Source organism: Streptomyces sp. NPDC111606, assembly GCF_055656945.1.
Map to the genome: position 1 here is coordinate 1 of NZ_JBVKBY010000011.1, position 56,999 is coordinate 56,999.

General features: G+C 67.8%; 50 protein-coding genes and 1 pseudogene (1 of these 51 running past the window's edge). 25 read left to right on the plus strand and 26 right to left on the minus strand.

The genetic code is table 11. The features are described 5' to 3' along the window. Positions 1-339 precede the first annotated feature (339 nt). The 3 genes from ACZ7M7_RS32950 to thyX all read right to left on the minus strand — a co-directional run bounded on the left by ACZ7M7_RS32950 (position 340) and on the right by thyX (position 4,034). A complete protein-coding gene (locus tag ACZ7M7_RS32950) occupies positions 340-2,025 on the minus strand; it encodes a ribonuclease J (RefSeq protein WP_383607270.1) in 1,686 nt (561 codons plus the stop codon). Between the two features lie 155 nt (positions 2,026-2,180). Then, positions 2,181-3,080: a 4-hydroxy-tetrahydrodipicolinate synthase gene (gene dapA / locus ACZ7M7_RS32955; protein ID WP_383607271.1), complete on the minus strand. Its 900-nt coding sequence runs from the start codon at positions 3,078-3,080 to the stop codon at positions 2,181-2,183. A gap of 213 nt (positions 3,081-3,293) precedes the next feature. Then, positions 3,294-4,034, minus strand: a complete 741-nt coding sequence (gene thyX, locus ACZ7M7_RS32960; RefSeq protein WP_383607272.1) for an FAD-dependent thymidylate synthase — start codon at positions 4,032-4,034, stop codon at positions 3,294-3,296. A 175-nt stretch (positions 4,035-4,209) separates the two neighbouring features. Between thyX and ACZ7M7_RS32965 the strand changes: the two genes are divergently transcribed. Then, a complete protein-coding gene (locus ACZ7M7_RS32965) occupies positions 4,210-4,446 on the plus strand; it encodes a hypothetical protein (RefSeq protein ID WP_383607273.1) in 237 nt (78 codons plus the stop codon). Between the two features lie 90 nt (positions 4,447-4,536). Further along, positions 4,537-5,091 (plus strand): PH domain-containing protein, encoded by a 555-nt coding sequence (locus ACZ7M7_RS32970; protein ID WP_383607274.1) that lies wholly within the window; start codon positions 4,537-4,539, stop codon positions 5,089-5,091. A gap of 84 nt (positions 5,092-5,175) precedes the next feature. Here ACZ7M7_RS32970 and ACZ7M7_RS32975 read toward each other — a convergent pair whose 3' ends face one another. From ACZ7M7_RS32975 to eccD, 6 genes are all read right to left on the minus strand, one after another. Further along, positions 5,176-5,628, minus strand: a complete 453-nt coding sequence (locus tag ACZ7M7_RS32975; RefSeq protein WP_328878821.1) for a tetratricopeptide repeat protein — start codon at positions 5,626-5,628, stop codon at positions 5,176-5,178. A gap of 9 nt (positions 5,629-5,637) precedes the next feature. Next, the gene (gene dapB / locus ACZ7M7_RS32980) at positions 5,638-6,390 is read right to left on the minus strand and encodes a 4-hydroxy-tetrahydrodipicolinate reductase (protein WP_383607275.1); all 753 of its coding nucleotides are present in this window, start codon (positions 6,388-6,390) and stop codon (positions 5,638-5,640) included. 56 nt (positions 6,391-6,446) lie between these two features. Next, positions 6,447-7,826, minus strand: a complete 1,380-nt coding sequence (locus ACZ7M7_RS32985; RefSeq protein WP_383607276.1) for a M16 family metallopeptidase — start codon at positions 7,824-7,826, stop codon at positions 6,447-6,449. After that, a complete protein-coding gene (locus ACZ7M7_RS32990; RefSeq protein WP_383607277.1) occupies positions 7,823-10,051 on the minus strand; it encodes a polyribonucleotide nucleotidyltransferase in 2,229 nt (742 codons plus the stop codon). Before ACZ7M7_RS32990 ends, ACZ7M7_RS32985 begins: the two co-directional genes overlap by 4 nt. Before the next feature lie 289 nt (positions 10,052-10,340). Beyond that, positions 10,341-10,628: a 30S ribosomal protein S15 gene (gene rpsO, locus ACZ7M7_RS32995; RefSeq protein ID WP_190076129.1), complete on the minus strand. Its 288-nt coding sequence runs from the start codon at positions 10,626-10,628 to the stop codon at positions 10,341-10,343. 197 nt (positions 10,629-10,825) lie between these two features. Further along, complete coding sequence (gene eccD / locus ACZ7M7_RS33000; RefSeq protein WP_383607278.1) at positions 10,826-12,283, minus strand: type VII secretion integral membrane protein EccD; 1,458 nt, start codon at positions 12,281-12,283, stop codon at positions 10,826-10,828. 276 nt (positions 12,284-12,559) lie between these two features. On the opposite strand from eccD, the gene eccCa reads away from it, so the two are divergent. From eccCa to ACZ7M7_RS33030, 6 genes are all read left to right on the plus strand, one after another. Next, positions 12,560-16,507 carry a type VII secretion protein EccCa gene (gene eccCa, locus ACZ7M7_RS33005; protein ID WP_383607279.1) on the plus strand — a complete coding sequence of 1,316 codons (3,948 nt, stop codon included), beginning with the start codon at positions 12,560-12,562 and terminating at the stop codon, positions 16,505-16,507. A gap of 154 nt (positions 16,508-16,661) precedes the next feature. After that, on the plus strand, positions 16,662-17,048 hold the full coding sequence (locus ACZ7M7_RS33010; RefSeq protein ID WP_472123352.1) for a hypothetical protein: 387 nt from the start codon (positions 16,662-16,664) through the stop codon (positions 17,046-17,048). 84 nt (positions 17,049-17,132) lie between these two features. Then, complete coding sequence (locus ACZ7M7_RS33015) at positions 17,133-17,450, plus strand: DUF397 domain-containing protein (RefSeq protein WP_383628367.1); 318 nt, start codon at positions 17,133-17,135, stop codon at positions 17,448-17,450. A gap of 87 nt (positions 17,451-17,537) precedes the next feature. After that, a complete protein-coding gene (locus ACZ7M7_RS33020; protein ID WP_472123355.1) occupies positions 17,538-17,933 on the plus strand; it encodes a hypothetical protein in 396 nt (131 codons plus the stop codon). A 35-nt stretch (positions 17,934-17,968) separates the two neighbouring features. After that, positions 17,969-19,288, plus strand: coding sequence for an SUKH-4 family immunity protein (locus ACZ7M7_RS33025; RefSeq protein ID WP_472123358.1), 1,320 nt, complete (start codon positions 17,969-17,971; stop codon positions 19,286-19,288). Between the two features lie 32 nt (positions 19,289-19,320). Next, a complete protein-coding gene (locus tag ACZ7M7_RS33030; RefSeq protein WP_472123361.1) occupies positions 19,321-19,626 on the plus strand; it encodes a hypothetical protein in 306 nt (101 codons plus the stop codon). A 58-nt stretch (positions 19,627-19,684) separates the two neighbouring features. Here ACZ7M7_RS33030 and ACZ7M7_RS33035 read toward each other — a convergent pair whose 3' ends face one another. Beyond that, on the minus strand, positions 19,685-20,113 hold the full coding sequence (locus ACZ7M7_RS33035) for a hypothetical protein (protein ID WP_472123364.1): 429 nt from the start codon (positions 20,111-20,113) through the stop codon (positions 19,685-19,687). Between the two features lie 116 nt (positions 20,114-20,229). Between ACZ7M7_RS33035 and ACZ7M7_RS33040 the strand changes: the two genes are divergently transcribed. Both ACZ7M7_RS33040 and ACZ7M7_RS33045 read left to right on the plus strand, forming a co-directional pair. After that, positions 20,230-20,883 carry a hypothetical protein gene (locus ACZ7M7_RS33040; protein ID WP_472123367.1) on the plus strand — a complete coding sequence of 218 codons (654 nt, stop codon included), beginning with the start codon at positions 20,230-20,232 and terminating at the stop codon, positions 20,881-20,883. A 325-nt stretch (positions 20,884-21,208) separates the two neighbouring features. Further along, the gene (locus ACZ7M7_RS33045) at positions 21,209-21,559 is read left to right on the plus strand and encodes an LppU/SCO3897 family protein (protein WP_383607287.1); all 351 of its coding nucleotides are present in this window, start codon (positions 21,209-21,211) and stop codon (positions 21,557-21,559) included. Positions 21,560-21,634: 75 nt separating this feature from the next. Here the strand turns inward: ACZ7M7_RS33045 and ACZ7M7_RS33050 are convergent, their stop codons facing one another. Continuing rightward, positions 21,635-22,030 carry a hypothetical protein gene (locus ACZ7M7_RS33050; RefSeq protein WP_472123370.1) on the minus strand — a complete coding sequence of 132 codons (396 nt, stop codon included), beginning with the start codon at positions 22,028-22,030 and terminating at the stop codon, positions 21,635-21,637. Between the two features lie 39 nt (positions 22,031-22,069). Here ACZ7M7_RS33050 and ACZ7M7_RS33055 point away from each other — a divergent pair, with 39 nt between their 5' ends. The 6 genes from ACZ7M7_RS33055 (at position 22,070) to ACZ7M7_RS33080 (ending at position 32,690) form a co-directional block, all read left to right on the plus strand. Next, entirely contained in the window at positions 22,070-22,723 is a 654-nt protein-coding gene (locus ACZ7M7_RS33055; RefSeq protein WP_472123373.1) for a hypothetical protein, read from the plus strand. 193 nt (positions 22,724-22,916) lie between these two features. Continuing rightward, positions 22,917-27,815, plus strand: a complete 4,899-nt coding sequence (locus ACZ7M7_RS33060; protein WP_472123376.1) for a toxin glutamine deamidase domain-containing protein — start codon at positions 22,917-22,919, stop codon at positions 27,813-27,815. Positions 27,816-27,825: 10 nt separating this feature from the next. Beyond that, complete coding sequence (locus tag ACZ7M7_RS33065; RefSeq protein ID WP_472123379.1) at positions 27,826-28,671, plus strand: hypothetical protein; 846 nt, start codon at positions 27,826-27,828, stop codon at positions 28,669-28,671. Positions 28,672-28,743: 72 nt separating this feature from the next. Continuing rightward, positions 28,744-30,678 carry an ATP-binding protein gene (locus ACZ7M7_RS33070; protein WP_472123382.1) on the plus strand — a complete coding sequence of 645 codons (1,935 nt, stop codon included), beginning with the start codon at positions 28,744-28,746 and terminating at the stop codon, positions 30,676-30,678. A 323-nt stretch (positions 30,679-31,001) separates the two neighbouring features. Then, positions 31,002-32,069: an SUKH-4 family immunity protein gene (locus ACZ7M7_RS33075; protein WP_472123864.1), complete on the plus strand. Its 1,068-nt coding sequence runs from the start codon at positions 31,002-31,004 to the stop codon at positions 32,067-32,069. 486 nt (positions 32,070-32,555) lie between these two features. Then, positions 32,556-32,690, plus strand: coding sequence for a hypothetical protein (locus ACZ7M7_RS33080; RefSeq protein WP_472123385.1), 135 nt, complete (start codon positions 32,556-32,558; stop codon positions 32,688-32,690). Positions 32,691-32,692: 2 nt separating this feature from the next. Here ACZ7M7_RS33080 and ACZ7M7_RS33085 read toward each other — a convergent pair whose 3' ends face one another. After that, positions 32,693-33,109 (minus strand): VOC family protein, encoded by a 417-nt coding sequence (locus ACZ7M7_RS33085; protein ID WP_472123387.1) that lies wholly within the window; start codon positions 33,107-33,109, stop codon positions 32,693-32,695. Beyond that, positions 33,106-34,255 (minus strand): annotated as a pseudogene (locus ACZ7M7_RS33090) (IS256 family transposase). The gene ACZ7M7_RS33085 and the pseudogene ACZ7M7_RS33090 overlap by 4 nt, the downstream one beginning before the upstream one ends. Before the next feature lie 439 nt (positions 34,256-34,694). Here ACZ7M7_RS33090 and ACZ7M7_RS33095 point away from each other — a divergent pair. The 3 genes from ACZ7M7_RS33095 (at position 34,695) to ACZ7M7_RS33105 (ending at position 39,528) form a co-directional block, all read left to right on the plus strand. Then, positions 34,695-35,648, plus strand: coding sequence for a hypothetical protein (locus tag ACZ7M7_RS33095; RefSeq protein WP_472123390.1), 954 nt, complete (start codon positions 34,695-34,697; stop codon positions 35,646-35,648). Positions 35,649-36,171: 523 nt separating this feature from the next. Beyond that, entirely contained in the window at positions 36,172-38,358 is a 2,187-nt protein-coding gene (locus tag ACZ7M7_RS33100) for an SUKH-4 family immunity protein (protein WP_472123393.1), read from the plus strand. A 633-nt stretch (positions 38,359-38,991) separates the two neighbouring features. Continuing rightward, a complete protein-coding gene (locus tag ACZ7M7_RS33105) occupies positions 38,992-39,528 on the plus strand; it encodes a hypothetical protein (protein ID WP_472123396.1) in 537 nt (178 codons plus the stop codon). Positions 39,529-39,637: 109 nt separating this feature from the next. Here ACZ7M7_RS33105 and ACZ7M7_RS33110 read toward each other — a convergent pair whose 3' ends face one another. From ACZ7M7_RS33110 to ACZ7M7_RS33135, 6 genes are all read right to left on the minus strand, one after another. Next, positions 39,638-40,039: a hypothetical protein gene (locus ACZ7M7_RS33110; RefSeq protein WP_383607301.1), complete on the minus strand. Its 402-nt coding sequence runs from the start codon at positions 40,037-40,039 to the stop codon at positions 39,638-39,640. A 75-nt stretch (positions 40,040-40,114) separates the two neighbouring features. After that, positions 40,115-40,399 (minus strand): hypothetical protein, encoded by a 285-nt coding sequence (locus tag ACZ7M7_RS33115; RefSeq protein WP_383607302.1) that lies wholly within the window; start codon positions 40,397-40,399, stop codon positions 40,115-40,117. Between the two features lie 122 nt (positions 40,400-40,521). Beyond that, a complete protein-coding gene (locus tag ACZ7M7_RS33120) occupies positions 40,522-41,652 on the minus strand; it encodes a hypothetical protein (protein WP_383607303.1) in 1,131 nt (376 codons plus the stop codon). Positions 41,653-41,747: 95 nt separating this feature from the next. After that, positions 41,748-42,161 carry a hypothetical protein gene (locus ACZ7M7_RS33125; RefSeq protein ID WP_427839650.1) on the minus strand — a complete coding sequence of 138 codons (414 nt, stop codon included), beginning with the start codon at positions 42,159-42,161 and terminating at the stop codon, positions 41,748-41,750. Positions 42,162-42,779: 618 nt separating this feature from the next. Next, entirely contained in the window at positions 42,780-43,862 is a 1,083-nt protein-coding gene (locus ACZ7M7_RS33130) for a WXG100-like domain-containing protein (protein ID WP_472123400.1), read from the minus strand. Between the two features lie 20 nt (positions 43,863-43,882). Further along, positions 43,883-44,209, minus strand: a complete 327-nt coding sequence (locus ACZ7M7_RS33135) for a WXG100 family type VII secretion target (protein ID WP_383628403.1) — start codon at positions 44,207-44,209, stop codon at positions 43,883-43,885. Between the two features lie 187 nt (positions 44,210-44,396). On the opposite strand from ACZ7M7_RS33135, the gene ACZ7M7_RS33140 reads away from it, so the two are divergent. Further along, a complete protein-coding gene (locus ACZ7M7_RS33140; RefSeq protein WP_472123403.1) occupies positions 44,397-44,915 on the plus strand; it encodes a hypothetical protein in 519 nt (172 codons plus the stop codon). A 51-nt stretch (positions 44,916-44,966) separates the two neighbouring features. Beyond that, complete coding sequence (locus tag ACZ7M7_RS33145; RefSeq protein WP_472123406.1) at positions 44,967-45,584, plus strand: hypothetical protein; 618 nt, start codon at positions 44,967-44,969, stop codon at positions 45,582-45,584. Between the two features lie 128 nt (positions 45,585-45,712). Here the strand turns inward: ACZ7M7_RS33145 and ACZ7M7_RS33150 are convergent, their stop codons facing one another. Next, positions 45,713-46,903: a S8 family peptidase gene (locus ACZ7M7_RS33150; RefSeq protein WP_472123408.1), complete on the minus strand. Its 1,191-nt coding sequence runs from the start codon at positions 46,901-46,903 to the stop codon at positions 45,713-45,715. Then, on the minus strand, positions 46,900-47,619 hold the full coding sequence (locus tag ACZ7M7_RS33155) for a hypothetical protein (RefSeq protein ID WP_472123411.1): 720 nt from the start codon (positions 47,617-47,619) through the stop codon (positions 46,900-46,902). The genes ACZ7M7_RS33150 and ACZ7M7_RS33155 overlap by 4 nt, the downstream gene beginning before the upstream one ends. A 454-nt stretch (positions 47,620-48,073) precedes the next feature. Between ACZ7M7_RS33155 and ACZ7M7_RS33160 the strand changes: the two genes are divergently transcribed. The 4 genes from ACZ7M7_RS33160 to ACZ7M7_RS33175 are packed head-to-tail and all read left to right on the plus strand — an operon-like array spanning position 48,074 to position 50,986. Then, positions 48,074-48,376 (plus strand): WXG100 family type VII secretion target, encoded by a 303-nt coding sequence (locus tag ACZ7M7_RS33160; protein ID WP_472123414.1) that lies wholly within the window; start codon positions 48,074-48,076, stop codon positions 48,374-48,376. Next, positions 48,373-49,782: a putative T7SS-secreted protein gene (locus ACZ7M7_RS33165; RefSeq protein ID WP_451171279.1), complete on the plus strand. Its 1,410-nt coding sequence runs from the start codon at positions 48,373-48,375 to the stop codon at positions 49,780-49,782. The genes ACZ7M7_RS33160 and ACZ7M7_RS33165 overlap by 4 nt, the downstream gene beginning before the upstream one ends. 2 nt (positions 49,783-49,784) lie before the next feature. After that, a complete protein-coding gene (locus tag ACZ7M7_RS33170; protein ID WP_383628414.1) occupies positions 49,785-50,312 on the plus strand; it encodes a hypothetical protein in 528 nt (175 codons plus the stop codon). Beyond that, entirely contained in the window at positions 50,312-50,986 is a 675-nt protein-coding gene (locus ACZ7M7_RS33175) for a hypothetical protein (RefSeq protein WP_472123417.1), read from the plus strand. Before ACZ7M7_RS33170 ends, ACZ7M7_RS33175 begins: the two co-directional genes overlap by 1 nt. Positions 50,987-51,107: 121 nt before the next feature. On the opposite strand, the gene ACZ7M7_RS33180 is transcribed toward ACZ7M7_RS33175, so the two are convergent. The 5 genes from ACZ7M7_RS33180 to ACZ7M7_RS33200 all read right to left on the minus strand — a co-directional run. Further along, on the minus strand, positions 51,108-51,638 hold the full coding sequence (locus ACZ7M7_RS33180; protein WP_472123420.1) for a hypothetical protein: 531 nt from the start codon (positions 51,636-51,638) through the stop codon (positions 51,108-51,110). A 107-nt stretch (positions 51,639-51,745) separates the two neighbouring features. Further along, positions 51,746-52,723 (minus strand): WXG100 family type VII secretion target, encoded by a 978-nt coding sequence (locus ACZ7M7_RS33185; protein WP_383607316.1) that lies wholly within the window; start codon positions 52,721-52,723, stop codon positions 51,746-51,748. Beyond that, entirely contained in the window at positions 52,723-53,034 is a 312-nt protein-coding gene (locus tag ACZ7M7_RS33190) for a type VII secretion target (protein ID WP_383607317.1), read from the minus strand. Before ACZ7M7_RS33190 ends, ACZ7M7_RS33185 begins: the two co-directional genes overlap by 1 nt. A 1,130-nt stretch (positions 53,035-54,164) precedes the next feature. Beyond that, positions 54,165-55,508 (minus strand): type VII secretion-associated serine protease mycosin, encoded by a 1,344-nt coding sequence (mycP, locus tag ACZ7M7_RS33195; RefSeq protein ID WP_472123424.1) that lies wholly within the window; start codon positions 55,506-55,508, stop codon positions 54,165-54,167. Positions 55,509-55,594: 86 nt separating this feature from the next. After that, a protein-coding gene (locus tag ACZ7M7_RS33200; protein ID WP_472123427.1) for a hypothetical protein crosses the window boundary here: on the minus strand, positions 55,595-56,999 show its 3' portion. It continues 47 nt past the right edge of the window; only the last 1,405 of its 1,452 coding nucleotides appear in the window; the start codon falls outside the window, past its right edge; the stop codon is at positions 55,595-55,597.

The following is a 56,999-nucleotide window of genomic DNA, read 5'->3' on the forward strand; positions in this document are numbered from 1 at the left end:
TGAGTTCTCAAGGAACGGACGCTTCCTTTGTACTCACCCTCTCGGGCTTTCCTCCGGGCGCTTCCCTTCGGTCTTGCGTTTCCGACTCTATCAGACCTTTTCTCGATCCGATTTCCTCGGTGCTTTCCAGGTTCCCGCTCTCGCGTTTCCCTTTCCGGCGACTCCGACTTTATCAGAGATTCTGAGTCGGAATTCCCGCCCCCTCCGGGGACTGGTTCCGGCACACGAGGTGGCCGGGTTCCCGTTCGGGCGGAGCCGTAAACGTACTGGAGCGGGGCGCCTCGATGCAAATCGAGGCGCCCCGCTCCGGGTTCGCACGGTTCAGCGTCCGACGGACCGTCAGACCTCCACGACGACAGGGAGGATCATCGGCCTGCGGCGGTAGGTGTCCGAGACCCACTTGCCCAGGGTCCGGCGCACGAGCTGCTGCAGTTGGTGGGGTTCGACCACGCCGTCCTGGGCCGACCGCTCCAGCGTCTCCGTGATCTTAGGGATGACGTCACCGAAGGCGGAGTCCTCGATGCCGGAGCCGCGGGCCTGGATGTGCGGGCCGCCCGTGATCTTGCCGGTCGAGGAGTCCATCACCACGAACACGGAGATGATGCCCTCGTCGCCCAGGATCTTGCGGTCCTTGAGCGCCGGCTCGCCCACGTCGCCGACAGAGAGGCCGTCGACGTACACGTACCCGGCCTGGACCTTGCCGGAGATCTTCGCCTTGCCCTCGATGAGGTCGACGGCGACGCCGTCCTCGGCGATGACGATGCGGTCGTGCGGGACGCCGGTCAGGGCTCCCAGTTCGGCGTTGGCGCGCAGGTGGCGCCATTCGCCGTGCACCGGCATCAAGTTCTTCGGGCGGCAGATGTTGTAGAAGTACAGGAGCTCGCCGGCGGACGCGTGGCCCGAGACGTGCACCTTGGCGTTGCCCTTGTGGACGACGTTCGCGCCCCAGCGGGTCAGGCCGTTGATGACGCGGTAGACCGCGTTCTCGTTGCCGGGGATCAGGGAGGACGCCAGGATCACCGTGTCGCCCTGGACGATCCGGATCTGGTGGTCCCTGTTGGCCATGCGGGACAGGGCCGCCATCGGTTCGCCCTGGGAGCCCGTGCAGACCAGCACGACCTCGTGGTCCGGGAGGTCGTCCAGCGTCTTGATGTCCACCACCAGGCCCGGGGGGACCTTCAGGTAGCCCAGGTCCCTGGCGATGCCCATGTTGCGGACCATCGAGCGGCCGACGAAGGCGACCCGGCGGCCGTACTCGTGGGCCGCGTCCAGGATCTGCTGGATGCGGTGGATGTGGCTGGCGAAGCTCGCCACGATGATCCGCTTGCGGGCGTTCGCGAAGACCTGGCGCAGGACGTTGGAGATGTCCCGCTCGGGCGGGACGAAGCCCGGCACCTCCGCGTTCGTGGAGTCGGAGAGGAGGAGGTCGATGCCTTCCTCGCTCAGCCGTGCGAATGCGTGCAGGTCGGTCAGACGGTTGTCCAGCGGGAGCTGGTCCATCTTGAAGTCGCCGGTGTGGACCACCATGCCGGCAGGCGTGCGGATGGCCACCGCGAGCGCGTCCGGAATGGAGTGGTTGACCGCGACGAACTCGCAGTCGAAGGGGCCGATGCGCTCGCGGTTCCCCTCCTTCACCTCAAGGGTGTACGGGCGGATCCGGTGCTCCTGAAGCTTCGCCTCGATGAGAGCGAGGGTCAGCTTGGAGCCGATCAGCGGGATGTCCGGCTTCTCGCGGAGCAGGAACGGGACGGCACCGATGTGGTCCTCGTGGCCGTGTGTGAGGACGATGCCCTCGATGTCGTCGAGGCGGTCCCGGATGGACGAGAAGTCCGGGAGGATCAGGTCGATTCCGGGCTGCTCCTCCTCGGGGAAGAGCACTCCGCAGTCGACGATCAGTAGGCGGCCGCCGTATTCGAAGACCGTCATGTTTCGGCCGATCTCACCGAGACCGCCGAGCGGGGTGACGCGCAGGCCGCCCTCGGGGAGCGGCGGCGGCGTGCCGAGTTCAGGATGCGGATGACTCAAAAGACTCTCCTCACCACGCACGCCACGTACCGGTTGGGCACGTGGCGCGCGTGACGTTCGTGCAGAAGCAGTTGTCGTTGTGGGGTGCAGGCACCGGTGGCCCGCGTATTCAGTTGTGGAGTCTGTTGTGCGCGCCCGGAGCGCGAAGTCTGGTGTTAGAGCTGTACCCCGCCTGCGGCAAGATCGATCTTGAGCTGCTCGATCTCCTCGGGTGAGCACTCGGCCATCGGTGCGCGCAGCGGCCCCGCGGGCAGGCCCTGGAGGGTGAGCGCGGCCTTGGTGGTCATGACGCCCTGGGTGCGGAACATGCCGGTGTAGACCGGGAGCAGCTTCTGGTGGATCTCGGTGGCCTTCTGGACGTCGCCCGAGGTGTACGCCTCCACGAGCGCGCGCAGGTCGGGGGTGACCACGTGGCCGACGACCGACACGAAGCCGACCGCGCCCACGGAGAGCAGCGGCAGGTTCAGCATGTCGTCGCCGGAGTACCAGGCGAGGCCGGAGCGCGCGATGGCCCAGCTCGCGCGGCCGAGGTCGCCCTTGGCGTCCTTGTTGGCGACGATCCGCGGGTGCTCGGCGAGGCGGACGATCGTCTCGGTGCTGATCGGGACGCCGCTGCGGCCGGGGATGTCGTAGAGCATGACCGGCAGCTCGGTGACGTCGGCGATGGCCTTGAAGTGCCGGTACAGGCCCTCCTGCGGGGGCTTGTTGTAGTAGGGCGTGACGACCAGGAGGCCGTGTGCGCCCACCTTCTCCGCCGCCCGGGCCAGCTCGAGGCTGTGGCGGGTGTCGTTGGTGCCGACGCCGGCCACGACGTGGGCCCGGTCGCCGACGGCCTCCAGGACGGCTCGTACCAGGTCCGATTTCTCCGCATTGCTGGTGGTGGGCGACTCGCCGGTGGTGCCGTTGATGATCAGGCCGTCGTTGCCTGCGTCCACCAGGTGCGTGGCGAGCCGCTGCGCGCCGTCGAGATCAAGTGCGCCGTCCGCCGTGAAGGGCGTGATCATGGCGGTGAGGACCCGCCCGAAGGGGGTCTGCGGAGTGGAGGTCGGAGCCATGGGTTACACGCTACTCGTTGCGCACGGCCTGGTCTGCCCTAGGGGGGTGCGGGAAAGTCAGGACAAATAAGGAGCCCGGCACTGCCTGCTCGGGGGTTCAAGCAGTGCCGGGTCCGTTTGATCAGGCTAGATGAACTTCTCTAAATGCCGCAATACGGACACTTCATGCAGCTGGCCCATGCGGCCGTGCCCGGTCCGGGGAACGCCGGTGCCTTACGGCGCCACGCGGCCGTTGGCATTGAAGGCCGCGTGGGTGAGCGGCATGAGCTCGGCCCACGCCTCCTCCATCTTCTCGCCGACCATCTCGATCTCCCGCTGCGGGAAGGACGGGACCTTGGCCAGCTCGTGCTGGGTGCGCAGGCCGAGGAAGTGCATCAGGGAGCGGGCGTTGCAGGTGGCGTACATCGAGGAGAACAGACCGACCGGGAGGACCGCTCGGGCGACCTCGCGGGCGACGCCCTGCGCGAGCATCTCCTGGTAGGTCCGGTACGCCTCGCGGTACGACTCCTCCATGGCGTGCTGCACGAAGTCGTGCTGCTCCGGGGTGCCCTCGACGAAGACGTACTTGCCCGGGCGGCCCTGCTGCACGAGCTTGCGCGAGGTGTCCGGCACGTAGAACACCGGCTGCAGCTCCCGGTACCGGCCGGATTCCTCGTTGTACGACCACCCGACGCGGTGCCGCATGAACTCGCGGAAGACGAAGATCGGGGCGCTGACGAAGAACGTCATGGAGTTGTGCTCGAACGGGCTGCCGTGCCGGTCCCGCATGAGGTAGTTGATCAGGCCCTTCGAACGCTCCGGATCCTTGTTCAACTCGTCCAGGGACTGCTCCCCGACGGTCGACACCCGGGCCGCGAACAGCACGTCGGAGTCGGCCGCGCTGTGTTTGACCAGTTCGACGGTGACGTCGCTGCGCAGATCGATCTTGAAATCGTCGTCGGGGGTGGGGGTCACGGTTCGGAGGGTCCTTCCCATCTCGTCTCTTGGCGACGCCACTCTACGTCCCACCAAACGGGACGTTCGCCGTCGTGACCGAAGGAAGTCGGTGAAACCGGGCACCTTTTGGGGCACTCGCTCGTCTGTGTTGATGAAAGTGATTCGTTCGATCCCGAAGGGGGACGCACCCTCCATGTTCCGTCGGCGTGAGCCCGTTCCGTTCGCCTTTCTCGCCGAGGCCGACAGGTTCCGCAGCAATGTCACTCCCCCACCCCGTGAGCGGGCGTCCGTCGGCCAGATGGCCGGGCGATGGCTGCTGGGGCTCACCATCGTCGCCGGGCTCGCCGGCTCGCTGGTGGTGGGCACGCCCGCGTTGTCCACCGACACCGGGGCGCAGACTCAGCAGTCCCAGGCCTCCCAGGGGCGCTGACTCCATCGGACCCCCAAGGGTGGTGAGTGGGGACACAGGTCGATAGCCTCACCGGGCACAGCCCATGCATGGAACGAGTGAGGACCAGCCGTGCCCCTGCCCTTCCTGACGGCCGACCGCGCATTCGAGACAGCCGACGATGTCGCCCTGCCCTTCGACGACCTCGACCGCTGGCGGCGCCCCTACCGGCCCGGGCCGTGGCGCGTGGGCGTGGCCGCACTGTGGCTGCTGCTCGCCTCGTACGTCCTGTTCGCCGCGGTCATCATCGCCCTGACGGGCACGGTGACCGAGGCCGCGGTCGTCTTCGGCATCGCGCTGGCGGTCATCGCGGGAGCCCTGAGGCTGCTGCGCATGGGCGTGTGGGTGAGCGCGAGCGGGTTGCGCCAGGTGAGGTTCTTCGCCACGCGTACGGTGCCGTGGCAGCAGGTCGTCGCCGTACGGACGGTGCAGCAGCCGGTGCGCTGGCTGGGGCTGCCGCGCACGGTGCAGGGACAGGCGCTGACGCTCGTACGTCGCGACCGTGCGGCGGATGACATGCCGACGCTGATGACCACGCACAACGCGGACTTCTTGGCCCGGGTCGAGGCGTTCGACCGGGCCACCGACGCGGTCGAGGCCTGGGCCGCGGAGAACACGCACGGCTGATCGAGCCGAGCAAGCCGAAGGGGCCGGTCCGCAGCAAGTGCGGGCCGGCCCCTTCGGCTTACGGCTGAGCGGTCGTCGTAGGGCTCAGGCCTCGACGGTCCTGCCGTCGTGGAGGGCGATGGCGCGTTGCATCGCCTTGCGGGCGCGCGGAGTGTCACGGGCGTCGTGGTAGGCGACGGCCAGGCGGAACCAGCTGCGCCAGTCGTTGGGGGCGGCTTCCGTCTCGGCCCTGCGCCTGGCGAAGACCTCGTCGGCCGAGTCGCGGTCGATACGGCCGCTGGGGGTGCGCTTCAGTTCGTCGACGGGCAGGGCGCCCTCGGCGTCGAGTTCGGCGGCCAGCGCGTTGGCCCGGCGGACGAACTGGGTGTTCTTCCACAGGAACCACAGGCCGATCACCGGCAGGATCAGCACCGCCACACCGAAGGTGACGGTGAGGACCGTGCCGGACTGGATGAGCAGCACGCCACGGCTGCCGACCAGGACGAAGTAGACGACCAGGACTGCGGCCGTTATGAGGTAGGAGATCTTCGCGCGCATCTGGGAGCCTCAGCCCAGGTCCAGGAAGTGCTCCAGGCCGAACGTCAGGCCCGGAGTGGTCACCACGCGGCGGGAGCCGAGCAGGATGCCCGGCATGAAGCTGCTGTGGTGGAGGGAGTCGTGGCGGACGGTCAGGGTCTCGCCCTCGCCGCCGAGCAGGACCTCCTGGTGGGCCAGCAGGCCGCGCAGGCGGACCGCGTGCACCGGGATCCCGTCGACGCTGGCACCTCGCGCGCCGTCGAGGGCCGTCTCCGTGGCGTCCGGCGCGGGGGCGGTACCGGCGGCGCGGCGGGCCTCGGCGATGAGCTGGGCCGTGCGCGTGGCCGTACCGCTCGGGGCGTCGACCTTCTTCGGGTGGTGCAGCTCGACGACCTCGACCGACTCGAAGTAGGGCGCGGCGATCTGCGCGAACTTCATCGTCAGGACGGCCCCGATGGAGAAGTTCGGCGCGATGAGCACGCCGGTCTCCGGGGACTCGGCCAGCCAGGCCTTCAGCTGCGCGAGGCGCTCGTCGGTCCAGCCCGTCGTACCGACGACGGCGTGGATTCCGTGCCGTACGCAGTAGTCGAGGTTGTCCATCACCGAGTCCGGCGTGGTCAGTTCGACGGCGACCTGGGCGCCGGTCTCCGCCAGGGCCTCCAGCTTGTCGCCCCGGCTCAGGGCGGCCACCAGCTCCATGTCCTCGGCGGCCTCGACCGCCCGTACCGCCTCGGAGCCGATGCGGCCCTTGGCACCGAGGACCGCCACGCGCAGCTTGCTCATCTTCCTTGCTTCCTTACGTCGGATGTTCCGCGTCGGATGTTCCGGGAGTGGACGGGTCAGGCGACGGCGTCGTTCAGACGGGCCGCCTGCTTGTCCTTCAGCGGGCCGATGACCGACAGCGAGGGCCGCTGTCCGAGGACCTCGCGGGCGACCGCGCGGACGTCGTCCGGGGTCACGGCCGCGATCCGGGACAGCATGTCGTCGACGGACATCTGCTCGCCCCAGCACAGCTCGCTCTTGCCGATGCGGTTCATCAGCGCACCGGTGTCCTCCAGGCCGAGGACGGTGGAGCCGCGGAGCTGACCGATGGCGCGGTCGATCTCGTCGTCGGACAGGCCGTGTTCGGCAACCTGGTCGAGTTCGTCGCGGCAGATCTTCAGCACGTCGTGGACCTGCGAGGGCCTGCAGCCCGCGTACACGCCGAACAGCCCGCAGTCGGCGAAGCCCGAGGTGTACGAGTACACGCTGTAGGCCAGGCCGCGCTTCTCGCGGACCTCCTGGAACAGGCGGGACGACATGCCGCCGCCGAGGGCCGTGTTCAGGACGCCCAGCGCCCAGCGGCGGTCGTCCGTGCGGGACAGGCCGGGCATGCCGAGGACGACATGGGCCTGCTCGGTCTTGCGGCCGATCAGTTCGACCCGGCCCGCGGCGCGGATGGTGCGCCGTCCGTCGCGCGGGCCGATGGGCGCGGCGTCACCGTTCTTGAAGGCGCCGGCCTTCTCGAAGGCCGCGCGGACCTGTCGTACGACCTTGTTGTGGTCGATGTTGCCCGCGGCCGCCACGACCAGGTGGGTGGGGTCGTAGTGCTTCTTGTAGAAGCGGCGGATGCGGTCGGCGGTGAGGGCGTTGACGGTGTCGACCGTGCCGAGGACCGGGCGGCCGAGGGGGTTGTCGCCGAACATCGTGTGCGCGAACAGGTCGTGCACACAGTCGCCCGGGTCGTCCTCGGTCATGGCGATCTCTTCGAGGATCGCGCCCCGCTCGACGTTGACGTCCTCTTCGAGGATGAGGGAGCCCGTCAGCATGTCGCAGACGACGTCTATGGCGAGCGGCAGGTCGGTGTCGAGCACGCGCGCGTAGTAGCACGTGTACTCCTTCGCCGTGAACGCGTTCATCTCGCCGCCGACGGCGTCGAGCGCGGATGAGATGTCCAGGGCGGACCTGCGGGTGGTGCCCTTGAAGAGCAGGTGCTCCAGATAGTGCGTGGCGCCGTTCAGGGCCGGCGTCTCGTCGCGGGAGCCGACGTGCGCCCAGATGCCGAAGGTGGCGGAGCGGACCGAGGGCAGGGTCTCGGTGACGATGCGCAGGCCGCCCGGGAGGGTGGTCTTGCGGACGGTGCCGATGCCGTTCTCGCCCTTGATCATGGTTTGGGTACGGGCGACGGCCCGCGCCTCCGAGGAGGTGCGGGCCGTCGCCGTGGAGCTACTCGACGTCACTTGTCGGAGTCGTCCTTCTTGTCCTCGGAGGCCTCGGCCCCTTCCTCGCCCTCGATCACGGGGATGAGGGAGAGCTTGCCGCGGGAGTCGATCTCGGCGATCTCGACCTGGACCTTGGCGCCCACGCCGAGCACGTCTTCGACGTTCTCCACGCGCTTGCCGCCGGCCAGCTTGCGGATCTGCGAGATGTGCAGCAGACCGTCCTTGCCCGGGAGCAGCGACACGAACGCGCCGAAGGTGGTCGTCTTCACGACCGTGCCCAGGTAGCGCTCGCCGACCTCGGGCATCGTCGGGTTGGCGATGCCGTTGATCGTGGTGCGGGCGGCCTCGGCGGAGGGGCCGTCGACCGCGCCGATGTAGATCGTGCCGTCGTCCTCGATCGTGATGTCGGCGCCGGTGTCCTCCTGGATCTGGTTGATCATCTTGCCCTTGGGGCCGATGACCTCGCCGATCTTGTCGACCGGGATCTTCACCGTGATGATCCGCGGCGCGTTCGGGGACATCTCGTCCGGCGTGTCGATCGCTTCCATCATCACGTCGAGGATGTGGAGGCGGGCGTCACGGGCCTGCTTCAGGGCGGCGGCCAGGACGGAGGCCGGGATGCCGTCCAGCTTGGTGTCGAGCTGGAGGGCGGTCACGAACTCCTTGGTGCCGGCGACCTTGAAGTCCATGTCGCCGAAGGCGTCCTCCGCACCGAGGATGTCGGTGAGGGTGACGTAGTGCGTCTCGCCCTCGATCTCCTGGGAGATCAGGCCCATGGCGATACCGGCGACGGGGGCCTTCAGAGGCACACCGGCGTTCAGCAGGGACATGGTGGAGGCGCAGACCGAGCCCATGGACGTCGAGCCGTTGGAGCTCAGCGCCTCGGAGACCTGGCGGATCGCGTAGGGGAACTCCTCGCGCGTCGGCAGGACCGGCACGAGGGCGCGCTCGGCGAGCGCACCGTGGCCGATCTCGCGGCGCTTCGGGGAGCCGACGCGGCCGGTCTCACCGGTGGAGTACGGCGGGAAGTTGTAGTTGTGCATGTAGCGCTTGCGCGTCACCGGCGACAGCGTGTCCAGCTGCTGCTCCATACGGAGCATGTTCAGCGTGGTGACGCCCAGGATCTGGGTCTCGCCACGCTCGAACACGGCGGAGCCGTGCACGCGCGGGATGGCCTCGACCTCGGCGGCCAGGGTGCGGATGTCGGTGACACCGCGGCCGTCGATGCGCTTCTTCTCCTTGATCACGCGCTCGCGGACCAGCTGCTTGGTGAGCGAGCGGTACGCGGCGGAGATCTCCTTCTCGCGGCCCTCGAACTCCGGCAGGAGCTTCTCGGCGGCGAGCGCCTTGACGCGGTCCAGCTCGGACTCGCGCTCCTGCTTGCCGGCGATGGTCAGCGCGGAGGCGAGCTCCGGGCGGACGGCGGCGGAGAGCGCCTCCAGGACGTCGTCCTGGTAGTCGAGGAAGATCGGGAACTCGCCGGTCGGCTTGGCGGCCTTCGCGGCGAGGTCGGCCTGGGCCTTGCAGAGCACCTTGATGAAGGGCTTCGCGGCGTCCAGACCGGCGGCGACGACCTCCTCGGTCGGGGCCTCGGCGCCACCCTGGACCAGCTTGATGGTCCCCTCGGTGGCCTCGGCCTCGACCATCATGATCGCGACGTCGCCGTCCTCCAGGGTGCGGCCCGCGACGACCATGTCGAAGACGGCGTCCTCGAGCTCGCTGTGCGTCGGGAACGCCACCCACTGGCCGCGGATCAGCGCGACGCGGACGCCGCCGATCGGGCCGGAGAAGGGCAGACCGGCCAGCTGCGTGGACGCGGACGCGGCGTTGATCGCCACGACGTCGTACAGGTGGTCGGGGTTGAGCGCCATGATCGTGGCGACGACCTGGATCTCGTTGCGAAGGCCCTTCTTGAAGGACGGGCGCAGCGGGCGGTCGATGAGGCGGCAGGTGAGGATGGCGTCCTCGGAGGGGCGGCCCTCACGGCGGAAGAAGCTGCCGGGGATCTTGCCGGCGGCGTACATCCGCTCCTCGACGTCCACCGTCAGGGGGAAGAAGTCGAGCTGGTCCTTGGGGTTCTTGGAGGCGGTGGTGGCCGACAGCACCATGGTGTCGTCGTCCAGGTACGCCACGGCGGAACCGGCGGCCTGCTTGGCCAGGCGGCCCGTCTCGAAGCGGATGGTGCGGGTGCCGAAGGAGCCGTTGTCGATGACGGCCTCGGCGTAGTGGGTCTCGTTCTCCACTAGCGTTTTCTCCGTTACTTTTCGTCTGCGTTACGTCTTTTGTCCCGATCCGCCCGTGTGGCGGGGGGACGTGCGCGGAGAAGCGCTCCATCTGGTGCGGGCCGGTCTTCGATCGAAGCACCCGGGTTCGCATTGCCCGGGGGCCACTACCGAGGACCGGCGGCGGGGAGGCGCACTTCTCCTCGTGGTGTTGCGTTGTGCTACCACACTACAAAGGGGCGGTGACACTCCGCACGTACAGCAAAGGGAGCGGCCCCCTAAGAGTGGGAACCGCTCCCTTCACGGCGTCTTACTTGGCGCCCGCCGCACCGCGGCGGATGCCGAGGCGGTCGACCAGCGTACGGAAGCGCTGGATGTCCTTCTTCGCCAGGTACTGGAGAAGGCGGCGGCGCTGACCGACGAGGATCAGCAGGCCACGGCGCGAGTGGTGGTCGTGCTTGTGGGTCTTGAGGTGCTCGGTCAGGTCCGAGATGCGACGCGAGAGCATGGCGACCTGGACCTCGGGGGAGCCGGTGTCGCCCTCCTTGGTACCGAACTCGGCGATGATCTGCTTCTTCGTGGCGGTGTCGAGCGACACGTGTACTCCTCGTAGTCTCTGATTGCCACCGAGTGCCCCTGGTCCACTTCTCAGGGGAGCTTCCGTGACTCGGGAGGCGGGGATCCGCTGGGCGCGTCCTCCAGGTGGCCCCGGAGGCGCGTACACAAACGGCCGTCACACAGCGTACCAGCACCCGGGCACGCTCTTGACAGGCGGTATCCGGGGCCCCGCCGCGGTCAGACGCCGCCGCGGACCCTGCCGTAGACGTCGAGGACGGCCAGGCAGATCGGGATCAGGGAGAGCAGCACGAGCGAGTCGGCGAGGTCCAGCATGCGGCCCCAGAAGGGGGAGAGCCCCTTCTGCGGCACGATCAGGGCGATCGCGATCAGCAGCAGCACACCGGCGCCGACGGAGGCGCCGAGCCACAGGGTGCGGACGTCGACCGGGCCGGAGTTGCCCTGGAGCAGCTCCATGACGACGTCGGCAGGCGGCGAGATCGCGAGGCCGAGGACCAGCAGGCCGAGCGTGACGACACCGGCCACGAAGAGGCAGGTGACCTGGGCGGTGTAGCGGAAGAGACGGGCCCGCAGCATCGCGGCGAGACCGGCGCACAGGGCCAGCAGCTGGGCCCAGCCGCTGTCGCTGAAGCCGAGCACCGCGCCGCCCGCGCCGATGATGACCGCGGCGCAGCCGCCGACCAGGCCGAGCAGCAGTTCGTGGCCACGGCTGGTCTGGGCGACGATGCGCTGGACGTCGACCGCCTCGAGGTCGCCCTCGTGGCCCTCACGACGGGCCCGGGCCAGGTCCTCGGGGTTGCGGAAGCCGATCGGCAGCTTGGCGAAGCGGGCGGACCAGCCGGGCAGGAAGCCGACGACCGCCAGGGCGACGACCGAGGTGCCGGCGGCGATCTCCCGCGGCTGGGCCTCGGTGAGGACACCGCAGAACACGGCGAGCGTGCCGATCGCGGAGGCGAGCGCGGCGGCCACGAACGGGGCGTCGCCCTGCGGCAGCAGCATGATCAGTACGACGGAGAGCAGCAGGACGGCGACACAGCCGACAAGGAACTGGAGCCTTCCGGGGCCCTCGCCCGCGTCCTGGGGAATGACGCCGGAGCCCGCGATGAGCGCGTGCGGCAGCGCCGAGATGCCGAGCGCGACGGCGGAGCCGCGGTCCTCGTAGACCCGGGCCCGCACGCCGGCGAGCGCCGTCAGGGCGAGCGCGGTCACGCCGGCGAGGATGCCCTGCAGGCCGTGCATGTCGTGCCGGATCGGGTCCGCGAACCAGAAGACGAAGCCGAGCATGACCAGCAGCAGCGATCCGGCGACGAGGCCGGCGAGCCGCATCAGGTTGTCGTTCCAGCTGCGCAGGTCCTGCTTGACCGCGGCGGCGATCGCGTCCACCACGTCGTCGTGCACGGCCGGCGGCAGCGAGTCGGCGAAGGTCCGCAGCAGCAGCACCTCACCGTCCCTGACCCGGTGCTCGAGCAACGAACGGCTCGCGTCGAGCACTTGACCCTCTCGGGTCACAAGGTGGTAACCGGAAGGACTGGTGTCCGACTGAACCAGGCCCGAGAGCCTGATGATCTCAGGAAAGAGGTCCTGGATCGGCAGGTCCTCCGGCAGCGCGACATCTACACGGCTGTCCGGCGCTGCGATGGTGATTCGGCAGAAACCTGTCGAAGTCCCCGTGCTCACCTGGTGTTCCCCCTGCTAGACAAGGCTTCCTCGCGCCGCTCGTACGACACGGAGCGCCACCATATCCGTTGCGGTACCCGGGAAAGGACCTACCTCCCCCATTCCTCCCAGGACCTGCGCCGCATCTCCATCCGCCTCCCTCCCTCGGGCACGTGGCGCATCAGTAGGATCGCTGTCTACGCGAACGACGCCTACGCGAACGAGAACACGTCGCGGTACACGGGGGCGTCGGTGCCAGGACGTATCACGATCAATCGCGAAGGATGAGTGCATTCGGTGAGCGTCGTCATCATCAAACGACCACCGCGGATAGTGCCCCCGGCCGTCCCGGAGGGCGAGGTCAAACTCGAGACGCCTCCTGAGATCCCTCGCGAGGGCGACGAGAGCATGCTGATGAACCTGCTGCCCATGATGGGCATGGTGGGTTCGGTCGGCTTCTTCTTCATGCCGGGTCTCCCCTCGTACATGAGGGTCGTCGGCGGGCTGATGCTCGCCTCGACGCTGGCCATGGCCATCGCCCAGTTCGCCAAGTCCCGTCAGCAGGGCGGCGGCGCGGGGATGGCTCAGGACCGGCGTGACTACTTCCGCTACCTGGAGCAGGTCCGCAAGGACGTACACAAGACCGCTGATCTGCAGCGGCAGAGCCAGCTCTTCCAGCACCCCGACCCGGAGCAGCTGTGGGCGGTCGCGGCGGACAGCAAGCGGCTGTGGGAGCGGCGCCCGACGGACGCGGACTTCGCCTCCGTACGGATCGGTCGCGGCATCCAGCAGCTGAACACCCCGCTCGTGGCGCCGGAGACGGCGCCCAAGGAGGAGCTGGAGCCGCTGACCGCGGCGGCCATGAAGGCCTTCCTCGACGCGCACGGCAGTCTCTCCGACCTGCCGGTCGCCATCTCACTGCGCGCCTTCTACCACGTGACGGTCTGCGGTGAGACGGACACGGTCTACGGCAACGCCCGTGCGTCCCTGTCCCAGCTGGCGACGCTGCACTCGCCCGAGGACCTGATGATCGCCGTGGTGGCGCATCCCTCCTCGACGGCGGACTGGGACTGGATCAAGTGGCTGCCGCACAGCCAGCACCCGAAGAGCAAGGACGGGGCGGGCTCGTCCCGGCTCCTCTTCGACGACCTCGGTGAGCTGGAGGAGGCGCTCGCGGATCAGCTGGACGACAGGCCCCGCTGGAACCGTGAGGCGACCCCGGTCTACGACCAGCCGCACCTGATCGTGGTGCTCGACGGCGGCACCGTGCCGCCGGACTCCGAACTCGCCAGCAGTGAGGGCCTCCAGGGCGTCACCTTCCTGGAGATCGCGCCCGGCGAGCTGGAGGAGGACCTGCGCGCCGGTCTGACGATCTATGTGAAGCCGGACCGGATGCGGCTGTTCGTCGGCCACGAGTCCGCGTACACCGGCAAGCCCGACCTGCTCAACCCGGCGCAGGCCGAGTCCCTGTCGCGGCAGCTGGCCCCCTTCCGGGTCGGTTCCGCGGAGGAGGGCGAACCGCTGCTGTCCAACCTGGACTTCACGGACCTCATGGGCATCGGCGACGCGGGCACCGTGGACGTCTCCCGCACCTGGCGGCCCCGCACGCTGCACGAGCGGCTGCGCGTGCCGATCGGTGTCGGCGAGAACGGCGAGCCGGTCATGCTGGACCTCAAGGAGGCCTCGCAGGAGGGCATGGGCCCGCACGGCCTGTGCGTCGGCGCGACCGGCTCCGGCAAGTCCGAGGTGCTGCGTACGCTGGTGCTCGGTCTCGCGGTCACGCACTCCTCGGAGACGCTGAACTTCATCCTCGCGGACTTCAAGGGTGGCGCCACCTTCGCCGGTATGGCTGACATGCCGCACACCGCGGCCGTGATCACCAACCTCGCGGACGACCTCACCCTCGTCGACCGTATGCGCGACTCGATCATGGGTGAGACACAGCGCCGTCAGGAGCTGCTGCGCTCGGCCGGCAACTACGCCAACCTGCACGACTACGAGAAGGCCCGGGCGGCGGGTGCCGCGCTGGAGCCGATGGCCTCGCTGGTCATCGTGCTCGACGAGTTCTCCGAACTCCTCACGGCCAAGCCGGACTTCATCGACATGTTCATCCAGATCGGCCGTATCGGCCGTTCGCTGGGTGTGCACCTGCTGCTGGCCTCGCAGCGCCTGGAAGAGGGCAAGCTGCGCGGCCTGGACACCTACCTGTCGTACCGAATCGGTCTGCGGACCTTCTCCGCCGCCGAGTCCCGTACGGCGATCGGTGTCCCGGACGCCTACCACCTGCCGTCGATCCCCGGCTCCGGCTATCTGCGGTACGACACCGACACCATGGTCCGCTTCAAGGCGGCGTACGTGTCGGGGGCGTACCACGGCGAGGGCCCGTCCCGGGTGCACCGCTCCACGCAGCTGCGGCCCGCGCTGTTCTCGGCGGAGCACGTGGCGCTGCCCCCGCAGCCGGTGATCGAGGAGCCGGAGCCCGACAACCGGGTGGACGACGCGCTCGCCGACACCGTGCTGGACGTGCTCGTCAGCCGGATGATCAACCAGGGACCGCCCGCCCACCAGGTGTGGCTGCCCCCGCTCGACGAGGCGCCCTCGCTGGAGCAGCTGCTCCCGCAGCTCGCCGTGACCCAGGACCGCGGCCTCACCGCGCCCGACTACACGGCGCTGGGCCGGCTCAACGTGCCGGTCGGTCTGGTCGACAAGCCGTTCGAGCAGCGCCGTGACGTGCTGTACCGGGACTTCGCGGGCGGTGCGGGCCACGGTCTGTTCGTCGGTGGCCCGCAGTCCGGCAAGTCGACGCTGCTGCGCTCGCTCATCTCGTCGTTCGCCCTCACCCACACGCCGTCCGAAGTGCAGTTCTACTGCCTGGACTTCGGTGGTGGCGGTCTGATCTCGATGGAGGAGCTGGCGCACGTCGGCGGCGTCGCCAACCGTCTCGACGCCGAGAAGGTGCGCCGTACGGTCAGCGAGGTCGAGGGCATCCTCAACGCGCGTGAGGAGTACTTCCGCACCAACAACGTCGACTCGATCCAGACCTACCGGCAGCGCCGCAACTCGGGCCAGCTGCCGGACCAGCTCTGGGGCGACGTCTTCCTCGTCATCGACGGCTGGGCGACCTTCAAGACCGACTACGAGATGCTCGAGGCGACCGTCACGGAGATCGCCACGCGCGGCCTCGGCTTCGGTGTGCACGTGATCCTGACGGCGAGCCGCTACACCGAGGTGCGGCCCGCGCTCAAGGACATGCTGCAGAACCGCATCGAACTGCGGCTCGGTGACCCGACGGAGTCCGAGATCGACCGCAAGGTCGCGCAGAACGTCCCGGCCACCGTGCCGGGCCGCGGTCTGACCTCGGACAAGCTGCACTTCATGGCGGGCCTGCCCCGTGTCGACGGCTCGTCGGAGACGGAGGACCTGTCGGAGGCGACGTCGATCCTCGTGCGCGGCATCAACGACAACTGGCAGGGCCAGCAAGCCCCGGCCGTACGTCTGCTGCCCACGATGATGCCGGCGGACGGGCTGCCCAAGGGCTTCGAGCACCCGGACCGCGGTGTCGCCATCGGCATCGACGAGTCGTCGCTGTCGCCGGTCTTCGTCGACTTCGAGACGGACCCGCTCTTCATCGTGTTCGGTGAGAGCGAGTCCGGTAAGTCCGCGATGCTCCGGCTGCTCGTCAAGCAGATCACCGAGCGCTACTCGCCGGACAAGGCGAAGATCGTCATGGGCGACTACCGGCGTGCCCACCTGGAAGGCGTGCCCGACTCGCACCTGTCGCGGTACTGCGCCTCGGCGCCGGCCCTGACGGAGACGCTGGAGGGCCTGGCCGGCTCGATGCACCGCCGTATGCCCGGCCCGGACGTCACGCCCGAGCAGCTGCGCAACCGCAGTTGGTACAACAGCCCGGACGCGTTCGTCATCGTCGACGACTACGACCTGGTGGCGACCGGCGTGAACCCGCTGGCCCCGCTGCTGGAGTACCTGCCGTTCGCTCGTGACATCGGCCTGCGCGTCATCATCGCGCGCGCCTCGGGCGGTGCGAGCCGGTCGCTGTACGAGCCGGTGATGCAGCGGATGCGCGAGCTCGGCGCCCAGGGTGTCGTGCTCTCCGGCGACCGGGCGGAGGGTGCGCTGCTCGGCAACATCACCGCGACGCAACTGCCGCCCGGGCGTGGGCACTTCCACACGCGGCGCCGGGGTGGGCAGCTGATTCAGACGGGTTGGGTGCCGAACCGGTTCTGAGGGACGGTCGGTCGAGCGGGAGGGGCGGTACCCATGTGGGTGCCGCCCCTCCCCGTTGCCGACGTGAGGGCTGGGTCTCGTACGGGTGTCCCCGTTAGAGTGGCGTGGCGACAGAAAAGGCGAGCCACGGGGGGCAGTTGTGCCATCGGACTACATGGATTCCGACCCTCAGGTCCTCAAGACCGAGGGCTTTCACATGTTCGGCGTCGGCGTGGACTTCGCCAAGGCCGTCACGACCCTGCAGACCGGGCTGACCGCGCTCGAGAAGGGCGACACCCCGCCGTGGGGTGACGACGACATCGGCGAGAAGTTCGGCGTCGTCTACGAGGGACTGCGCGACGGCATGTACGAGTCGATGGCCAGCCTGGCGGAGCGCATCGCCGGCATGGGCGTCGCCTTCACCAAGATGGGCGTGGCGCACGAGAAGAACGAGGCCGAGCAGGACGCCCTCTGGCAGCGGACGACGTCCGAGTACGACGGTCAGGTGAAGGTGCCGACCGGCGTCGTGCACAGCAACTTGCGGCCGCGCCAGGACCTCTGATCCGCGACAGGCACGTGCGGCGCCGCCGACGCAAGTAGGCTGAGCCACGTACGTCGTTCGCACGTCAGGAAGAGGCCCAGCGGCATGACCGAGGCACGCAACCACGAGGTCGGGACTCAGTCCGAGGACGTCAAGGCGCGCAAGGAGCGGGAGCGGGACGAGCTGTACGCCCTCGACATCTCGGGGGTCGAGTGGCAGTGCGCGCCCGGCACCGAGGCGCACGAGGAGCGGGTCGAGATCGCGTACCTGCCGGCGGGCGCGGTGGCCATGCGGTCGTCCCTGGATCCCGGCACCGTACTGCGGTACACCGAGGCGGAGTGGCGGGCGTTCGTACTGGGGGCGCGGGACGGGGAGTTCGATCTGGAGGCTGCGCCGCGCAGTGGCGGGGTGGCGGCGGAGTAGGTCGGCCTCGGGGGCACGCCTCCGGTGTTCGCGGTGTGGGACGGGCCCGACCGCGGGACCGGCCCGGCGCCAAGGTCCTACGAGAGCTTGCCTCGCCCCGACGGATCTGCCACCCCGGTCGCCGTACTGGTCGTACCCGCGGGGACACCCGGTGCGCGGCCGGTCGGTGCCCCCGGCGATGAGGCCGGTTCCGCGGTGCTCGTCCATGGCCTCGTACAGCCTGATTCCCTGGGCGACGCCGATCCCGAGCAGATTCTTCGCCCGTCGGAGGAGGATCGTGCCGCCGCCCCGCTGGGCCTGAGCCGCGGCGCCGACTACCTGCGGGTCTGGGACCGGGCGGATCAGGCAGTCGTGGCCGCGCTGATCTCCGACACGCCCCTCACCGCGGCCGACCTGTCCCCCGACGGCATCCTTCTCCTCGCCACCGAGCGTGGGGCGAAGGCCCTCCGTATGCGCGCGACCGGCGCGGGGATAGCCTCGTAGGCACCCACAACCCATGACTTCGAAGGAGCCTCCCCGTGACCAGCCAGGAGCAGGCGCTCGCCATCGCCGACCGTTGGCTCAACCCGGAAGGCTCCACGGAGCCGCGCCGCGAGGTCCGGATGCAGGAGTTCGACCTGGGCTGGGTCGTGTGGGCGGCGCCTGCGGAGCCCGAGCGTGACCCGGAGACCGGGGAGCGGCGGCCGCCTGCCGACATCGGCAACGCGTGCGGGGTCGTGGACCGCCGTACCGGCGAACTGACGGTCTGGCCGTCGGTGCCGGTCGACGAAGTTGTGCAGATGTACCGGCAGAAGCACGGCGGCGCGGGTGCGTCCCAAGGCGGTGCCCGTCCCGTCACGGGTCCCGGCAACACCGCTGTCTTCACGTACACGGACCCGTCGAACGGCGAGGAGACCACCCTCTTCCGCACCTCAGCCCCGGGCCTGCCTCCCGCCGAGTACCAGGCGTGGGGGGAGCTGCGGCGGATGAACGTACCCACCGAGAACGTCCTGGCCATCCACACCGACCTGCGTCCCAGCCTGCTCCCCGGCGGCTACACGGCCGAACTCCTCAACACCTTCCGCAACGCCCAGCTCTCCTGCTCACAGACCTACGGGGCTCGTCCCGAGGCACGTGCGGAGGGCATCGAGGCTTTGGTCGAGCAGGTCGAGACGATGCATCGGATCGCCGGTCGGCAGCCGTCGCCCCGGCCGCACCGCCTGCCGGTTCCCGCGCAGGTGACGCCGGCCGAGCCGATGCGTGACGTGGCCCTCGGGCGTCATCTCGTCGAGGTCTTCGGCGAGGACGGCGTTCGTCGCTTCGACGCCGACGACATCACCGGCAGCGCGCTGCCCGAGGCTGCCGGGGCGACTCTCACGTGGGCGGGGCTGCCGGCCGACCTCCCGCTGTTCTTCACCGCCGACCGGTCCGACGCCCCTCCGGCCGGTGGCCTGTTCACCGACGTCGCCACGAATCTGCGTGAGCGCCGCAGCCCGGCCGGCGAGGAGAAGGTCGGTGCCCTGGCGCACCTGGTCCGGATCGGCTTCGACGGGGTCGCGGTCATCGCCGTGCAGGTCCTGCCGGGCTCGGGACAGCCGGACGGCCGCGGCGCCCTCTGGGCCGTGGATCCGGTCACTGCCGAGGCTCGCTACGTCAATGTCTCGGTCGCTGCGTTCGCTCGCTCCCTGGCACTGCTCGCCACCGTACGACAGCGGCTGCAGGGCCTTGACCCGGTCGCGGCCGGTGCGGAAGTGGCTTCGCTGCAGGAGCAGTTGGTCGCCGTGGACGCGTCCGCGTTGGGCAACGCGGACACCTGGTGGTCGCTGGTCGTCGAGCAGATGTGGCACGGGTTGTTCTGACCGGGACAGCCGAGGCAGCAAGGAGAGCGCCCGTGTCCTCGGACCACCCGGCACCGCCCACCTCCTCCGAGCAGGCCCTCGCCATCGTGCGCAGCCGCTACGCGCAGCCCGAGCTGCCGGACGGCACTCCGGCCGAGCTGCGCGTGACTGAGTTCGACATCGGATACCTGGTGTACGCGGTGTTCCCACCGGTCGCGGACGCCGCCGGGCGGCCTCAGCCGGCGCCGCCCGGCGGTAGCAAGATCGTGGTCGCCAAGGACACCGGTGAGACCGTCCCCGTGCCCAACTATCCGGCCGAGGCGGCCATCGCGCTGTACCGGAAGCAGCGCCAGGCATGACACGTACGGCTCAGGCATGAACGTACATCCCGGGCGTGAACATACGTCTCGGGCGTGCTCAGTACAGCGAGAACCCTCCGCTGTGCCGCCCCTGGTTCTTCTTCCCGGACTGGGAATCCTCGCCCTGCGCCCGCTGCGGCTCCGACGGCCCGGCGGCGGGGTCACCGCCGGTGAGCGGCTCGCCGTGCCTGATCTGGTCGCGCTCGTCCTCCGAGAGCGACTCCCACTGACCGCGCAGGGAGGCCATGCCTCCGCCCAGGGCTCGTGACACCGCGGGGTCGTCCATGGCGTCGCGCAGGGCGAGGCGGCCGGAGAGCAGCTTCTTGGCCGCCTCCTGCAGGTCCTTGCCGCCGGCGTCGGTCTCGGACAGCTTGCGCAGGGCGGAGTTCAGGGAACGGATCTGTTCGGGTTCGAGTGCCTCGTCGAGCACGCCGCGCTCCTGCGAAGCGCCCTGCGGGTTGGATGAGTTCTCGGGTTGCCTCGTCATGTCGCTGCCTCTCGTCGCCTCTCGACACCTGAAGTATCTCCCGTCACACAGGGGTGCCATGCTGGGCCCCCACCGGCCGTAGAGAAGAAGGACCGCATCGGAAGGACCGCATCATCATGGCTCGGACGCAAGGCACAGGAAACGGCACCGGCGTCGACCGTTCCCTCGCCGGCCTCCTCGGCAGAGCCTTCGGGCGCCTGGGACGCGCGGGCGGCCTGGTCTTTCTGATCGCGGGCCTCGGGCTGAGCGGGTTCGGCGCGTACGAGGGGGCGTACGCGGCGGGTTGGGCGGGCACCCACGGCACGCTGACGGTGCAGCAGTGCGAGGTGAGCTACCCGAACAACGCGTCCCGCAGCAGCCGTAAGAACCGCCGTCCCGTCCGCTGCGAGGGCACGTTCGTCGCGGAGGGCGGCAAGAGCACGGACGCCCACGCGGCGGTGCAGGTCAGGCAACGGTACGCGCAGGGAACCGAGTTGTCCGTGCAGCAGACGGAGCCCCCGGTATCGGATGGCGGGACGGGCGCCGACTACGTCCAGGCCGGGATGGACCGGGCCTGGCGCTGGTTCGCCGCGTTCTTCGGCGGCTGGGTGCTCACCGGGCTCGGCGTGTTCTGCCTCGCCACCGGGTTCGCTCCGTTCGGGACGAGCCGTATCTCGTTCGACGCCGCTTGGGAGGCGGCGGGGCGGGGAGTGACGCGGTCGGCCGCGATCGGGATGATCGGGGTCGGGCTCGTCGGCGCCGGGGTGACTTTCTTGATCAGTTACTTCTGACCCGGTGGCGGCCCGGCTACTGTCGGGGGATAGCCTGCGCCGGGTCAACTTCGCGTTGACCTTTGCCATTTCATTCAACGTTCAGCCAATTACGGGGTTCCCGGGCATGTCGACGCCGCCACCGCAGTATCCGAATCAGCCGTACGGGCAGCAGCCGCAACCGCCTTACGGGCAGCCACAGCAGGCGTATGGACAGCCGCAGCAACCTTACGGACAACCGCAGCAGCCGTACGGACAGCCGCAGCAAGGGTACGGATACCCGCAGCAACCGCAGCCGCAGCCGCCGCGCGGGCCTCAGCGCCCGCAGCCGGGCGGTGTGCTGCGGATGGTGAAGGCCGCCGTCGTCGTCATAGCGATCTTCGGTGGGCTGGGCTACTACGTCTGGGACTACAACACCAGCCCCACCGGCGGCAAGGCGAAGGCCGAGGCTTCGGCGTCCGCGGCGGCCGAGGAGGACAAGACGCACGACCCCGAGATCGGCGACTGCGTGAAGGTCGCGGATCCTCAGGGCGATCCGCTGCCGACGGTCGTCGACTGTGGCTCGCCCGAGGCCGAGTACAAGACGGGGGCCCTGCTCCCCGGCCAGGACCAGGAGTGCTCGGCGGAGTACGACTACGGCATCCAGTACCGCAACAGCCGAGGCTTCGACTACACGCTGTGTTTCACCAAGGTCTGATCCGAAAGATCCGTAGGTTCAGAATGGACCCCATGGCCTGAGCCGGCCCTGGCTCGCTGACCGGAATCGAGCGAGTCAGGGCATCGCGCCCGCCAGCGACGCGCCCGCCGCCGCGAGAATGATCGCCATCATGGCCAGGCGGGTGCGGGAGCGCCGCGCCAACTCCACGCTGAGACCGGCGGAAGCGAGGCTCACGGCGTACAGCACGGTCCCCACACCCGCCTGGGTACCGCTGTTGAGGCGTCCCACGATCACGAAGAGGCAGACCAGCGCAACCAGCGCCCCGGCAGCCATGAGTCCACCGCGCGCGCTCCGCGCCTGCTGCGACCGCTGCCTCGCGAACCCCGGATCCGCCTGCCTCTGGAAGCTCGACCGGAACTCGTCCACTCCGGGCGGTACCGGATCGCCCTCGTCGGCACGCAGCTGCGTCTCTACCTGTTCCCCGCCGAGTTCCCGGCCGTACGTCGTCATGAGGAGGCAGCGTAGGTCAATTCGCTAAGCTCACGCACCATGTTGCCTTCGCACACGCCCTCCCCCGCACCCGACGCCATGGTCATACGGACCGGCCGTCGCGGCGCCATGACCGGCCTCCCTTGCTCCGTCCTGCTCATCGCGATGGGCGCGGTCGGCGTCGTCGGCGCGGTCGTGGTTGCTACCGGGAACCAGCAGGGGGAATCCAACCCGGCGGGTTACGTGGGCCTCGTGTTCATGCTGCTGCTCGGTGCGCTCGGCGTATTCCTGTTCATCGCCAACTGGGCGAACCGTCGCAGCCGGATCCTCGTCGACGCCACGGGCCTGTGGGTCGAGAACGGAAAGCTTCGCAACGTCATCCCCTGGCAGGGCCTCGCCGGAGTCGGCCTGTACTGGAGCAAGTTCGGCCGGAGCCAGAAGGTCTACTCCCTCGAACTGTTCCCAACCGGCCCGATCGACCGGGACGACCCCGCCCTGTGGACCCTCGTCCGCGACGAGGAGCCGTTGCACCCCGGCCTGCCCCGCCTGCGCCACCGCCTCCCCTTCCCCGCGCCCTGCCGACAGGAACTGGTCTCGGCGGTCCAGCAGTACGTCCCGCACCTCTGGCTCGGCGAGTCCGAACGCGCCCAGGGCCACGTCGGCCGACCCGACGTCAAGGGACACCGACAGCGCAGCCAGGGCCGTACAGAGTGACCGGACGGCCCTCCTGCCGCTCGCTTCAGGCAACAGCGGCGACCTGCAACGGACTTGTGACAGCAAACACCTGAAGTCATCAACAGGTGAGTCCGTAAACTTTGCTGACGGCTGTACTCCTGTGTGATTTCCCTCGGCTGGTGAGGGACGTGTACGGCCGTGCTGTCTGACGGGGGTGCTTTCTGCTGTGTCGATGATGCTGCCGGACGAACTCGAGTGGGTTCTCCAGATGCTGGGCTACAAATGGCCTACGGCAGACGAGGACAAGCTCAGAGACTCAGCGGCCCTGTGGCGCAAGTTCGGTGAGGACGTCACCGACCTGCACACCAAGGCCAACACCAGCGCCCGCACGGTGACCGCCAACAACGCCGGCGAGTCGATCGACAAGTTCACGAAGACGTACGAGAAGTTCGACGGCGGGGGCGGCGGAGACGGCTACCTCCGGAACGCCGCCGAGGCCGCCTTCCTCATCGCGAATGTGATGGAGACCTGCGCCTACCTCGTCGAGTTCGCCAAGTGGGCGGTGATCGCCCAGCTGATCGCCCTGGCCATCCAGATCGCCGCCGCGGCTGCCGCCGCGCCTTTCACCTTCGGTCTGTCCTCGGTAGCGGGAATGGGCGCCACCCAGGCGGCCCGCCTCCTCGTGCGCCGTATCCTCGACGAGCTCAAAAAGGCGCTGCTCGAGGCACTCATCGAGACCATGAAAGAGCCGGCGATCTCGGCGATCGAGGCGATCATCACCGACCTCATCCGCCAGACGGTGAACGTCGGCTTCGGCGCCCAGGAGGGCTATGACGTCGGCGCCACCATGAAGGCCGGTGGCACGGCGGGCCTTGAGGCCCTGAAGCAGAGCCCGCAGACGTTCGCCGAGGGCGTGCGCGACAGCATGGGCAAGAAGGCGGGCGATCGCTTCCACCACGCGATCGACAGCCGTATCGACGGGTACAACGGGCCGTCCGGGTCGCCGGGCGGCAACAGCGGTGTCGGGGCCGACGGGAGCGGGGACGGCAGCAGCAATAGCGGGAGCGGGGACGGCAGCAGCGGAAGCGGGGACTCCGGCTCGGGCAGCTCCAACTCCAACTCCAACTCTTCCTCGGACTCCGGTTCGTCGGGGTCATCGGACTCGTCGGACTCGTCGGACTCGTCGACGTCGTCGCGTTCGAGCAACGGCAGCGGGCCGGGTGCGAACATCGGCAGCGGGATATCGGCCGACACCGGCGGCAACGACATCGGCGGACCGAATGTGGGAGCGGGTCCCGACTCCGGCTCTGGGTCCGATTCCAACTCCGGCTCCGGCCCCGGTCAGAATCCGTCGTCCTCGGACACGCCGTACTCGAGGCCGGCGGTGGCCCCGTCCGGTTCGTCCCTGTCGGACTTCGACGACCCCTCGTCCGGGGGGCCGTCAACCAACTCCCCCGGTTCCAACGGTTCGTCGGGCACCCCGAGCTCGTCCGGTCCGTCCCACTCCGGCGGTGGTTCCGGCGTATCCGGCCTGTCGTCCCCGAGCCCGCAGTCGACGCCCTCGTCCGGGGCCACGTCGTCCGGCGGTACGTCCTCCTCGCCGGGGAGCGGCTCGATCGGCACCCAGATCGACGGCCTGGCCGCCACCGCTCCCACCCAGTCCAACGCCGCGCCCGCTCCGGCAGCCGACTCGTCTTCCTCCGGTTCCGGCGGCCGGTCGGACGGCGGCTCAGCCATGCCGACGTCGCCCACGGCGCCTTCCACCGGCGGTGCGACTCCGGGTGGGCAGCACAGCCCGGGCGCCTCCGGCGGCACCAGCACGCCGTCCGCCACAAGCCCGAACGCCAACTCCGCCCCGGCGAGGAATCCTTCCGCCGGTACACCTGGCACGCCCTCCGCCACGGGGACGGGGCCTGCCTCCACTCCGAGCGCCACGCCTTCTGCGGCGCCTCGGAGTACGCCGGCTGCGACGCCGGGCGGTACGCCTGCTGCAACGCCGGGGAGTGCGTCTGCCTCAACGCCGGGCGGTACGTCTACCGCAACGCCGGGGAGTAGGCCTGCCTCAACGCCGGACGGACGTGCTCCAGGGGCGGGGGACGGGCGTACGCCGGGTACGCAGGGCACGCCGGATGGTCGAATATCGGCCCAGCGGCCCGGGAGTACGACCCCGGGCGACGGCAGCACGCCGCGGAACACCCCTGCCGGTACGACGCCCGGCGACCGCACTCCGCCGCGCAGCAACCCCGGGACGGTTACCCCCGGTGACGGCACGGCACCTCGCAACACCCCTGGGAACACGACACCGAACGACGGCACCGCCTCCCGCAACAACCCCGGCACGACACCTGGCGACCGCACTCCGCCACGCAACAACCCGGGGACCGCCACGCCGGGGGATGGCACCACGCCTCGCAACAACCCCGGGAACACGACCCCCGGTGACGGCACCACACCTCGCAACAGCACCGACTCGACCGGCGGCAGCCGTACCAACACCCCGAACCAGAACCCGGCGCAGTCGACTCCCCCCAGGGCCGCATCGCCCTCCGCCAGCACGCCCGCGTCGACGCCCTCGACCTCGCCCGGCACCGGACCCGAGCGCGCCTCGACGCCGAGCAACAGTCCGCACTCGCCGACCCAGCCCGGTCCCACCAGCAACCCCGCGGCTCAGGGCACGCCCGGCACAGCGAACCAGCCGAACCCCGGCACCACCCCCAACAGGCCACCCCATCAGCCTGCGGGGAGCACGCCGAACACCCCGAACCAGCCGGGCGGGCAGCCCAACACCCAACAACCCTCGGCGAACACCCCGAACCACCAACAACAGCAGCCTCAGGTCACCCCGGTCCCGATCCACCACGTGACCCAGGTGCCGAGCAACCAGCCCAATCAGTCCAACCCACAGGGTCCTGACTCCACCCCCGGCAACCCCAACCAGCAGGACTCCTCGGACAACTCGAAGCCGAAGGAGACTCCGACCCCGGCGTCGGAGACCCGCAACGCCAACCCGCCGGGGGGCGTCACCGACCCCACCCGCGCCGAGCAGGACGCCCTGGAGAACTCGGTCCCCCGAGACGAGAACGGCGACCCGACCCGACCCCCGGACCCGGCGGACGGCCGCTGGGTGGAGCGCATCAACGGCGAAGGACGAGACGCCCCCGGGCGCAACAACAACTGCGTCGACACGGCCCTGTCCACAGTCGACACCTACGCCGGCAACCCGACAGCCGCCGGCGCACGCACCCCCGACCATGACGCCGACGGCAACCCCTCGGACCGCGGCGAAAAGGGCGGCCGCGACCGCATCGAGAACACCCTCGGCGCCCGCTTCAGCGACATGGGCAACGGACGCGACGCCTTCAACCGCCTGGAGAACACCCTCCGCAACAGCGGCCACGGCTCACAGGCCGTGATCATCACCCAGGACGCCAACGGGCGGGCGCACGCGTGGAACGCCGTCAACCACAACGGCAAGATCACCTACATCGACGCCCAGACGGGGCAGCAGAGCTCTAGGCCGCTGCACGACGGGAACAACGGGGTCTTCGCGATTCCGCTGGACTCGAACCGCCGCCCGGTGCCCACACATTCCTCGGAGTCCGGCCCGCGATCTCAGCCTGACTCCACCCGCCCCTCGTCCGCCACACCGGAGGCGGCAGGGCGGCGACCGAGTGAGGAGCCCGCAGGGCAGCCGGATGATCCGGCCGATCAGGACGACCCGCACAACTCGAAGAACCCTGCGGACGGCACGGATTCCACGGACAAGGACGGGAAGAAAGACCCCGACGACCATCCGTACACCGACCCTCACGACCGAGGCACAAGTGACACAGCGGATGAGAGCCAAAGGGTCACCGAGGGCGGACCGGAGACCGACACTTCCCGTACCCACGAGGACCCGGAGAAGCCCACCTCGCGGGAGTACGGCATCGAGCCCGACGCTCTCCAGCAAGGGTTGCGCGAGAACCGTGAGGTGCACCGAGTCGACCTGGACAGGGTCCACGACAGCCTCGACCGATGGACGGAGTCCGGCGAACTCGCACGTGTGCTCCGGGAGACAGAGCGCGGCAACGGCAACCAACCGCACGCCTTCACCAGGGACCAGCTCAGCCATGGCCTGAAGGGCTTCGGCAACCTGTCCCGGGGCGAGCAGCAGGCCGTCGTGGCGTCACTGGCCAGGCTCAGCTTCTCGTTCCACCAGCAGCACAGCGTCGGCCAGAACCCCGAACGGGTTCAGCACCCGTACCGTGAGCCGGGCGAGCCCGCACCCGAGCCCGGGACGAAGGACCGAGGGGGAAAGAAGTCAGGGGAGTCCCTGGGCGTGAAGCTGCATCGGAAGTTCGTGAACACGATGTTCAACGCCGGGGAATTCAAGAACCTTCCCAAGGAGCAATCGGATGCGCTCAAGCGGCACGGGCCCGACTTCTCCGGTAAGAACTTCGCCGTCCTGGAGGTACAGGGACCGCCGCCGGACGGCGAGGTCACCTATGTCGTGGATTCGTCCGTGCCCGCATCGCTGCCAGGAGTCACACCCCGCCACTCGGAACAGCATCTGCTCGACTGGTTGCAGCGCGTGGATCCCGACGGCACCCAGTACAAGCCCGTGGGCCTCTATACCGAGCGCGAACCATGTGGTCAGGGCCAGGGGCACATGAAGTGCTCCAACGTCCTGCAGCACGAGCGTTTCGCCGGTACCCCGATTCACTACAGCGCCACCTATCGGGACGATCCGGCCGGCGTGCAGCAACGCGATGCCATGCTTCCCGATAAACAAGCGGCCGTCGACGCCGTGGGCGACCTGTCGGACCAGGAGGTGAAGGAGGAGTTGCGGCGTCGCGTGGCCGAGAGGCTGGTTCCGAATTCGAAGGTTCTTGAACCGAACCTCCAGACGGTCGACGGCATGTCCCCAGAGGCCGCGCGGGCCCGGTTGGAGACCGAGGTGAAGCGCGAACATGACCGCATGCGCGAAGCCGTGGAGACCCATAAAGAGCAGGCGATCGACGCCGAGATGACCCGCCACATGGACGTCCTCGAACGGACCTGGGACAAACTGCGCCCCCAGCTTGTCCCGCCTGCCCCGGGTTCTCCACCGGGACAGACACCCGAATCCGGCAACACGGACCACGATTAGGCTGATTCTCATGCCAGACGACATCGACGCCCTCGTACAGATGGGCGAAGCAGCCGTCCCCCGTCTCCAGCAGATCCGTCGGCAAGGGCCGGGACGGCTTCGGGCCGCCGCTCTCCGGGCCCTTGCCGAGGTGAGCGGTTCCCGCGACTTCGACGCGAAGGACCTCGCCGCGGTCGAGCGCCTCATCCGTACGAAGCTCCTGGACGAGCGCCCGGTCACCATTCCAACGGCCGGACGCTGGATCGCCTTCCCCGCGGATCAGCTGGATACCGTCGTGTCGGTGTGGGGATTGCATGATCTCCGGGCAGCCACCACGGCCATGGGAGTCTCCGCGGCCACAGTGGCGCCGGATACCACTGACTTCACCGCCGCGGACGGAAGGCCCGCCACCGCGTTCCGGGTCTTCATCACTCCGGAATTCAAAAGCTGGCGCCTCTTGTACGGCAACTCGTTCCTGGACCAGCTCGGTGGCCACGAATTGGCCGAAAAGGCCAGCGAACAGTGCGGCGAGGCCCATTTCTACACCATCGACCCATACCACAATGCCGACGTGTGGTGGATTGCCCGCAGTGGGCAAGTGGTCCGTGGGTACGCCACTTACGGCGATCCGGAATGGGTGGGTGACCCGTTGCCGTTCGAGGTCGAGTTCATCGAAATGGACGAGGACGACCTGTGGTTCGACCCCTACTTCGCCGAGAAGTACAGCGAAGGGGTGACCGACGCACACAAGGCCGCCGAAGAACTCTCGGTCGAGCCCGGCCCGATACGTGAACGCGACACACATGGTCACGGCTGGCTGGCGACCACGCACCCGGACGTCCCCACCTCGCATTTCAAGGGCGCCCTGCCCGTCTGACCGAACCTGCCACAGGTCCCACAGCAGCCAGATGCCTTCGCATTCGTCCGCAGCAGCGGAGGACGGAAAGCCATGACAGATCCAGCCGACGACTATCTCCCTCACCCCCACATAGGCGGCCGCACCAACGCCCTACGGGCACTTGCCACCTGGCGTACGGAACGGCCGGGGGCACCTCGTGTCGTGATCGTGACGGGAGACTCCGGCAGTGGGCGCTCACGGCTGCTCACCGGATTTCTGATGCTCTGTGACCCGGACTTCCGCAAGCAGCTGCTCCTCGACCGACTGGATCCGTCAACCGTCCCACCCGAACTGCCGGCACCCGCCGCGGCGAACGCACGCGGGCTGACAGCGGCTCAGTTCCTGTGGGCCCTCGCGGACCATTACGAGCTGGAGACCGAGCGCTCCGAGGACGTCTACTCGGCGCTCGCCGCGCTGGACGAACCCGTCCCTCTCGTCGTCCTCGATGCGGATGAGGCCGGGCCAGTACGATCGGCGGACGAGCCGGCAAAGCTCGTCCGCGAGGTGCTCATGCCCCTGGCCGCGCTCGATTCCGTACGCCTCGTGGTCGAGCTGCCGCGCCCACTCGCCGGCGAAATGGCTGACGGCCTACCGGCAGGCACCGTGCAAATCATGGATCTGGACGATCCCCAGTGGGCCGACCCCGAAGTCCTTCTGCGACATGCCGACGCAGCCCTGAGTACGCAATTCGGTGCGCCCGAGCTGCCGTTCACTGTCGATCCCCAGATCCGGAGCGCCCTGGCAGCGGCCATCGCGCATCAGGCGGGCACGAGTGCACTGGTCGTTCAGCTCACCGTTCAGTGCGTCCTCACCGCACCTGAAGGGTTCGACCCCACCGACGGACAGCGACTGCCGACGTCCGTCGCCTCGGTCGTCGACTGGCACGCGCAGCGCCTCGGGGCCGACCCGGGAACCCTGCGGACGCTTCTCACCCCGCTGGCCTTGGCCGAGAGCGATGGCATTCCCATCGATCTGTGGACTCGACTCGTGAGCGCGGTCGCCGGACAGGACATGTCCGGCGCCGTCGCGTCCGGCATGCTGCTCGTCGGACCGTTCGTTCAACTGGCGCGGGCCTCTGACGACCCCACCGACGAGCGCACTCTGCTGCGCCTCGCCCACCCGGCGATCGGTGATGCACTCCGTGCCGCCCTGCCCCAGCCGCACGCCGTCCAGAGCCGCATCGCCATCGCGCTCCTCGAAGCCGTGCCGGACCAGGACTGGGGCAAGGCCGCGCCCTACGTACGTGACCGCATAGCCGGTCATGCATGCGGGGCCGGCCTGCTCCCCCAACTCCTCACTGATCCAGGCCTGTTCGTCCACGCCGATCCGGTGCGCCTGCGGGCCGCCGTCGAAGCCGTACCGCTTGAGGCGCTCGGTGCAGCGGCCCGCACATATCTGCGTACGGCCCCGCTGCTGACCCGCAACGAGATTTCATCGTTGGGGCGTGCCGCGCTGCTGGAGACTGCCTTCGTCGAGGACGGCCTGGCGGAGTACGCCGAAGCCACGCACCGCCTTGGTCTTGAGCTCCCGTGGCAGACCCTGTGGAGTCTGCCGGTGGCGGGGATCGACGAGGTGACGGTGGCCGAGTTGCCCGCCGACGATGGCACCAGCCGGTACGTAGCCGTCCTCGTCGTCCCTGCGGGAACACCGGGGGCATGGGGGACGGGCCAGGCGGACGCGGCGGGCTCACGTGGCGCTCTGCTGGTGCACGATCTTGTTCGGCCCGAACTCGTACCTGAGGCCGACCCTGCGCTCTTGATGCGTCCCTCGGAAGACGACAGGGCAGGTGCCGCCTTCGGGCTCAGCCAAGGCGCGGACTACATCCGTGTCTGGGACCGGGCCGCCGGCGACATGGTGACGGCCCTCCTGTCAGAAGTGCCCTTCAGCGGAGCCGACCTGTCCCCCACTGGAGTCCTGCTCGTGGCGACGGAGTACGGAGCGAAAGCCCTGCGCATTCGCTCCGCTGACTCCGCGCTGGCCTCATAAGCCTGTCCCTGCGTGGTCGCAAGCCTCTTCGACCTCGATCTTGACCTCGAAGGAGTCCTCTCGTGATCAGCCAGGAGCAGGCGCGTGCCACTGCAGATCGTTGGCTCAACCCTACCGACTCAGCAAGCATGCGCCGCGGGGTCAGGATGCAGGAGTTCAACCTCGGCTGGGTCGTGTGGGCCGCTCCAGCCCCGCTTGAGCGCGACACGGAGACCGGGGAACGGCGGCCACCCGCCGACATCGGAGACGCGCGCGGTGTGGTCGACCGGCGCACGGGCGAGCTGACGGTCTGGCCCTCAGTGCCGGCGGACGAAATCGTTGGGATGTACCGGCATAAGCATGGCGATACCGTCTCAAGCAATGAGGCTGCAGGAGACGCCCGTCCCGTCACCGGTCCCGGCAGCACGACGGTCTTCACTTACACAGATCCGACGACCCATGAGGAGACGGAGCTCGTCCGCAACTCCGCCCCAGGAATGCCGCCCAGCGAGTACCAGGTTTCGGCCGAGCTGCGGCGCATGGGCGTCCCCAACGAGAACGTCATCGCGATCCACACCGACCTGCGCCCCAGCCTGCTGCCCGGTGGCTACACCGCCGAGCTCCTCAACACGTACCGCAACGCCGAGCTCTCCTCTTCCCAGTCGTATGGTGCCCGTCCCGAGGTCCGCGCCGAAGGCATCGCCGGGCTGATCCAGCACGTCGAGACGATGCACCAGCTTGCCGGCCAACAACCCCCGCCCCGCCCCCACCGCACCCCGGTCCCGACGGCCGTCACCCTCACCGAGCCACTGTCAGACGCAGCCCTCGGCCACCACCTCGCCAACGTCTTCGGCTCAGACGGCGTACAGCGCTACGACCCGGGCGACGCAGCCGCAAGCCAACTCCCCGAAGCCACACAGTCGGTACTCACCTCGGCCGGCCTCCCCGCCGACCTGCCCCTCTTCTTCACCGCAGACCGCCCCGACACACCCCCCGCCGGTGGCCTCTTCGTCGACGTCTCGACCAACCTGCGCCGACGGCGCAGTCCAGCCGACGAGGACAAGATCGCCGTCCTCGCCCACCTGACCCGCATTGGCTGGGACGGCGTCGCGGTCCTCGCGGTGCAATGCCTGCCCGGCTCGACCGAACCCAACGGCCTCGGCGCCGTCTGGGCCATCGACCCGGTCACCGCATCCGCCCGCTTCGTGAACACCTCGCTCGGAGCCTACGCACGCTCACTCGCAGAACTGGCGGCGGCCAGAGACCGGATGCAGGGACTCGACCCGTTCGCGGCAGGTGCCGCGGTCGCGGAACTCCAGGAACAGCTGGTCGCCATCGACGGCTCGGCGCTCACCGATCCGGGGGCCTGGTGGTCACTCATCGTCGAGCAGATGTGGCACGGGCTGCTCTGAGCCCAATGGCGTTGCCGCGGAAGCCTGTTCCGTGATCGGGTCCGACGCGTTCCACCCAATTCCGCGATGCGTCATTTGCGCGCGCCGGCCGAGCACGTCCGTCCCTGCTCGAAGAGGCATGCTGAATGCGGAGGCGGTCAGGTCTCCTCCGTTCAACCAGGTCCGCGGAAGAGGCGGCCCGAGACGTGGCGTCGGCCCTCGGCATCGCGGCCACGGACTCCTTCAAGGCAACTTCGCCGCCTAGCCCGTCGAATCAGCGACGACCCAGGGGTCGGACTCGCGAACACGGACTGGGCGGGCCGGTTGCGCCTCGCGTGAACCGCAGTATGTGCTCGATGAAGTGGCACAGGCACTGATCGAGCACCATCGGCGCGAACCCCGCCGGACAGGACCGGCAGCAGTACAGCGACAGGAACGACGAAGAAGAATCGGCTCTCGGCGCTGACGTACCCTGATCGGTCAGGCCGGACAGAGGTGATGACAGTGTTGAGCGAGGATGCAGAGCTGGAAATCCTGGACTGGCTGCTCGACCCTCCGAAGGCCGCGCCGATGCTGTCGCTGCGTGGATCGCCGGGGGTGGGGAAGTCGGCGAGCAATGCTCAAGACCTGTGGACCGATTGAGGTCAGGTTCGTTCGGGTGGGTTGATCGCGACGAGTGGTGCCTCGAAGCCGTCATCGTTCTCCAGGTAGGTGGCGTAGTGCTGTCCGCCGCCGGCGTACGGATGCCGCTCGGAGAACATCAGCTGCCAGCCGTGCTCGGCGTCGGTGGCCAGTTTCTCGACCGTGGTGGTGTCCTTCACGTGGAAGGCGAGGTGGTTCAGTCCTGGCCGGCAGCGATCGTGGCGTTCGGCCGTGAGGCCCGGGGACTGCTCGATGACGAGGTAGGCCGATCCGAGCTGCCAGCCGCGTCCTTTCTCCCAGCTCTGGTGGACGGCGTAACCGAGCGCCCGTAGCAGCCAGCCGAACGAGGTGATTGCGCGGTGAAGGTCGGGCACCCACAGCTCGATGTGATGCAGTGTGCCGTGTGAGGGTCGGCTCATGCGGCGTCCTCGGCACGCTCAACGAGGTGACCGTTCTTGAAGCGGGCGCCGTTGCGGACGAGGGCGACGAGGTGGGGTGTGGTGACCGCGCGCCAGTGGCCCTGGGCGGACTCGACAAGCTTGAACACCATCGCGAGGGCTGCTGTCGGGCTGTCGGCCCCGCGAGTGACCTTGGTCCTCAACTTCACGGTGCTGAAGGTGCTCTCGATGGGATTGGTTGTGCGCACGTGCACCCAGTGTGCGGCGGGAAAGTCGTAGAACGTGAGGAGCTCGTCGACTTCGTCGGTGATCTTCTCGGCCGCTTTGGGTCACTTCGCTCCGTAGGCGCGTTCGAAGTCTTTGATCGCCTTCTCGGCGTGGTCGCGGTCCTCGGCGTTGCAGATCTCCTGCAGGGCCGACTTCGCGCCGGGCTGAGTAGCCTTCGGTGGCGCGTTCATGACATTGCGGACTTTGTGGACCCAGCACCTCTGGTGCCTGGCCGGCGGAAATACCTCTGCGAGGGCCCTCCACAGGCCCATCGCGCCGTCGCCGGCGACGAGTTCGGGATCACGCATGCCGCGTCGGCGGCAGTCACGCAGCAGATCCGCCCACGACTCGGTCGATTCACGCAGCCCCTCGGCCAGCGCGATGAGATCCTTGCGGCCGTCGGGGCGCACACCCACCCGGACGAGGACCAGGATGCAGGAGTGGGCCTGGCAGAGGCGGACCTTGGGGTGGACGCCGTCGGCCCGCACGTAGACGTAGTCGGAATCCGACAGGTCGCGGGCCTTGAAGGCGGTGTGGTCGTCGGTCCACTGTTTCGTCAACCGGGTGACCGTCGCCGGTGAGAGGCCGGCCGTCGAGCCCAGAAACTGCTCCATCGCGGGAACGAAATCCCCGGAGGACAGTCCGTGGAGGTAGAGCAGGGGCAGGACCTCGCTAATCTTCGGGGACCTGCGGCACCAAGGCGCGAGGATTCCGACGAGAGCCGCTTGCGACCACCAGACGACGGCCGACCTCGTCCCGCTCACCAGCCAACTCGGCTATGTACTGGTTGACTTCGGCCTCAAAGGCCGCAGCGAGCATCCTTCGGGCACCCTCGCGGACGATGTCGTCCATCAGGGATCCGGTCTCGGTGGTTCCGTCGTTGTTGACTACGTTGAGCACGGACGTGCCTTCCCAACCCGCGGTGCAACGCGGGTCTGCTCGGTGACTCGGCTGGTGAGACGACCCACCGTGCGGGGTCGGCGGCGGAACGACGGAAGCGGTCGTTGATGAATCAAAGTGTCTGACGCCTCATCACCAACAACCGTGCACCCCGATCACGGACTCGACCTCATCGTGACCGAATCATGAGAATGCTCGCGCCTTGGGTCTCGCATGACGTCGTCTCTGGCGGGCGAGCCGAACAAGCTCAGGTGAGACGGAGGCGAGGTGCCATGAGACGGAACACCTGCTTACCAGCCCACCCAACCTTCGGTCCATCGCCCGCCGAGCCAGTGCGACGAAGGTGGCACACATCCGCTGGTGGCACGACCCCGGTGCAGATACCTTTTTGCACCAGTGCACACTGCTCCTGGCCTGGACAGACGACGGAGGGGTGCGCATGACACAGACCATGCCTGCGGGGTGGGGACAGGCGGTACTACCGCCCCAGCCGGTACGTCCCCCGGGGAGCGGTGCCTGGGCGGCCTGGCTGGCCGGGGCGGTGATGCTCGGCGCCGAGGCGGTGACTGTGGTGACCGCGGCGTATCTGCTGAGCTTCCAGAACGAGTGGTTCCTGGCGGGCGGCTTCCCTGCGCTGTTCGGGTATCTGGTGACGGCCGTCGTGATGGCGATCTTCTTGACCCTCTTCGCCATCTTCGGATCGACGGTCGCGGTGCTTCCGCTGCATCTGCTCTCGAGGTGGGTTGCCCGGCGGAAGGGCCGGCGGGACCGCTGGTGGTGGTGCCTGGGAGTGATCGCCGCGGTGGCCGCCGCAATCGCGATCGTCGTGGGTTCGCTGGTGCTGAGGTCGGGGGATGCAGGGTTCCTGGTCTATCCGTTGCTCTGGCTCGGACTCGTCGCCGCACTGGCCCCGGCCACCCTCGTCGCCCGGGCCGCGGCGGGGCGGCGCAGCACCGGCGCCCGCTGGGCCGTCGTGGCAGCGGCTGCAGGCGGGGGCGTGGCTCTGTGGCTGGCGGTGCTCGTCGCGGGGATCGCCGCTTATCCGGCAGGCATCCTCAAGGCGTATGAACCACCGCGGCTCACCGCCGGTGAGCTGGCCGGGACCTGGTCCGACGGCCACGGCGGCACGCTGCGTCTCGAAGCCTCCGGCAAGGCTGTGGCAAACGGCGCGGACAGCTATCCCTTCGCCGCGGACTATGAGGACGAGCCCGAGGAATGCAACGGTACCGGCCACTGGAGAGAGGGCTTGCAGGAGGACGGCATCGGCCTCGACATTGAGGGCTGCGAGCTGCCGTTCATGACCTTCGGCGGTACGCAGGACAAGCCGACGCTCTATTACTGGATCGGCGACCCGGACTCGGGCAACCGGTACATCCTCACCCGGCAGGACTGAAGCCGCCGAGCAGCGGCTGCGGTGCCGGCAGCTGGAGGCCCGGGTGGCCGTGGTGACTGCGTTTCCGTGCGGCGTCGTGCAGGACTTCGGCAGCAGAGATCAGGTAGGGGCCTCAGATCCACAGGTATTGACAATTACGACAACGGCTGAAGCTGCGTCGTGCTGGCGAGGGGTGTACCGGGTAAGGCGGACGTCCCTGCCATCCCTCCCGGTCACGTTGTCGCGACCGCCACAGGATCACACCTCATTGAATGAACGCGCCTCAGTGGAGTGCTGGAACCCGTGAGCGGCCCCGCCACCAGCCACGCATCCCACGCACCTGGACCGTCGCAGTACGCAGGGCACGCCGGATGGTCGGATACCGGCCCAGCGCTCCGGGCGTACGAGCCCGGCGACGGCGGCACGTCCAGCAACAGCACGGACTCGACCGGCAGCAGCCGTACCCACACCTCGGGCCGCCAAGCCGAACACATTGGAAGTCAGCAGGTCAGCCTTGAGCCGTCAGACACCCACCCAGTCGCCCATGTCACCCGACCAAGCCCTGGCCGAGCTCCTGGAGTGGTCGGACAGCGGCACCCAGCGAGTGGCCGAGCTGACCGGCCCTCCCGGGTCTGGACGTACAGAGACGCTGCTGCAGCTGAGTGAGGCCCGAGGCGAGGCGGTTCTCGTGGATGCCACCGGGCTGACCTGCGAGGACGTCATCGATCGGGTCATGACGGCTGCGGAGTTCACCGCTCTGCCGGAGAAGCGGGCGGTCTGGGGATTCGAGCTGGAGGACTCCCCGCTCGGTGGCGGGCTGGTCATCATCGTCAATGCCCACCGTGCGGGCCGTACCCGGCGCTCCACCGAGCCCGAGCGCATGGTGCACCGCTTCACCGGTGTACTGGCCGTGGGCGGCGGTCTCAAGGTCGTGATCGAACGGGACCTGCCGGACGTCCGGTTGGCACACGATCACTTGGTCGTGGCACTGCAACCGAGCAGTTCCGAAGAGGCTGTGGGACACCTGCACGACGGCCCCGACAACGAAGCGTTGCGTGCCCTCGCCCTGGCCGAGGTCCGTCGTACTCCCTTGCCTGTGTGGACCGCCCTCGCCCAAGCGCTGGGGTCCCATGTGGGCCGGTCTCCGGATGTCGCCACAACGCTGGAGGCTGCTGGCGAGCTTCTTGAGGTGGAGGGCGACGGCTGGGTCCGCTTCCGTGACGAGCGGCACGCCGAAACGCTGCGTCTGACCACCGATGCCGAGATCGTACGAGCCGTGAATGGGGAGCTAGTCGCATGGCTGCGCGATCAGCCCGCGGCAGGGACGACCGGCCGGTACCTGGCACAAGGACTGGCGATGCACGCCGTGCAGGCCGGCGAGTTCGACTCCGTTCAGCGCTCCGGCCGGCTCGTGGCCCGTATCGATCAAGTCGCCCTGATCGACGCGGCGCACGCCGACGACTCGTACGTCCTGAACGGTGCGTCCCCGGCCGGCGACGCAGTCAACTTGTGGATGTGCGGCGTCGATTCCCTGTCCCAGGGTGAATGGGCATCGTGGCTGCACCTGATGAGTACGGTGCGTGGCGATACGGAGACCGCCGCCCAGATCGCCTCGTCCGGCCGGCCGCTGCCGTGGCAGGTGCGCTGGGCCCATTGGCGGCCGCCGGGCGCCCTGAACGCCGCGTACGTCCGGCCTGGCCCACTGGGAGACCCGGTCGTCGCCCCTGAGGACTATCTCCCCGGTCGGCACGTCGTTTCCGCTCCGGGGGAATGGGACGAGCGATACCGGGTCTGGGACGCCGAGACCGGCGAGGAGCTGGCCGGTCCCTGGCCGGAGGAGATGCCGGCACCGGGGCGGCGCGAGCCGCTCTGGCTCACCGACACCGAACGCAACGTCACACCCGACTGGGACGATCTGACCGTGTTCGACACCCTGGAACCACCCTTCGTGTCGGATCAGGTGAGGGTCGGCGACCTCCTGGTCGTGACGGGGCTCGGCGGCATCTTCGCGGTCGAGTTCCACGACCCCGCCGTAAGTCCGCACATCAGCAAGGTGCACGGGGAACCGCTCTTCGACGACCCCGGTTTCCTCCCCGCACTGCACCGCGGGACAGCATCCCGCCGAGGCTCGTACGACCCCGACCTCTTCGAACCGGGCGTCGTACGTCGCCTGCCCGCCGGCCTGCTGCCCGAGGGGGTGACCGACGCGGAGGCGCGCCGCGTACTCACGGACGTAGGACTGCCCGCCTTCGAGGGGGCCGCAATCCGGCTCGAGGCTCTGGACGAAGTTGGTCTGTCCCCGCTCGCCCCTGGCGACCTGTCGGCAGACGCCGTCCCAGGTGCGTACTACAAGATCGGTACGTGGGGTGCCGGTGACCTGGTCCTGCACGGCGGAACGGGGCAGGTCGTCCTGTTCGGTGCGGACGACTGGAGCAGCGCAGAAGACGACTACGACGCCTACTTCGACGACGAGCCCGAGGAGCCGCACGAGCCGGACGAGCCGGACGACGGCGGAGAGCAGGAAACCAGCGCCGTGCTGATCGCCGGCAGCCTGCCCGCGTTCATCGACCTGCTCCAGCACTACCTTGTGACCCGGTGCATGCTGGCCGCGGCAGGAAGCCGTATCGAGCGCGTCGCGATCAGAGACGATCTGAAGGACACGCTGCCCGACCTCGACCACGCAGGCACGGACACCAGTTTCTGGACTGCTGCACTGCGAACCACCGACTGACGACTACGCATCGCGTCCCTACACAGGAAGCCACCGCACTTGCTGTGCTGCGTTCGTTCGCCGCTTGGCGCAGGCCGTGCCGAGGGACCAGGACCGCCCTCCGCACAGGCGCTCCGGCTGATCGCCGATCACTTCGACCGCCTATGGGTAACCCGAATCCTCGATCTGCCCTACGGCGTCGGCCGACTGCGAGGTCCGCGCGCAGCTTCGCGCTGTGAACCCCGAGCCACTCAAGGCGGACTGTCCGCACGGCGATCTGGCGCTCGTCCGAGTGCCGACTGCTGCTCGCCGCTCTCCCCGCCGCTCCCCTGAACGCCCTTCACGCCGCCCGCCCCAGCCCCGACGGCCCCCTCCTGATCTCACTGATAACTTGCTGTTCTTACCTATTCACTCAGTGGGATTTCAATGAGCCAGCCACCGTTCCAGCCGCCACCGCAGCCTCCGCAACCCCCTCAGGACCCCAACAACCCTTACGCCCAGCCCGCCCCGCCTCCGCAGCAGCAGCCCCAGGGGTTCGGGCCCCCGCTCGCCCCCGGGCAGCCCCCGATGCAGGCCGGCCCGCCGCCCGCCCCCGGCCAGCCTCCGATGTACCCCGGAGCGCCCCCGGCGCCGGGACAGCCGTCCATGCAACCGATGCAATCCACGTATCCGATGCACCAGGCACCGCAGTTCCAGGCAGCACCCCCCTTCGGGCAGCGGCCGAACGCAAGCGGTCACCCGGTGGGCGCGGTCTTCCTCGGCTTCTTCGCGTCGGTCATCGTGTCGATGCTCTACAGCGGTCTCATCCTGGCCACGTACAAGGACCAGTCGGTCACGACCGCCAACACCCTCTACCTGGGTCACGCGCTGATCAACGGAGCCATAGTCGGCTGCCTGATCGGCATGGTGGGTCACCGCAACAACGGCGCCTGGATCAGTGGTGCCATCATCGCCGCGCTCGGCGCGTTCTTCGGCTACACCAACGCCATCCCGCTCGTCTTCGCCGACGCGGAGTCGCCCAGTGCCGTCTGGGACCTGTTGAGGTACGAGCCTTTCTGGCCGGCCAAAGCCTGGTGGACCGACGAAACCACCGACGGAGTCGACTGGTTCTCCCTGCTCGGCCTCGTGCTCGCGGCGGCCGCCGCCTGGGGCATCGCCTACCTGGTCGGTAACAAGCGCCGTCCGGCGTGAGGTCTCTTCGGATGCCGATCCGGGCGGCCACCGCCTGGTCCCCGGTCGGTAGCTGAGCCGAACCCCCGGCTGTCAGCCAGCGGCTACCAGCCGGCCCGCCCCACCCGCCTCAACGGAATGCGGGGCTGTCGCCGACAGCCGCCAACGCTCCGCCGATACACGCCACCATCATCGCCCACCGCGTGTGACCGGTCCGGGCGAGCACAAATCCCCAACCCCCGAGGGCCACACCCACGCCGTAGGTGGCAACCCAGACGCCGAGCGCATCGCCCTGCCCGAGGCGTACGACCATCAGACCCAGGCAGACCACGGCGACCAACCCGGCGATCGCCGCGTACATCCCTCGTGCCTGCCGCGCCTCGCGCCGCCGCTCCTCCACGAGCCCAGATCGGCCCTGGCCATGGAACTGCGCCCGCAGCTCGTCCGCGCTCGCCCCGGCAGAACCGCTGAACTGCGGCTGCCCGCCCGTCCCTTCAGGCCTGTTGGCCGCTCCACCGCTACCCGTAGTCATGGCAGTGCAGCTTAGCGGTCACGACCGGCGGCTCCGATGGTGGATCAAACCGCCACAAGCCACGCGGAGTTGGCGCTACGCCCCCTCAAGGGACGCCAATACGAACGACAACGGCAGCGTGGCAACGGCGAGAGCAAGCCCCGACGCGGCCAGCCCGGCACGGATCTCCCGCTTGCCGCGGACGCCCAGGTAGGCGGCGATGAACGGCAGGACACAACACAGGAGCAGGCTGAAATGCCAGCCCTCCTCCGTGATGAAGAAGACCATGGCGGCCAGGCAGACAGGCACCGAGCTGACGCTCAGGACCTGGCACCGAGAAAGGAAGAGCTCGAGGTCGCTGACCCCACCGAAGAAACTCATGACCCGGACCGCTCTCTCCTTCTACTACTGCTATTCCTACTACTACTGCTATTCCTACGGCTCCTGGCGCGCATCGCGCCCATACCGCTCATACCGTCAAGCCCGCTCATACCCTGGTGCCCTCATACCGCGGCATGGTCGTAACCACCAGTCCCCACCTGCGGAAACCCGTCCGCCGCCGAGAACCCGTTGACGGCCGCCGACATGACCACACCGAGCGCGGCCAGCGCCGACGCGAAGGTGTCGAAGGCCTTGGCCGCCTCGGCCCACATCTGCATGAGCCGGATGGCCTGCGCCGCGGCCAGCGCGAACATGGCGATCGACGCGGCCTGCCCGCCGACGGGAATCGCGTTGACGGCCTGCGCCGCGAGCAGGTTCACGAGCCAGATGACGAGCAGGTCGCAGAACATCACCAGGAACGACTTCAGGAACTCCGCGAACTGGAACGCCATCTGCGCGGCCTGCGCATAACACTCCTGCAGAGACTTGAAGGTCTCCTTGATCTCGTCGAGCTTCTTGGTGAACTCGTCGAAATACACGCTGGCAGCGTTCGCGGCATTGCCGTCCCAGCTCACACCCACGTTCTGAGTGCCCTTGCGCACATTCGCAGACACCGAGTCGCAGAACGAGGCGAGGTTGCCCCATACGTCGGAGCAGTCGTTGTACTTGTTCCAGTCCCCGAAAACCCAGTTCGTGCAGACGCCGAAGGGGTCGAAGTCGAAGAGCAGCTTGGACGCCTCCACGGCCATCGCCGAGGGGCTGCCCAGGTCGAGGACGCTGCCGAGCGTCTTCTGCACGGGATTCATCTTGTACTCGTCCGCATGGCCCGACGCGTACTTGACGATGGGGTTGCTGGGATCACCGGGCGGCTTCAGCGTGTCCGCGGCGTCACTGGCGTCGGAGAAGTCGTGCGGGTCACCGCCGGAACCGCCGTCCGAGACCTTGGAACCCGGATAGGTGGCGTCGAGTTTGGCCGCCTCGCCGCTGTCCGTTTCCCGGTAGTACTTGGCGGTGCCGGTCAGCTCCTTCTCGGAGGCCTCCAGAAGGCTCTTGACCTTCTCCAGAGCCTTCTTGGCCTCGCTCACATACTGATCGTGGTCACCCGCGACCAGATCCCAGGCCTCACCGCCGACCGACTTCTCGATCTGCGCATGGGTGCCGGTGTACGAGACAGCCTGCGCACTGCCGTCGGCGGCGCGTCCCACCAGCTTCGAGAAGCCGTCGATCGCACCGGGTTCTACTCGAAAGCTCACATCTCCCCCATCGCCTGCATCAGCTCATCGATCAGCGGTCCGGCCGCCGGGCACGGCCGGTCGCCACAGGTACGACCGCTCAGCACGAGGGCCGATCAGTACACGGACCAGCCGCGCCCGTCGTGACGCGATTTCGTACCCGAACGGTTCTCCGACTCCGTACGCCGCTCGTCGTCGAGTTGCCGCCGCTCCTCCTCGAGCCGACGCTCTCCGTCAGCGGCGAGTGCCTCCCGCTCGCTGTCGGACATGGAGGCCCACTTCTCGGCCAGCGGCGCAGACTGCTGCACCGCCTCCTCGGCGTACGCCGAGACATCGGCCGCCTCGCGCAGCCCCATCCGTCCGGAGAGGACCTCCTGAGCCATCTCCTTGAGCGCAGCGCCTCCCAGCCCCGACGCGAGATGCTCCAGGGACTGCCGCAGGATCTTGGCCTGGGCGGCGTCCTGCTGGGTCATCTCCAGAAACTCGGAGTCATCTACGCGCTTGTCGGAATTGTTCGCGGCGCTGTCCAAGGGGTACCTCATCGGGAGGGTCGGCGTGTCTCGACCGGCGTGAACCTACCAACGCATCTGCGAACGCTTCAACACACGGTCGGCGCAGCAACCTGGCAGTCGGTTTCAACTCGACGCGTGCGGGAGCTTATTGATCTTTGAGAGGCTACCGGGATCACGAACTTGATCATTCACCACGGGCCGATTACCTATGCCCTGAATTCCCCAATTCGCCGAATTCATCCTACGTCTACGCAATGCCGGCTTCGTAAATTCGCAGATGCGGCACCGGTTCGCGATCACTTCCTTGATCACCTTCGGCGCGGAACCGATTCGAGGTGGCTCAACCGGACCGGGAACGCCGAGGCCATACGGCTCCAGCCCTGGCCGCCGAAATGGACCGAGGTGGGGATACGCGTCACTTGGCGAAGATCCATGACCCACCCACCTCGGCCCGACTGGGTGTGCCGGTGAAAGAGCGCGCGGGACGCTTACACGAGTTGCAGACTGCAGTCCGTGACCTGCAACATCACGGCCTGCTGTTCTAGATCTGGGGCTACCCTGCTCATCGCCCGCGTATGTAAGGCACCGGGGCAGCGCTTGAGAGCGGCTTGCTACGAGCGTGATGTCCGCGACGCGTCACCCGAACTCGTTACGAGCCCAGTCATCCGTATGCCCCGACGGGGTGGGGGACCCCGAAGTGCCGGTGGCAGCAGAAGGACCGGTGGAGCCGGGCGCCGCGGGGGTACCGGTCGCGGCGGTACCGGTCGCCGCCCCATCGGACATCGACGTGGTGTCGGCGTCCCCGACACCGGATCCATGCCGGGCCAACGCATCGACCCCGTGCTGCGCCCGATCCCCGACCGCCCCGCTGACGGTCTCCTTCGCGTGGTCCACATACGTGGCCGGAGCCACGTAGCCGGCGAGTGCCGACCCCTCACCTCCGGTGACCTCGTTCTTGAGGCCGTCCACATAGTCGCCGACTGCCGTCTTGGCGACGTCCGTCGTCTCTCCAAGATCGATACCGGACCGTGCGTCGAAGTAGGCCTCGATGCCCTGCTGACCGAGGTTCTGCGCCATTCCGACGGCGGCCTCGCGGGCCTTGTCCTTGGCCGCGTCGACCACCCGCTCCTGGACGAACTGCTTGACCTGCTCCTTGACGACCTTCTTGGCCACCTTCTTGAGGGCGTCCATGGTGGCGTGCTCCATGGCCTTGGTGATCGCCTCCATGACCTCCTTCTTGAGGCGGTCCAGCAGTTCCCGGACGATCAGCCGTGTGGCTTGCGTGGCACCCAGCGCGCCGACCTCGGACAGCCCGAAGGTGAAGGGGGCCGCCGCCTGCGCGGCGATGATCTCCATCGCGAGGGCGATGAATTGCGCAATCACGGCCAACTTCGCCGTGAGGACCGCCACCGCGGCCACGTCGAAGGCCAGGGCGATCACGTCGCACGCGGTTCTCGCGTCAGGGATGTAGCGGTCCTCGCCGTTCGCGCCCGTGTACGCGCCCCAGTCCTTGCTGAACCCCTCGATCGCGGTACCGAAACTGCTGGAGACGACGGTCCGGGCGAAGCCCTCGCCCTGCGCCTGGATCTCCTCCAGCTCCTTGCCGAAAGCCCGCCAGGCCTCGGCCACCTGATGCAGCGCTTCCTCATCGGCCTCGGGCCAGCTGTAGCCGAGGAGGTCGAGTACCCAGACGAGCTCGCCGGGCAGTGTGAGCGACATGTCAATAGTCCCGAATGCGCCTAGAGTTGACCGGAGATCCTGTCCAGCAGGCCACTGTTCGACGCGTCCGATGCGTCGTAGTCACGTGCGTTGTCCTGCAGGTTCTGCCCGATCTGATGAAGCCGCTCCGCGAGGCTGTCCATCGACGTGAAGATGCCGTCACGAATCGGCGTGTAGACCTGCCCGAAGATTTCTCCGAAAGTCGCATCCGCCCAGGGCTCCCCGATGCCTTCAAGGGCACCCTCAAGCCGCTTGGACGCGGTCGCGAAATCACCCCCGAGAGTGGCGAATCGCTGCCCTTGTTGCCGGAGGACATCCGTGTCCACGTTAAAAGTTCCGAACGTCATGACGCTCCCCCGAACTCCCGTTGCTGTACGTCATATTGCACGACAGGCGGATAGCTTAGACTCCTCGCGCACGACTCGGAAGTCGACTGGTCAAGAAATCGTCAAGGAATTCAAAGGGACGCCCAAAGTGGTGACAGCTCAGCCGCGTTACAGCAGCACAGCCCGGTGGGCGGGAAGACTCCTCGGATTGGGACTGCTCCTCGCGGCCGTGGCCGTCGCCACGGTGACCATTCCGGAACTGCGCAGTGAACTGGCCGGTGACGGCACCGAGGGGACCCTCACGATTTCTTCATGTGAGACACACACGAAGACCCACTACGGCACGCATCGACGTTCGACAGAACTCCGTTTCAGTTGCACCGGAAACTGGATGGCTCAACAAGGCGGGACCGCTTACCGAAATGTAGAAGTGGACACTTCGTCGCGTTTCGAATCCGGTGCGAAAATCCCGGTCGTACAAGTGGACGGCACTTTCGAGCAGCCGCAGGACCGTGACCCCGGAGACGACGCCGCGATCCTCGCGCTCTGCCTCTCCTTGCTGTCATTCGGCATCCACTGCCTCCTCACCGGCTTCGGCTCCCGCAACGGCCTCGGCTTCGCGGCCTCCTGGAGTTCCTTGCCGGCCCGGACCATCACCGGTCCCCTCCTGGGCGGTCTGTTCGCCCTGGGCGTCCTGACAGCACTCGTGTGCGCATTCGCCCTGTGATGCCCGTATCCGCACTCTCGCACTCTTCCGCACTCTGAGGAGTCACCCCCAATGGCACAGCTGCACGGGAACGCACCGACGAACACCACCCCGGAAGGGCACGCGGGCCTCGGCCGCCTCATCGGCGCGGGCCTCATCCTCGTAAGCGTCGTTCTCCTGGCCCTCGGCGCCTACCTCGGCCCGTACTCGTACGCCACCTCCACACCGGGCAAGCTCACCGTCGAGACCTGCACCGTCGACTACAAGTACCGCTCGAGTTCGTCGAGCACCTCCAGCAGTTCGCGAAAGCAGACCAAGACCAAGTGGTGCTACGGCACTTTCACCACCGCCGACGGCACCACCAAGGACCTCAACGCCGAACTCAGAAGCGACGCCCTGTACCAGCGCGGCGACGTCCTCGACGCCGTCAAGACCGGTGACACGTCCTACCAGCAGGATCACGGCTGGGTCGGCGCCATCGCCGTCGGCTGCGCATGGTGGTTCGGCGCCATCGTCCCCCTCGGCATCGGAATCCTCGGCATCACCACCGGCTTCGCCTTCGGCGGCACCGCCGACTTCCGCCGCGCGAAGGAGGCCGCAAGCCAGCGCCTGCTCGGCACCGTGTTCGTGATGATCGCGGTGGGGGTGGTGGGGTTTGTCGTCAGCCTGTTGGTGACGTTCTTCGTGTGACGCGAGTTTGGACCGTACGTCGTACAGCGTTGGCTCCGTGAGGCGATTGTTCCGATGCGAATCGACAACAACCGCTTCAGGGGAGCCTCGCCGGCACCGAGGGACTGCCGCGCGCCCCACCATGAGAGTCAGACCTGGAACGGTCCCGAAGGAGGGACGGTGGCCGGTGCACCGCCGCCATTCCTACGCCGCCCCAGCAACACCAGAAGCAGCCCACCGATCAACATCAGGAGCCCCACACCGGCGGCGCCCAAACCGGTGAGCCACACTTCCTGCTCCATCGCCGGATGGGTCGTCCTGGGCGTACCCACAGGGGAGGCGAAGTGTTCCTTGCCCTCGTATTTCACCGGCACCGTCTTGTCGTCCGGCGGCGAGGCCGCAGCCTTCACAGCGGCGCCGGCATCGATCTGCCCGTGTCCGAGGAACGCATTCCACCCGCCCTGCGGGTGACGGGCGGTGCTGGTGAGGATCGCACGCGTCTGGGCGGGGGTGAGTTTCGGGTTGTGGGAGAGCATCAGAGCCACGACGCCGGAGGCAAGCGCAGTCGCTGGGGACGTGCCGTCAACCGCTTCGTAGCCGCCCGTGTTCTTCGCACTGGTGATGCCCGTGCCCGGCGCAGCCACTTCGTTGTACGTGTGCACGGTTGAGAACGTGGCGCGGGCCCCGCCTTGATTCGTCGCAGCCACTGCAATGGCCCCGGCGTAACCCGGTGGGAACGCCGTCTCATTGAGTTCGTCCCCGCTGTTGCCGGCCGCCGCGAGTACGGGCACCCCATGGCTCAGTGCATAGCCGATAGCCGCAACGTCGGCGCTATCCGCGTAATTGCCGACCTCGCCGCTTCCAAGGGACATCGAGATCACATCGGCGCCGTGGTCGACCGCGTAATAGATGCCCTCCACGATCGGACTTGGGCCGCGCTGCCGTTCGGCCTTTCCGTCGTCTGCCTCGTCCTGGTCGGCAATCACCCTGACGGACAGCACCTTGGCCTTGGGCGCGACCTTGAGCACGTCCGACGCCATTGCGGTGCCGTGCTTCCCCCAGTTGGGGCTCTCCGGGCCCAGACCGTCCTCGCGGTAGTCGGGGCCGGTGGTCACGCGCCCCTTGACCGCAGGGTGGTCAGCCACCACACCGCTGTCCAGGACAGCCACGGTGACACCTTCGCCCTGACTTAGCTGTTGCGCTGCTGAAAGGCAGCCCAGGGCATCGCCTTCCCACCCCAAAGGCGTGGTGGCGGCATGCGCGGCAGCCATGGGCAATGCACAGATGAGACCGGTCAGTGCAGCGCCGACGACGGCCGTCCTCGTACGTCGCTTGGTCACGATTCCGCACCCCCGAGCTGGAGATCATCCACGTGAAGTTCGAACATCCTGACCAGGATTTCCGCCTCGGCGTACCAGGACTCCCGGTCGGTCATCACTTCAGCTTCGTCTTCCGCCCAGTCGCCCGGCAGATTGCCGGCGAGCCGCCCGTTGACAGCACCCACGGTGGCAGCGACGGCGTAGGGCAGGTGTTCGCCGGCAGTTGCTTCCAGCGCCGACCCGTTTCGCCCGAACTTCTTCCACTCGGCGGCCGGAGTGCCTGGCACTGCCAACGGTGCCACCGCCCCCTCGTTCTCCATGCCTTCGAAAGCCTGCGCCAGCTCCACCTTCTTCGAGATGTCTCCGGGCAACACCACGAGTGCGATCGTCGCCACCACGTCCCCGGTCGGGTCGATATAGGTCGCGCGCAGCACGGCCTTGCATCCCAACCGCTCGGCGCTCGCACGCGTCTTCGCCGTCAGTCCCTTGCCACAGGACGTTTCAGGGGAGATGCCGAGCCGACGCCAGTACGCGTACTTGGGATTGGTGAGATCCCCAAGTCGCCCGTCACGGCCGCCAATGGTGTCCGGAAAGATGCTGTCGGCGGGTTCGTCCGACCAGATCGCCTCTCCGTACTCGGGATTGGCCAGCGTCTTGGGGCGGTATCGGAACCTGCCCCTGCCACTGCGGTTGCTGTGGCTGTTGCTGCCACCCCACTTGGTGGGGCGGCTGCCCATACGGGTTGGCGCTGCCCGGGTTTCCGGGCAGCGTCGGATAGGACATGGGTTTCCTCACACGTCTGCCGGTGAGGGGCATGATGCGCGGCTCGATCACGTGCGACAGAGGTCCACCCCCCTCGGCTGCCCTGCAACCGGGTTACACCTCTGGGCTCAGCACAGGAGCAACTCCCGCCCCCTCAAGCGCACCTTCCCCGTTCAGTCACGAGACACCTTATGGCGTTCGCTAACGCAGAGACACACCGCCCCGCGGGGCTTGCGGTGGCGCGGTCCCACGTTGCAATGCTGCAAGGGTGGTTGTCCGCTCCGGCCGCGACTCCCGTACCCGCTCACCTGGGGTCGTGAAGGTTCTGCGAACGGGCAAACCCTCGATCTGCTCTCACAGACCCGTTGGGTAGCGTGTGGCGACAGCAAGTTGACCTGCGCCTTTGCAAGACAGGGGGATGCCGGCGCCATGGGAGCGGGCTTCAAAGTAGACATATCCGAGCTGGACACGTTGGTCAGGGAACTCCACCGCAGTCAGGACGAGATGCGTTCGGCACTCAATGCTCTGCGTGACACCGGACCGAAGACCACCGGAAGCAAGGAACTCGACAACGCCTGCGACGAGTTCCACGACAGCTGGGACGACGCGATCACGAAGATCGCCGAGGGGACGCAGTCCATCGAAGACGGGCTGAAGAAGACACGCGACACCTACCGGGACGTCGAGACGGCCCTGCGTGACGGCTTCGCCGGGAAGGGCGGCACGCAGTGAGCGGCGACTCGTACCCCGCACTCGGCTTCGACCCGGCACCGGGAAGCCCCGGCAACGTGGATTCACTGGCTGCCCGCACCAAGAGAGCGGCAGCCGCGCTCGACAACGCACAGAACAGCATCAAGCGCCTGACGGGGAACGTCACTTGGGCTGGAGACGCCGCCTCCGCGTTCTCGAAGAAGGTCGGGGAGCTGCCCCGCTATCTGAAGGACAGCCAAGAGGCGATGAGCACGGCGTCGTCGGAGCTGACGAAGTGGCGCGCGGCGCTGGCCGATTACCAGAACACGGCCAGTACGTACGAGACACAGGCCAAGGAAGCCAAGGGCCAGGTCGCCTCCGCGGAGAAGGCCAAGGACACCGCGACGAGCCGCTACAACCAGGCAGCCTCCGATCCCGCGTTCCGCCTCGGCGGTCAGTACTTCACCGGCCCCGCTCTGCAGGACGCCCAGGCAAAGATCGACGCGGCGAGCGCGCGGCTGCAGCAGGCCGATGGCGACCTGTCGACGGCCTCCGTACGACTGGACCAGGCCGAGCGCGAGCTCGAGGAGATCATCAAAAGGGCTGAGCGGCTGCTCGAGGAGCACCAGTCTCAGGCCCGGGGCGTCGCGGGTCAGCTACGCAAGGCAACCGAGAACGCGCCCGATCCGGGGTTCTGGGAGCGACTTGGCGACCAGTTCCAGAAGCTCGGGCACGCCATCCAGGAGTGGTGTGCCCGGCACAAGGACCTGCTGAAGTCGATCGGCGACTGGCTGAGCAACATCTCCGCAGTCCTCGGCATCCTGGCGCTGCTGACCCTGTGGTGCCCCCCGCTTTCCGGGGCTCTCGCGCTGGCGAGTGCGGGCTTCTCTGCCGGCGCGCTGCTGGCCCATGGCGCCGCCAAGATCGGTGGAGCCGATATCGGGCTGATGGACCTGGCGGGTGACGCCCTCGGCATCGTTCCGGGCGCGGGATTCGCCAAGACAGCCATCACCGGCACGGCGAAGGTGGTGGTGCGCGCGGAGAAGGCGGGAGAGCTGGTGACCTCCGTCGACGGCGCGGCGAGGGCCGCTCGGCTGGGAAAACTCGTGGATGACGGAGTCGCAACAGCGGACGACTTCGGCCGAGCGGGGAACCGCATCCTCGGCCGCGCCGAGGGCCAGATCTTCGAGGCACAAGGCGCCGCGAACAAGGTGAAGCTCGCCTGGGAGAATTCGGTGGCCAAGAACATGGGTGCCTCGATGGGCGAGACCGGGCTGAACACCATCGTCGCCAACACTCCAGGGCTCAGGAACCTTGATTCCCTGCAAGCAGCGATACGTGCCGACGGAACCGTGGACCCGACCTCTTGGTGGTCGAAGGGCCCGCAGCTCGCGATGCAGGTGCCGGGCACTGTAAGCGGCATTTACGACAGCGTGACGGGAGAATAGTCATGGCCGCCACGCCGCACTCCGACTTGGCTGCGGACCCGGTCCTCCCATTCCCTTCGAGACTGGGACTTCTGTTGTGGTTCGTGCTGCAGTGGCTGCTCATCCCGGTGGAGTTCGTTGCCAAACTCGTCTGGCTGCTCATGGTCATCTTCGGAGATGGCCATGAGGACGATCTGATGCGGCTCCTCAACGCACCCGCCCGGTTCGTCTCGCCCGGCAAGCTGGCACTCCGCCTCTCTCGCAACCCAGCCAAGCACGAGGCGCACCTGGAGCGGGAGTTCGCCCGGCTCGCCGCAGAGATCGAGCGACAGCAATTCGGCTGGCGCACGACGATCTACCACTTCGTCACACTGGCCCCCATGCCTGACGGCGCACGCCTGAAGGGCGTCGCGCTGCATCCCCGTGAGTTCCGAGGGACCCCGGTCAGTGTGCTGACCCGCCTGGCACACAGGCACCACCTCGCCCTGGACGTAGCTGCAGATCTACGTCGTGGTGTGAGTCTGCGGCCAACCGACAGGAAGACGCTTTGATGTCCGCCCCTACTACCGAGCTGCACTTGGACATTCCCGGTGGCTTCCACTCACTGGGACTCGACTTGGACGACGAGGAGCGGCAGGAGCAACTCTGGTCCATCGCCGAGGAGGTCTGGCCGCACGGCACCGACTTCCAGCGCGAAGTCACCTTCCACTCCTACCGCGAGATGGCCGACCACGCCCTCGCCGGGAACTCCTTCTACGCCGGCTTCTGCCTGGACGAGGCACCGGACGGCCGCCTCACCACCGCTTCACTGCTGGCCCGCCTCGACCCGCTGGACGAACCTGACGCGGACCTTTCGGTGCGCGGCCTCTTCGAGGCGCTCTCCGCGAACGACAACAACACGGTCGAGGAGTTCCGGGTCCCTGCCGGGACAGGTGTTCTCGTCCTGTGCGGCCTCGAATGGCAGTCGGACGCCTCCGATGCGACGGCTCCCTCCCTGCCGCTGGCCAGGGCGGACGTGTACCTCCCGCTCCCTCGGATGCAACGACTCCTCGTCCTGAGCCTCACCACGCCCTCCCTGCCCGATCTCCCCTTCTACGTCTCGTTGTTGTCGAAGACCGCACACGATCTGACGGTGTCCAGCGGCGCCGGGGCCACCCCGTCCCCGGGCAGCGGCGACGAGCGAAGGAACAGCGCTGCCGAGCACGTGAGGGCCGACTTCGGATAGCAATCCGGGTTCGGGCCGGCCTTCCTGGCGTTCCCTCACCCGTCGAAGGACAGCACCGCCCGGGACCGATCATGCCGGTCCCGGGCGGATTCACTTCACGTCACAGCCCACAACGGTCCGCTCATCTCTGATACGGAAGCGGGTCGAGGTGACTCAACCGGAGCGGGAACGCGTCCGACATCCGGCTCCAGCCCTTGCCGCCGAAGTGGATCGAGCACCACGAACCGTCGACAAAACCGATCTCATGATCGCCGCCCACCACATCGCTGCGGTCCCGGATGCAGGTTACGTTGTGGAGATCCGTGGCCCATCCCACCTCGCTCGGACCGGGGTTGCCGGTGAAGGAACGGGCCTGGGACACGTATACAAGCTGTAGGCGGCGGTCGGTGACCTGCAGCATCACAGCCCTGTTGTTCTTGGTCCGAGGCAGCACGGCGCGGGCCAGATGGCCGGCCATGCTGTTCCAACCGCCGTGAAAGGGTTTGCCCGGCTTCTTCGGCTCACGCTCCGTGAACGCTTCGACGACCGCCTCGATCGGGTTCCAGGTGATCTCGTAGAGTCGTGCGAACCAGAACACGGGGAGCATGGCCCAGCTCCCGAGCGTGCGGCGCTCGGATCGCAGAGCGCGCGGGCGGCGGAAGTAGCCGGGCATCGGTGCTCTCTGGGCCAATGAGACCCCGTGATCGGCACGTAGTACCTCACCCGCCGGTACCAGCGCTCTTGCCCGCTCAACCGTCTCCCGGCCGCGCTCGGTCCTGCTCACCCGAAATCGTCCCTTACTGTCCTTGTCGCACTCGAAGGAGTCACGTCCGTACGCTCACGGAGACTCTGCGGATCGGGGCGCTGATGGTACTCGTAGCGCTCCTCCGCCACCCCCGGCCCGTCCTCCAGAAGACTCTCCTGGACCGCTCCGGCCGGATCCGCGCCGATGACGTCCTTGACGACACCCTTCACACCCTTTTTGACGACCTTGTAGCCCACATACATGGCAAGGTCGTTGGGATTGCGCACGGTTACTTCGTTGCCCAACTCGTCGCGCTTCTTCGTACCGCGAACGAAACGTCCGAGGCCGCCCTTGAAATGCTTGGGGCCCTTACGCAGCGCATTCCGGAGCTTCATCATCTTACGCAGCAGTTGCATGCGCTTGGCGATGTCTGCCAGGGCGTCCGCCAGTTTGGCGGTGATCCTCACGGCCTTCGCGGCCCTGTGGGCTATGCCCGCAGCCGCGATGAGCGGACCGATGGCGGCCGCGGCGCCCGCCGTCAGGAGCGAGAGGATGGCCGTGGTCGCAGCGGCCGCGAGCGCGACCTCCACGATTTCCACGATGAGGTCGAGCATCAGCTGTTCGGCAGCCGCGCACTCCTGAGCCGCCATCTCGAGGAGTTCGGCCATGGTGTCCATGTCCGAGGCCTCGCCCATGAGGGCTTCCTCGAACTCGGTCATCATGCCGTCGAACTTCCCGAACGCCTCGCCCTGCCACTGGGTGGCCAGCGTCCGGCGGTCGGCAACCAGGTCCTCGACCACACCGCGTAGGTCATTGGCGGACTTGCGCCACTGGATCGCCGTCTCGGCGAGGAGTTCGTTGTCCCCGCTGACCTGCTCGAGGAGTTCGTCCAGGTTGAACTGTTCGAGGATGCCCCGGATGATCTCGTCGAGAACACCTGCGAGCGGATTGCTCCAGTCCAGGACGAAGTTGATCCGGCTCAGGGCATCGCCCGCGACCTGTCCGGCGCCCATCAGTTGCCCCCGCCCATCATGCCCCGGTTCTGCATCTCCGTTCCGTCGTAGGCCTCTGCAGAGTCCTTGAGCGCGTCGGCTATCGCGTACAGCGTGTCAACCGCGTCGGTGAGGTCGTTGCCGGACTCCTTGCGCTGCGTGTCGTAGTCGGCCTTCAGCTCGTCCGACTGTGGCAGTTTCCCGAAAGTCTCCTGGGTGAGCTCCAGTTGCTGCGTACGGCTCCGAATGCTGTCCACCCGGCCGGCCGCAGCCTCGACAGCCTTCGCGTACTTACGCAAGGCGTCGCCCTCGACATCGAATCCCCCGCTCATAAGTCCCCTCATTTGTCGCGTACTTGGATGGTGGCGGCGATCCGCCGACCACGATTGGCTTCATTTGATCACGACACCCGGCCGTCACTTCGGCGACTCGAACTCGGATACCGCTCGCTGACTTACTGCAGTCCGGAAATCCGGACGGAACCCGCTACTTCACCCTGAACTCCAGTGCCGCACTCGGACCAAACGGGAGAAGCACCGACTAGAGATCCCCCTTGCGGCAAAAGGCAACCGGGAGCAGAGCGCTCGGGAGGGGGTGGTGGCCTGGACGGCCGAATGCCTCATACCTGTACCGCTGCTGCTGGTGCAGCTCGGGCGAATTCCGCGCGGCAGGCGTGGTCTACCGGCGCCCAGCGTTCGTCGGTGCAGGTCGATGTCATGATCCCGGCGGAGAGTGCGACGACCTCGTCGCACACCCCGCGAACGCAGAGAGAGGGGATCCGATACGCGCCCAGACCTGCGCACAGTGCCCGGCCGCAGCCGAACAGGGGGATTGTTGGGCTCTTGGAGCACGAACCGAACATCGTTGGTGCACGCGGTCAAGAGCTACTCGGCCGAGTACGGCGGCGGCCTCGCGTCAGGGCCCGGCCCACTGCTGCGTCAGTTCGGCCTATGCCCTCCTCGAATGAGAACGGGCTCCGCTGTCTACTGCCCGTGATTCGGGGGTTGTTGCGTGTAGGGGTTGGGGTACTGAGGCGCCTGCCCAGGAGGAGTGGGCTGCCCCTGCTGAGGAGCTGAGGGGTAAGGCGGCTGAGCAGGCGGGAACCCCGGCTGCTGGGGCGGGTATCCCATGTGCTGCGGTGGACCTCCGGCACCGTAATTCATCTGGCCGGGAGCCGAGTTGCGGCGGCTGCGTAGCACTACGAAGACAACTACGGCGCCGACTACGGCTCCAAGGCCGAGAACACCAACTACGACGACGATGGCACCCATCGATGGGAACCCCTTCTCCTTTTTGACAACCAGGTCACTCTTCTCGACGCCATCTCGTCGGCAACGGACCGAGAATTCGGATCCGACAACTCCGAGTTCAGAGTCCCGTTGGATTCACCTCTGCGGTAGGCGCACCCTTTCGCGGGAACCGGATGCGCCTCTAACTGCCACAGACGAGAAGGGCTTGCCCCTTAGCGCCCTTGCTGCGGGGGCTGCTGAGTGTACGGGCCGGGATGCTGCGGGGCCTGCCCCGGAGAGGCAGGGTACCCCTGGTTCGAAGCGGGGCCCGGGTACGGCTGCGGGGTTGACGGGTAGCCGGGGTACTGCGATCCTCCGCCGCCGGAACCGGGGCCACCATTGCCGCCGTTGCGGCGGTTGCGGAGCACCACGAAGGCGATGGCGCCGATTACCACGACGACTGCGACACCACCGGCGACAAGGAGGAGGCTGCTGGAGGAGGAGGACTTCTTCTTCTTTTTGGCCTGCGTCGACGTATCGGTCCCGTTGGCCGCCTCGCTGGAGGTCGAGGTGGAGGACTTGAGCTGGCCGAGAGGGTTCTTCTTGGGGCCGGCGGGGATGTCCATCGTGAGCGCCGAGTAGGGGCGGACGATCCCGTAGCCGTACTCCTCGTCGGGCGCCTTCAACCCCTTGTGGTGTGCGAAGGTGGCCGTCTTGATCAGGCGGTTGATTACTTGGCCTGCCGTGAGGTCGGGGTACTTTGATCGGACGAGGGCGGCGGCGGCAGATACATAGGCTGTGGCATCCGAAGTACCGTTTTGCAAGCTGTACTGCTGCGATCGAGTCGGATCTGCTGCGAGAACCTCGACACCAGGAGCCATAAGGGCCAGCCCCTTTCCGGTGTTTGAGCCGTCCCAGCGATTGGCGTCCTGGTCGATAGCGCCAACGGCGACAACACCAGGTAGCGCAGCTGGCTCGTCGACTGCGATGGAGCCGTCGTTCCCTGCGCCTGCAACCACAACAACGTCGTGAGCTTGCGCATAGGCGATTGCCGCCCGGCCGTCGCTCAGTGTCTTGCCACCATCATTGGCGAAGGAGAGATTGATGACCTTCGCACCCTGATCCACTGCATACCGAACCGCTGCTGCCCAGGTCTCGTCATGAAGTGCGTCCTTCTCCGTCTGGAGAGCACGTAGTGGCAGGATCTTCGCTTTCGGCGCGAGTCCTACCATGCCGGACGAGTTTCCCGAACCGTGGCCGTGGCCAGCAATAATGCTGGCCATACCCGTCCCGTGTCCGAGCTTGTCTTCTTGAGCGTTATCTCCGCCAGTGAAGTCTTTCCCCTCAAGGACCTGGCCCGTCAGATCAGGGTGACTCGCGTCGACTCCCGAGTCGACAACCCCAACGGTAACGCCCTGTCCTTGGGATTCAGCCCAAACGTCTTCTACCGCGAACGCGTCCAGGACCCACTGTTGGTCTCTGACGTAGTCCGCGGACGCGGTTGGTGCAGTAGTGAGGAGCAAAGCTCCTGTCAGCGCCACGACTCCCGCCGCAGACCGGACTCGCTTGAAACTCACTGCTTTGCTCCTCACTCAACCACGACTGGTTACGCCAGTCTTCATACAAGCGAGCCGCACGCTCTCCGTGCGGCTCGCTTCGTGTGCTACTCGATGGTCCGCGGTACGTTGCGGTTGCGATCTTCTTCCGAGATCCAGGTTTCCTCGTCCTCGACCAGGTAGTCGGGACGGTCACCCCGGCTGTTCTCGTCCTCGGGCCGACGTCCGTTGCGACCACCCATGCCGCCCATGCCACCGGCCATGCCACCACGCTGGGTTCCACCGCGGCTGCCGTGCAGACCCGCGCCGCCGCCGGCGCCCTTGCCGGCAATTCCCTTGGCCGCGCCAACGACACCGCCACGGGCCTTCGCCAGGGCACCACGACCGCCGGCAGCAGCGCCACCCCGGCCAGCCGCACCGGCTCCACCGCCACCCATACCGCCCATACCGGCTCGGCCACCGGCGCCACGACCTGATGCCGCGCCGCCTCCAGTCATACCACCGCGACCGCCCATTGCTCCGATGCCCCCACGCCCGGCCGTGGCTCCACGGCCGAAGCCAGAACCTCCGCCAGGTGCCATGATGCCTGGGCCCTGAGAACCGCCGGTACCAAGCCCGCCGCCGCCACCGCCTCCCACGCCGGTGCTGGGTGCCGGACCGGGCCCCGTCAGACCAGGCGTGATGCTGTCCACCTTCGTCTTGGCTGTCGGGAGTTGCGTGCCCCCAGTGATGCCCTGGTCACGGGGGACGGCGGGAGCTGGCTTGACAGTAGCGGTCGGGCCGGCGCTCCACGGCTTGGGGGCTGCGCCTGACGCCCCTGGCCGGGATGCCCCTCCCGTAGGTGGCGTGACTGGCGGCGGGTACTCCACGTCACGGTTCGGGTCCTTGATGTTGCCCTTGTCATCCGTAACCGGACGATTCCTATCCAGATTTCCCTTAACCCGGATGTACTGGGCCGCAAGGTTCTCCATGACGGCCACGCCGTTGAGTTGTGCTTCACGGCTCGCGCCGATCTTGCCTTCGTTGATCTCCGCTACTTCTTTGGCGGTCAGCTTGCGATCCTGAAGATCGCTTGCGACTGCTTCGCCGTTGTCCCACTTCCAGTCGCTGAGAGCGTCGCCGACCTTGGCCCAGCCGCTAGGCTCTTCGATTTCGTCCAGCTGCGCCTTGAATCTGCGCAATTGCGACCCAGCGTCAGCCATCTGACCGCTGTTGAGATCGGCGTGCCACGCTGCATTCCTGATGCTCTGAGAGATTTCTCGAGCCTTCTTCTCAAAGCTCCGAGCAGCATCCCCTTCCCAGTGCTCCAGGACATTGTCGACCGCCTTGTCGAGCAGCGCTGCGATGCCACCGCCCTCGCCACCGGAAAGAATCTCGTTGACCTTCCCCCAGTGACGACCGACCTCCTCGATGGCCCCGGGGTTAGTGCCCTCAAGCATCTGCTTGAGTTCTTTCAACGAGTAGTCGATGAACTGAGTCTTGGTCTGAGGTCGCTCAGGGTCCGCAACGCAG

Coding starts and splice junctions, on each gene's coding strand:
- ACZ7M7_RS33060 (WP_472123376.1), top strand. CDS start 22,917: ATGATGCTGCCGGACGAACTCGAGTGGGTTCTCCAGATGCTGGGCTAC.
- ACZ7M7_RS33155 (WP_472123411.1), bottom strand. CDS start 47,619: ATGGGCAGCCGCCCCACCAAGTGGGGTGGCAGCAACAGCCACAGCAAC.
- ACZ7M7_RS33130 (WP_472123400.1), bottom strand. CDS start 43,862: ATGTCGCTCACACTGCCCGGCGAGCTCGTCTGGGTACTCGACCTCCTC.
- ACZ7M7_RS33045 (WP_383607287.1), top strand. CDS start 21,209: ATGGTGAAGGCCGCCGTCGTCGTCATAGCGATCTTCGGTGGGCTGGGC.
- ACZ7M7_RS33135 (WP_383628403.1), bottom strand. CDS start 44,209: ATGACGTTCGGAACTTTTAACGTGGACACGGATGTCCTCCGGCAACAA.
- dapA (WP_383607271.1), bottom strand. CDS start 3,080: ATGGCTCCGACCTCCACTCCGCAGACCCCCTTCGGGCGGGTCCTCACC.
- ACZ7M7_RS33010 (WP_472123352.1), top strand. CDS start 16,662: ATGGATTCCGACCCTCAGGTCCTCAAGACCGAGGGCTTTCACATGTTC.
- ACZ7M7_RS33055 (WP_472123373.1), top strand. CDS start 22,070: ATGTTGCCTTCGCACACGCCCTCCCCCGCACCCGACGCCATGGTCATA.
- ACZ7M7_RS33065 (WP_472123379.1), top strand. CDS start 27,826: ATGCCAGACGACATCGACGCCCTCGTACAGATGGGCGAAGCAGCCGTC.
- ACZ7M7_RS33050 (WP_472123370.1), bottom strand. CDS start 22,030: ATGACGACGTACGGCCGGGAACTCGGCGGGGAACAGGTAGAGACGCAG.
- ACZ7M7_RS33085 (WP_472123387.1), bottom strand. CDS start 33,109: ATGAGCCGACCCTCACACGGCACACTGCATCACATCGAGCTGTGGGTG.
- ACZ7M7_RS33110 (WP_383607301.1), bottom strand. CDS start 40,039: ATGACTACGGGTAGCGGTGGAGCGGCCAACAGGCCTGAAGGGACGGGC.
- ACZ7M7_RS33040 (WP_472123367.1), top strand. CDS start 20,230: ATGGCTCGGACGCAAGGCACAGGAAACGGCACCGGCGTCGACCGTTCC.
- ACZ7M7_RS33075 (WP_472123864.1), top strand. CDS start 31,002: ATGTACCGGCATAAGCATGGCGATACCGTCTCAAGCAATGAGGCTGCA.
- ACZ7M7_RS33175 (WP_472123417.1), top strand. CDS start 50,312: ATGTCCGCCCCTACTACCGAGCTGCACTTGGACATTCCCGGTGGCTTC.
- ACZ7M7_RS33160 (WP_472123414.1), top strand. CDS start 48,074: ATGGGAGCGGGCTTCAAAGTAGACATATCCGAGCTGGACACGTTGGTC.
- ACZ7M7_RS33185 (WP_383607316.1), bottom strand. CDS start 52,723: ATGGGCGCCGGACAGGTCGCGGGCGATGCCCTGAGCCGGATCAACTTC.
- ACZ7M7_RS32965 (WP_383607273.1), top strand. CDS start 4,210: ATGTTCCGTCGGCGTGAGCCCGTTCCGTTCGCCTTTCTCGCCGAGGCC.
- ACZ7M7_RS33100 (WP_472123393.1), top strand. CDS start 36,172: ATGTCACCCGACCAAGCCCTGGCCGAGCTCCTGGAGTGGTCGGACAGC.
- ACZ7M7_RS33115 (WP_383607302.1), bottom strand. CDS start 40,399: ATGAGTTTCTTCGGTGGGGTCAGCGACCTCGAGCTCTTCCTTTCTCGG.
- ACZ7M7_RS33015 (WP_383628367.1), top strand. CDS start 17,133: ATGACCGAGGCACGCAACCACGAGGTCGGGACTCAGTCCGAGGACGTC.
- ACZ7M7_RS33105 (WP_472123396.1), top strand. CDS start 38,992: ATGCAATCCACGTATCCGATGCACCAGGCACCGCAGTTCCAGGCAGCA.
- ACZ7M7_RS33035 (WP_472123364.1), bottom strand. CDS start 20,113: ATGACGAGGCAACCCGAGAACTCATCCAACCCGCAGGGCGCTTCGCAG.
- ACZ7M7_RS33145 (WP_472123406.1), top strand. CDS start 44,967: ATGGCACAGCTGCACGGGAACGCACCGACGAACACCACCCCGGAAGGG.
- ACZ7M7_RS33070 (WP_472123382.1), top strand. CDS start 28,744: ATGACAGATCCAGCCGACGACTATCTCCCTCACCCCCACATAGGCGGC.
- ACZ7M7_RS33170 (WP_383628414.1), top strand. CDS start 49,785: ATGGCCGCCACGCCGCACTCCGACTTGGCTGCGGACCCGGTCCTCCCA.
- ACZ7M7_RS33190 (WP_383607317.1), bottom strand. CDS start 53,034: ATGAGCGGGGGATTCGATGTCGAGGGCGACGCCTTGCGTAAGTACGCG.
- dapB (WP_383607275.1), bottom strand. CDS start 6,390: ATGAGCAAGCTGCGCGTGGCGGTCCTCGGTGCCAAGGGCCGCATCGGC.
- ACZ7M7_RS32975 (WP_328878821.1), bottom strand. CDS start 5,628: ATGCGCGCGAAGATCTCCTACCTCATAACGGCCGCAGTCCTGGTCGTC.
- ACZ7M7_RS33095 (WP_472123390.1), top strand. CDS start 34,695: ATGACACAGACCATGCCTGCGGGGTGGGGACAGGCGGTACTACCGCCC.
- ACZ7M7_RS33180 (WP_472123420.1), bottom strand. CDS start 51,638: ATGCCCGGCTACTTCCGCCGCCCGCGCGCTCTGCGATCCGAGCGCCGC.